We start from the raw sequence: 56,590 nt of genomic DNA, 5'->3' as shown, positions 1-56,590 counted from the left end.
CGGCCGGATCGGGCTCGCCGACAGCCGCCAGCTGATCGCCGCTGCCCGCGCCGGCGAACTCGCCGCGCAGACCTTGCTTGAAGTGCCGGCACGCCAGCTCGGCACAGCGCTTGCCGGCGCGGTGGCGCTGCTCGATCCGCAGGCGGTGCTGATCTCGGGCGGGTTGGCCGAGGCGCTGGACGTGATACGGCCGCCGCTGCTGGCGGCGCTGCGCCGTCAGTTGCCCTCGCATCTGCGCGGCATCGAGATCCAGCCCGGCCAGTTCGGCCCGGGGGCGGGACTGGTCGGCGCGGCGCTGGCCGGCCGTGTGGGGGAAGGGTGGAGGCAGGTGCGATGAGCGAAGCGAGCTTTCAGCAGCCGGACCGCAGAAGGCCGGAGCCGCTCTGGTATCAGGTCGAGGAAGCGATCCGCGCCATCGTCAAGAGCGGCGAATGGGCAACGGGCGACCAGATCCCGGCCGAGGACAGGCTCTGCGCGCTGTTCGGCGTCAGCCGCATTACCTTGCGCCATGCCTTGCGCAATCTCGAGGAGGCTGGGCTGCTGCGGCGCGAACATGGCCGCGGCACCTTCGTGCGCTCGACCACGCTGGTCGCCGGCACGCGAGAACTGACCAGCTTCACCCAGGAGATGGGCAATATGGGCGTGGTCGCCGGCTCGCGCCTTCTCGATTGCAGCCTGACCACGGCCAATGCCGCCGCCGCTGGCGCGCTGGAGATCGAGGAGGGCGATCCGGTGGTGCGCATCCGGCGCCTGCGGCTCGGCAATAATGAGCCGATCGGCATCCAGACGGCGCAGCTGTCGGCCGTGCGCGTGCCGGGCTTCCTCGACGCCGGCCTGCTTCAGGGCTCGCTCTACGAGGCGCTGGAGCGCCATTACGGCATCGTGCCGGTGGCCGCGCGGGAGAATTACCGCGTTGGCGCAGTTGGCGTGGCGGATGCCGAACTGCTCGATCTTCCGGCCGGCAGCCCCGCCTTCGTCGTCGAGCGCATCACCACCGACGAGCGCGGCCCGTTCGAATTCACCGTCTCGATCATGCGGGGCGACCGCTATGAAATCCGCTCGACGCTGCGCGCCGGCCGTGTCCCGTCAACCCCCAGAAGCTGATCCTTTCCAAGCCTAGATATCAACAGGAGTACCCAAGTGTCCGATCTCTACATCCACCGTCTCACCGCCCTTATCGACCAGGCGGCAAAAGCCAATGAAGAGGCCTTCGGCCAGGCCGCCAGCCGCTTTGCCGACTCGCTTGAAGGCGGCGGGCTGGTCCATCTCTACGGTTCGGGCCATTCGGTGCTGCCGGTTCAGGAAGTGTTCCCGCGCTACGGCAGCTATGTCGGCTTCAACCCGCTGACCGACCCGCGTGTCATGTGGCACAACGTGCTCGGCGCCGGCGGTGTGCGCGAGCTGCTGTGGCTGGAGCGGACGGAGAAATACGCCGAGAAATTCCTCGACCACCAACCACTCAACAAGGGCGATTCGATCATCATCTTCGGCCACAGCGGCCGCAATTCCTCCGGCATCGACACCGCGCTCTATGCCAAGAAACGCGGCATCTTCGTCGTCGCGGTGACCAGCAAGAACAATCTCGACAAGCCGGCGACGCACTCCTCCGGCAAGCGGCTGGCCGATGCGGCGGACCTCGTCATCGACACGTGTTCGCCGATCGAGGACGCCATCGTGCCGGTCGAAGGCTGGAGCCGCCCTGTGTCGGGCTCGTCGACGGTGCTCGCCATGATCCTGGCGCACGAACTCATCGCGCGCACCGCCGAGCAACTCGCCAAGCGCGGCATCGAACTGCCGGTCTTCGCCTCGCCGACGATATCAGGCGTGACGCTGCACGACACCGACGTCATCTACGGCGTCTACCGCGAACGCATGCTGGAAGCGCAGAAGAAGCACCTGCCGACCTTCCAGGCGACAATGCGCGGCGAGTGATATCCCGAGATCGGGGAGGCGGTGCCTCCCCGACGCGCACCGCGATCTGGAACCCTGTAGCATGACTGGGCGCTGGTCGTGCCAACGAAGCCGTAACCGTCGGATCAGCCGGTTGCCCTGCCGTAGATGTCGAGAACCTCTGTCACGCTGGCGATCAGCATCGCCTCGGCTTTTGGCGCGACCGACCCGTTCGCCACCATGCTGTTCAGGCGGCCGAGATGCTGGCTGATGAGGGGCGGGGGGATGTCGCGGTCGCCGAGCGCCTGCATCAGCGCGTCGGTGGCCTGCCGGGCTGCCGGGGCGGGCCAATAGTAGCGGATGCGGTCGCTGTAGGAGAAATGGCGTTCGATGCGCTGTTCGGCCTCCGAGCCGTGATAGTAGTTCTTCCAATTGCCCGGCGCCGCCAGCATGACGCGTTCCATCGCTGCCGGCAGTCCTTCGCGCGCCGGGTCGGGAGCCAGAATGTCGGCGATATGGCTCAGGCCATAAAAGGCTTCGCGCAGCGCGAAGGTCAGCCACGGCCCGACCTTGAGGATGGCGAAGCCGTCGTCGACCAGCGCGGTCAGTGCCGAGACCGGCTGGTAGTCGGTCGAATGCGCCTCGAAGACGAATTGCGGCAGATCCCGCAACGTGCCGGCCAATGCACGGGCGCGTTCCGGTTTATAGCTGATCACCTCGGCATTGCCGAATTCGACACCCGGCTGCACGACGACGCCGAGCGCCCGCGAGAAGGCCTGGTCGAGGCCTCGCTGGCTGAAGGCATCGCGGTGGATACGCACCGTCTCTCGTGCCGCCTCGGGCGTCGTCACCGCCAGATGGTCCATCGCCTCCAGCGCGCCGCCTGGCACCGGCACCTCCGTGCCGATGACATAGACAGGCTTGGGGCCGCCCGCTCCTTCGGCCGCGGCCTCCGCCACCTCGGCCAGTTCGGCGGCGCGCGCGGCGATCGTCGCATCGGGCGGTGCGACACCTTCGCCGGCGCAGCCCATGCTGGCGTCGAGATGGATCTTGGTGAAACCAGCCTCGGCATAGGCGTCGACCATGCGCGAAGCCTTGGCCATGGCCTCGGGCGCCGGCAGATGCTTCCACGGATTGGGGCCGAGATGATCGCCGCCGAGCACCAGCCTGTCGAGGGAAAAGCCGATCCTGCCGGCGATCGCCTCCACGAAGCGGCGGAAATCCGCCGGTGTCATGCCGGTGTAGCCGCCTTCGTGGTTCACCTGGTTGCAGGTGGCCTCGATCAGCACGTCGGCGCCGCGCGCCTTGCCGTGGCGCAGCGCCGCTTCGATGACCAGCGGATGGGCCGAGCAGACCGAGGCGATGCCGCAGCGTTCGCCGGCCGCACGGCGCGCCGCGATGGCAGCCAGCCTGTCCGTCGCCTGGCTCATGCCGGTGTTCCGGTCTTGGCGGTCGCGAGGAAGGCCTCGACGGCGGCAAGCGAGGCGATGCCCTCCATCGGTCCCTTCTTGGTCACCGCCAGCGCGCCGCAGCCATTGGCGACGCGCAGTGCCTTTTCGGGCGCCTCTCCGCGCAGCCAGAAGGAAACGAAGGCCGCGGCAAAGCAGTCGCCGGCGCCGGTCGGGTCGATTTCGTCGACGACGAAGCCGGGTGACGCGGTGCGTCCGGTCTTGTCGTAGTGAACGGCGCCTTGCGCGCCTTTCTTGATGACCACGGCGGAGATACCGCGGTCCAGCATTTCGCGCACCGCGCTCTCCTCGTCGGTCGCCCTGGCGAAGATGAACAGTTCCGGCCCGCTCGGCAGGAAGACATCGGTCTTCGACAGCACGAAATGCAAGGCGTCGCGCATGCCCGGCAAATCCAGCATCTCCTTGCGGATGTTGGGGTCGAAGGACACCGTGCCGCCGCGCGCCTTGACCGTCTCGATCCCGCTGCGCGCCACCTCGATCACTTCTGGCGAGAACAGCGACGTGCCCATGACGTGAAAATGGTCGGCGCCGGCCAGCAGCGCGCGCGCCTCGGCGTCGATCTCGATCAGGCCGGCGGCACTGTGCTTGATGTTGTAGACGAAGTGCCGGCTGCCGTCGGTTTCATAGGTGACGAAGGCGGAGCCCGTGGCGGCACCCCGATGGACCTTGATGGCCGAGATGTCGGCCCCGTCGGCGCGCAGGCGCTCGATGTTCAAATGACCGAAATCGTCGTCGCCAACGGCCGCGATCAGGCCAGCCGGCTGGCCGAGCCGAGCCGCCTGGTCGATGAAGATCGCCGGCGCGCCAGATGGAAACGGGCCGACGAGCGGGCCGGGGGCAAGGAAACTCTGACCGATCCGCTCGGCCATGATCTCGACCAGGATCTCGCCGGCGCAAACCAGTTTCTTCATGTCCTCACCATTGCCGGATGGTTGGCGGCCGGTTGCCGAGCGCCTTTCGTCATGTCCGTGCGGTTCAAAACCTAAGTTGCAGCTTTAGGAGCGTCAATAAAGAATTTGACGCGCGCAACTCTTTTAGGTTGTACTGGAAACGCAAAAATTTGACTGAACAAATTCGGTCAAGCAATGCTGCCACACGGCAACGGCCGCAAGACTGATTCTGGCCCGACCGGGAAGGTCGGCGGGCGCGGGCAAGGGGGTGGAAAAATCGATGGCGGAGAAGACCCACCGCACGATGGATGATTTCGCCAGGGCGTCAGGCGTGTCGCGGCCGACCCTGTCGAAGTATTTCGACGATCCGGCCAGCGTTAAGCCGGCGACGCGGGCGCGCATCGAGGCGGCGCTGCGATCCTCGGACTATCAGCCGAACGTTTTCGCGCGCAATCTCAACCGCAAGCGCACCCGCAATGTCGGCATCGTCGTGCCGGCGCTCACCGATCCGTTCTATGCCGAAATGGTCAGCCGCATCGAGTTGCGCTGCCGCGACGAAGGTTTCTGGCCGATCGTCATCTCCTCGCACGGTTCGCCGAAGCTCGAGGCTGAATCGGTCAGCACGCTGATGTCGCTGAAGGTCGCCGGCGCCATCGTCGCTCCGCTGGGGTTGGTCTCCGAACCCGGCGTCTTCGAGCGGATGAGCAAGGACATTCCGATCGTCTATTTCGACACCTATATCGAGGGCGACACGCCTTTCGTCGGCAACGACAACCACCAGAGCACCTCGACCATCGTCGACTATCTCTGCCGGTCCGGCGAACCGCCGGCCTATGTCGACATTCCGCACGTCAACCACAATTCCGGCGAGCGCCTGCAGAGCTATATCGACACGATGCGGTCCGCCGGACTGGAACCCGTCGTGCTTAAGGCGGCGGGCGATTACAGCTGGGATTTTGAGCGCATCGGCCATGAATGGATGGACAGGACGCTCGAGACAGGCGGCCTGCCGGCGCGCACGCTGCTGTGCGCCAATGACCGCCTCGCTTTCGGCGTCATGGCGGCGGCCTTCTCGCGCGGGCTGAAGATTGGCCGCCGGGCCGATTGCGATTTCCGTGTCGCCGCCCATGACGATCATCCGCTGAGCCGTTACACCTGTCCGGCGCTGACCACCATGGCGCAGGATTTCGCCGCCATGGCCGGCCGCAGCGTCGAGATCCTGCTCGCCTTGCTGGACGAGGCCGATTCACCCGGCCAGGGTCCGGCACGCAACGTCAAGCTCGGTGCGACGCTGGTGATGCGTCAGTCTGCCTGAACACGCGTCTGCAATTGCAGCCAGGCGGCCGCCTCGCTCACCGCCTGCCGCGCCGCCAGTATATGGCGGCCCATCGAGACGAAGCCGTGGATCTGACCGAGCCAGGGCCGCAGGATCAGAGGCACGCCTTCGATCCGCAGACGCTCGGCATAGGCCGTGCCTTCGTCGGCAAGAATGTCGTGGCGGGCGATCACGACGAATGCAGGTGCCACGCCGGCAAGGCTTGATGCCAGCAGCGGCGAGACGCGCCAGTCCGTGATGTCGTCCGGCCTCCGCACATAGTGGTCGCGGAACCAGGCCATGGTAGCGGCGGTGAGCCCGAAGCCGTCGCCGAAACGCCGATAGCTGTCCGCCGTCTGGCGGGCATCGGTGTTGGGATAGATCAGGACCTGCGCGGCAAGCGGCGGCGCCAGCCCGTCGCGGGCAAGCAACGCCAGAACGGCGGCGAGGTTGCCGCCGGCGCTGTCACCGGCAACGGCGATACGGGCCGGGTCGATGCCGAGCGCGCCGGCATTCTGCGCCATGAAGCGGAGCGCTGCCGTGCAATCCTCGAGCCCGGCGGGAAATTTATGCTCCGGCGCCAGTCGGTAATCGGGGTAGACCACGACGGCGTTGCCCAGATTGGCCAGCCATCGGCAAATCTCGTCATGCGAGGAGAGGTTGCCTATGACCCAGCCGCCGCCATGCAGATAGAGCACGGCGCGCGCCCCGGTGCGCGGCGCGCCGATGCCGCGATGGATGCGGATCGTGACCGGACCGTTCGGCCCATCGATCTCTTGCCGCAAGGTCGCCGCCACTGGCTCGTGTTCGCCCTGCTGTGTCGGGAACGAAGCGTTATAGGCGGCCCGAGCCGCCGCCACGCTACCGTCTTCGAAAGGCTCGCCGCCGGCCGCACGGCCCATTTCAAGGACGTGCAAAGCATCAGGGTCAAGCGTCATCGCCATCTCCATCGAAAGCAATTCCAGGAAAAGTGTACGGCGGTTTTTCCTTGGGAATTGCGTGAATACAAGAGATAGGGCGGTTCGCCGTTTCCGCGAAAAGGCGAACCGTTCTAAGCGAGGAGGCTGCTTGCCTCCTCCTCGGTCAACAGCGCCGGCTGGACGACATCGCCGGTGATGGCGACGGAACTTTTCGTTTCGCCGGAGTGCAGAACGGCCTCCATGATCTCCAGCACATGCAGCGCCAGATTGCCGGACGCACGGGGTGCGGCGCCTGTCTTCAGCGAACGCACCAGATCGGCGACGCCGACCATGCGGTAATTGGCACGATCAGGCGCCGCGTAGGGCCAGTTGCGGGCGCCGTAGAACTCGCTTTCGCTGGCGAAATCCTTCCACTGCGCGCCACGTTCGGACAGCGAGACGGTGCCGCCGAACGTGTCGGGATCGGGCAGGCGCAGCGAGCCTTCCGTGCCGTGCAATTCGATCGGATGGTTGGAATGCTTGAAGACGTCCCATGAGGCGCCGAAGGTAACGGTGGCGCCCGAGCGGAATTCGAGCAGGGACAGCACGTTGGTCGGCGTCCCGACCTTGAATGTCGTGTTCTTGAACGGCCCTTCGGCCGTGATCAGGCGTTCCTCCTGGCCGCGTGTCGCCAAAGCCATGACGCGCGCGACCGGGCCGAGCAGATTGACCAGCATGGTCAGGTAATAGGGACCCATGTCGAACACCGGGCCGCCGCCCCGCTGATAGTAGAACTGCGGATTGGGGTGCCAGTGCTCCATGCCGCGCCCCATCATGAAGGCGGTGCCGGTGACCGGGCGGCCGATGGCGCCCTCATCCATCAGGCGGCGGGCGCGGCGTCCGGCGGCGCCGAGGAAGGTGTCGGGCGCCGAGCCGAGCAGCACGCCGCGCTTGGCCGCCTCCGCCACCAGACGGCGCCCATCGCTGGCCGACGTCGCCAGCGGCTTTTCGGTGAAGACGTGTTTTCCCGCCGAAAGGGCTGAAAACGAAATGTCGAAATGCGCGGCGGGAATGGTCAGGTTCAGGACCAGATCGATCTCGGGGTCGGCCAGTAGCGCATCGACACCGAGCGCCCGGATGCCATATTCCTTGGCCCGCAACGCCGCCATGTCGGCGGAGATATCGGCGCAGGCGCTCAGTTCGATTCCACCGAAAATGGCGGCATTGCGCAGGTAGGTCATTGAGATGTTGCCGCATCCGATGACGCCAATTCCCAGCTTCGCCTTTGATCTTGCCTGCATTTCTGGTCGGTCCTCTCACTAGGCTCATGCTCTCCCGGATCCGCTCCGCCGGCAACGGATCGTGGTGGAAGAGCGCTATACAACATTTTAAATCTTGACGCGCGTAAAATTTTTATAGATCATGCGAAAATGCTGGCGCAACGTCGGGAGGCTGCCAGCCCGAGGAGGAGAAAATGACAGACCGGAAAAAACGGCCGGGCGCCGATGCGAATCCCGTTGGCCATGAGCGCATTGGATATTTCCGTCGCGGCCAGGGACCGCGACGCGGTCAGGCATAGATCACCTTGGCCCCGGTCCTATCAAGCTGGCTGCGTATCGGGTCGGACAGGCCATCGTCGGTGATCACAACATCGACGCTCGACAGCGAAAATGCCTTGGAGGTCCCGCTGACACCCCATTTGCTCGAATCCGCAAGGAGGACAACGCGCCGGGCCATGCGCACGAGGTTTCGCTTCGTTCGCGCCATGTCTTCGTTCACGTCGACCACATCCAGTGACGAGTCAATCGCATGCGCTCCAACAAAGACCTGATGCGCTACCAAGCCGCCGAGAGCCGTGTCGGCATCGGTGATCAGCGTGCTCACCGTGTCTGGATAGACCCGGCCACCGATCATGTGAACGTCGAGCCCGGGCCGATGCATCAGATGCTGCACGATATTCATCGCCGTGGCCGCGACCACGACATTGCTGAGTGGCGGTAACAGCATGGCAACCTGCATCAGTGTCGAGCCGCCGTCGAAGATGACCGATTGGTTGTCCTCGAACAGTTCCACCGCTGCCCGGGCGATGCGTTTCTTTGCATCGAGGTTCGTTTGCATCCGCCGGGCGAACGCGGCCGTGGTCGAATCTGTGGTCCGGGTCACCGCTCCTCCACGGGTCTTGGTCAGCAGTCCCTTGCGGTCCAGTATCTCGAGGTCGGAGCGCACCGTGACTTCCGACACGCCAAAACCGTCTGACAGGTCCTTGATGCGAACCTGTCCGCTGCGTTGCACTTCACCCAGGATCGATTGGCGTCTCTGCTCTGACAACATTGCCTTGTCCTTGCCTCCATGCGCCATGCGATCGCCCTGGCCTCGGTTCACTCTACCAAAAATACGCGAATTCGAAAGATTTCGAAAGATTGCATTTGTCATTTCTTTCGCAAACACTGGGTCCGGGATTTTGAAATCAATCGATTGGAGAGTTTTGGACTCATGAGCCTCGGAACCAAGGTGCGCCTCGCGCGCCTCTTCTCACATCCATCGGGGAATCTTTTTGGCGGCGCGGTCGACCACTTTGTCGGCTATGGCGACGTGCGCAAAGGCGGCCTTGCCGATCTGCCGGGCGCGCTTGCACGCGTCATGGTGGGCAAACCCGACTACGTCAGCATCCAGCCCGGCACCGCGCGCCATCTGTGGCCGCAATACGCGGGCAAGGCTTCCCTGGTGATCCAGGCCGGCTGCTTCACCCCAGACGATCGCATCAGTGAACTGATTGCAACGCCCGAGGATGCGGTGCGCGCTGGCGCCGATGCGTTGGCCGTGGCCATTCCGGTGCGCGGCGCGACCGAGGGCAAATACATTCGCTGGCTGACCGATTCGGTGAATGCGGCGGCCTGCTATGGTATGCCGGTGGTGGCGCATATCTATCCTCGCGATTTCACCGACGGGGCAAAGATCGTCTTCACCCCCGACGAGATCGCCTATGCGGCGCGCATCGGCTACGAGTCCGGCGTCGACGTGATCAAGATCGGCTACACGGGCGATTTCGAGTCGTTCCAAGAGACCGTGCGAACCTGCCCGGTGCCGGTTGTGATCGCGGGTGGGCCGAAGACCGATACGCTGCTCGGCGCGCTTCAGCAGACGGCGGACGCCATCCGTGCCGGCGCGCGCGGGGCCGTGGTGGGCCGCAATCTCTGGGGGCATGGCGATCCTCAGAAGGCAGCGCTTGCCTTTCGGGGCGTCATCCATGACGGCCTTTCGGCGCAAGACGCCTTGGCGAGAGCGGGGGCGGCCTGAGCGATGCCCACCGTTCCCTCAATCCTCGGCTTCGGTGCTATTGCGATCGACGACATCGTCTATGTCGATCAGCCGTTGTCGGCGGGCAAGGGGAAGGTTCTGCAAAGTGCCCGAGCTTTCGGGGGAAATGTCGCGACGGCCCTTGCCACCGTCGCGCGGCTCGGCGGAGCCGCCGGGTTCGTCGGATGGCTGGGCAGTGCCGCGGACGACGCCGTGCTGTGCGATCTCGTTGCGAGCGGCGTTGAAACGGCATTCGCGCCGCGCCACCCGGATGCGCGCCCGGTGCGCTCGCGGATCACCGTCGGCTCGGATGGGGAGCGGTTCATCGCGTATGACGATGAAGCGATGCTGGGCACCGCGCTGGACTTTCCGGATGAAGTCCTCAGCCGCGCGACCGTCCTGATCGTCGATGGTTATGCGATCCGGTCACTGGATGTCGTGGCCCGGGCTCGCGATCTCGGCCTTGCGATCCTCGGCGATATCGAATGGAGCAGCGGCCCAGCCACGGATCGGCTGATCGCGCTCTGCGACCATCTCATTCTTCCGCTCGGTTTTGCGCGGACTGCCACGGGGTGCCGATCGCCCGCCGAGATGCTCGATGCATTATGGTTGCCGTCGCGGGCCGCCGTTGTTCTGACCGATGGCGGCAGGGGCGTGTACTATCGCGGGCGTGAAGAGACACGGCTCTGGCACCTGCCGCCGCACCGGGTTGCCGTCGTCGACTCGACCGGCGCCGGTGACTGCTTTCACGGCGCCTATGCCCATGCATTGACGCGCGGGGCCGACACCGCAGGCCGGGTGGCATTCGCTGCCGCGGCGGCGGCCCTTTCGATAACGGGGCGTGGCGGGCGCGAGGCGCTTCCGACGAATGACCGGGTCACGGAACTCCTGGCATCGGCGAACGCGCCGTCGGCAGTCGAACTGAAATATGCGGAACTCGATACCGGAACATAGCCTGAAACGATCCGAGGAAACATTTTCACAGGTGGAAATAAGCCAAGGAGAATAACAAAATCATCGGCTTAGACTTGTGGAGGGAGGAAGATGGCAGAAGTCATTCTTGAGAATATTTGCAAAACCTACGGGAACAATTTTCGCGCAATCGACCAATTGAACCTGTCGGTCGAGGACGGCGAGTTCTTGATTCTCGTCGGGCCGTCCGGCTGCGGCAAATCCACCGCGTTGCGAATGATCGCGGGATTGGAGGACATCACCAGCGGCAGCCTTCGGATCGGCGGAGTCGACGTCGTCGACATGCCGCCCAAGGACCGCGACATCGCGATGGTCTTCCAGAGCTACGCGCTCTACCCGCATATGACCGTGTTCGAAAACATCGCCTTTTCGATGCGGCTGGCAGGCAAGCCCAAGGCCGAACGCAAGAAGCGCGTGGACGAGATCGCCAAGACCCTTCAGCTGACGTCTTTGCTGGACAGCAAACCCGCCAACCTTTCCGGCGGACAGCGTCAAAGGGTTGCCATGGGCCGCGCTATGGTTCGCGAGCCGGCCGCCTTTCTGATGGACGAGCCCCTTTCCAATCTGGACGCGAAGTTGCGCGTGCAAATGCGCGCCGAAATCACCAGCCTGCAAAAGCAGCTCGGCGTCACGACCATATACGTGACCCACGACCAGACCGAAGCGATGACGATGGGGGACAGGGTCGCGGTGTTGAAGGGTGGCGTGCTGCAGCAGGTCGACACGCCCAAGAGGCTCTATGAATCACCGGTGAACGCCTTCGTTGCCGGCTTCATCGGCTCTCCTTCGATGAGCCTTTTCGAAGCGACCCTGACGGGCGACGAGCTTATGGCCGGCGCCTTCACCATCCGGCTGCAGGATGCGGCCTTCGTGCGCAGGCCGGGTTTGAGATCATATGCGGGGCGCAAGGTCGTGTTCGGGATTCGACCGGAGCATCTCTATGACAGCAGCCTCGAATCCGGCCGCAAATATCAGACGATACCGGCAAAGGTGACCTCGATCGAAGAACTCGGATCCGAACACATCGTCCATCTCAACATCGACGCGGTCCGGGTGGACTCCGGCGACCCTGACGCGGTGCAGGATTTCGGCCTGGCGTCGAATGCGGTGGCGAAATTCGAACCGGTCAGCACAGTCCGTTCCGGCTCGGAAATCAGGTTGGCCCTGGATGACGCCAAGCTGCATTTCTTCGATCCCGAGACGCATCTGGCGATCTGAATATCCGCGACGAGACCCGCGAGCGAGGGTGAGGCGCCCGCATAAGAAGACTTCTGAATAACCAGACGATCGGCCGCATTGTGCGGTCGATCCTAAAGAAGGAGGAGAAAATGATGTTTCGTATAAAACCCGCGATGCTGAAAATAGCCGCGGCCGCATGGTTGCTTGGCGCAACCGGCGCCATGGCGGCGGACACGACGCTGGAATTCACGCAATGGTGGGAGCCCGAATTGCCGGCTGGCTCGCTCAGGGCAATCATGGATGACTTCGAGGCAGCAAACCCCGGAATCAAGGTGACGCTGGTCAGCGGCCCCTACGCGACCACGCGAGACCAGATCTCGGTTGGTGCTGCAACTGGAACGCTCAGCGACGTCGTCGGTCTCGACGGTGCCTGGGTGAACAATCTGAATGCGCAGAACGCACTCGCCGACATGAGCCCGATGATGGATGCGAGCGGTTTCGACAAGAGCCAGGTCGCGGACATCATCAAGGTGGACGGCAAGGCGGTGATGTTTCCCGTGGCTTCCTTCGTCTATCCGGTCTTCGTGAATTTGGACCTCGCCGCCCAGGCGGGCGTGACCAAGCTGCCGTCGACCCGTGCCGAGTTTCTCGAAGCCGCCAAGAAGATGACGCACGCCGACAAGAACCAGTATGGCTGGGTGCTGCCCCTGTCGCTGCAAACGCCATCCGGCGTCCAGAACGACATGATGTCATGGGTTTGGGCTTCGGGTCAGTCGATGATGGCGAACGGCAAGCCAGCCCTTGAGGGCAAACCGGTGGTGGATATGCTCACCTTCGTCAAATCACTCAACGACGCCGGCACCATCTCGCCCGGCATCGCCACCAAGACCGAGCAGGAAAAGGTCGAGGAATTCGTCAACGACCGCGTCGGAATGATGATCGACTCGCTCGCGCATGTGAACCTCATCCGCAAGCGCAATCCCAAGCTGAACTTCGACCTCATCCCGGTCCCGGTCGTGGAAAACTATACCGGCAAGCGCGGCCTTCCCTATGCCTCCTGGGGCATCGGCATCTCTGCTGTTTCGAAACATCAGGAAGAGGCCTGGAAACTCGTCCAATATCTGATGAGTGAAAAGGTGAACGCCAAGCTCGTGTCGCTTGCAAACGCCTTCCCAGGCAACGTCAACGCCAAGCCCGATTTCGTGACCTCGGACAAGGCTTTCGGCAAGGCTTTTGAAATCTTCAAGACCGGCTATCTCGCCAATGAGTTCACGGGTCTGCCGGTCGCTGAAGACCTGATGACCCAGTTCGACGTGCAAGCCCAGAAGATGCTCGCCGGCGAGCAGTCTCCGGAACAAGCCGCTGCCGCCGCTCAGAAGGGCTGGACGGCGAAATTCTGATCGGCCCGTTCCCGTCTGCTGTCTCTACCGGGTGGCCTGACTTCGGGCCACCCGGCAATAACGGATCGGCAATTTTAGATGGACCTATTTCCGAAGCTTACCTTCTCTTGAAGGCGTATCCCCAAGGTTGGCACATGACCCGGCAAAAGCGCTCCCACCACAAGCTGAAACGAGCGGTCGCACCCTACCTCTATCTGTCGCCCTCGCTGCTCATAATCGGGCTTCTGATGCTGCTGCCGATGGTGACGGTGATTGCCTATTCGTTCCAGAACAGCGCGGTTCTGCGTCGCGACCCATCCTTTGCCGGACTGAAACATTACCAGGCGATCTTCGACGACCCCGTGTTCTGGGCGTCGCTGTGGCACACGCTCTACTTCACATGCATGAGTGTCATTTTCCACATGACCATCGGCATGGTCTTCGCGCTGATGCTGAACAACGACCGCATCAATCCGACACTGCGCAATATTCTGCGCGTGCTCTACATACTGCCCTGGCTGTTCACCGCGGTGATTATCGCCGTGATCTGGCGCCTTCTGCTTGAGCCGAACGGTGTCGTGAACAGCATTCTCATGCAAATCGGCATCATCGGCTCCAAGGTCGAATGGTTTTCCTCGCCTGAGACCGCGCTGCACGCCGTCACCTTCGCCAATATCTGGGCGGGCTATCCGCTCTTCATGGTCAGCCTGCTCGCGGGTTTGCAGGGCATTCCCAAGGATTTCTACGAGGCCGCCGATATCGACGGGGCGAAGGCCTACCAGAAGCTGATCTTCATCACTATCCCGCAGCTGATGCCGATCATCATCAGCATCTCGCTGCTCGACTTCATCTGGACCATGCAGGTCTTCCCGTTGATCTGGATAACGACGGGCGGCGGCCCGATCTACTCGACCGAGGTCCTCAGCACCTACACGTACAAGCTGGCGTTTTCGAGCTACAACCTGTCGCAGGCTTCGGCGAGCGCTGTGGTCATCTTGCTGATCTCTCTCGGCCTGACGCTGTTCTATATTCGCTATCAAAAGGCTCGGTAGTCCCATGAGGAAAAGGCATACGCCGAAAGACAGGCTGATCACCGCCGCGCTCCATGTAGCGCTTGCAGCGGGGCTCTTTTTCGCGGCATTCCCGATCTACTGGATGCTGAACAGTTCGTTCAAATCGAACACCGAAATCTTTGCCCTGCCACCAACCATCCTGCCAAAGGCATTCACGCTGGAAGCCTATGCAGCCATCCTCGGCGACCCGGTAAAGCTGCGCTTCTTCTTCAACAGCTATTTCGTGGCGGGAGCGGTGACCGTTCTGACGGTGGTGATCGCCTTGCTGGCGGCCTACGGCTTCAGCCGCTTCAACTTCCGCGGCAAGGGCAGCCTGAACACGCTCATCATCAGCACGCAGACCATTCCGCCGATCACACTTTTGATCCCCTTCTTCGGGCTTGTCGTCTCATACGGTATTTTCGATACCTACGTCGCACTGATCCTGACTTACCTGGTGTTTACACTGCCATACGCGATCCTGCTGATGACGGGATATCTGAACACCTTGCCCCGCGATCTAGATGAAGCGGTGGCTGTCGATGGCGGCACCAGTTGGACAGCGCTTTGGCGGGTGATTGTCCCGATTTCACTGCCTGGTATCGTGGCGACGTCGGTCTACACCTTCCTGTTGTGCTGGAACGAATTTCTGTTTGCGCTGACGCTGACGAAGTCAACGTCCATGCGCACCGTCCCGATCGGCATCCAGCTGTTGATGGGCCAGCACGCCTTCGAATGGAACCAGATGATGGCGATGAGCGTGCTCGGCTCGCTACCGCTCTTGCTGATCTACCTCGTTGCCCAGAGGTACTTCCTCGCCGGCATGACCGCGGGCTCGGTCAAATAGGATGTCCTTCCCACGGCGACGCAGCATGGCATCAAGTAATGAGCAGTATCAAGGATTGAAAGGATGAACGTGAAAGACCTCAAAGTCGGCTGCCAGACCTTTACATGGGAAATGCTCGGCGACCGTTTTGTCGGTGGCCCCGACGATCTCCTGAAGGCGATTGCCGACGGCGGTTACTCCGGCATCGAGATCACCGACACCATGATCGGCCGCTACGCCGACCGGCCGTCGGAGTTCGCCGCCGCGCTGAAATCCTCCGGCCTGACGCTCGTTTCCTTCGCCTTCGGCTCGAGGAGCGGTTTCACGCTCAAGGAGGAGATCGGCGCCGACCTCGAGGCGGCGCAGCGCTGGATCGACTTCGCTTCCACCTTTCCCGGCGCGCTGGTGTCGATGGGGTCGGCAACCGTGGTGTCCGACGGACCGCGCGGCGACAAGTTCGCCATCGCGGCGGAGGTCTACAACAAGGCTGGCGAGCTTGGCCGCAAGGCCGGTGTCCAGGTGGCGGTGCATCCGAGTTCGCACCACAACACGCTGCTGTTCGACCGCGCCGACTACGACAGGATCTTTGCCTTGCTGGACCGCGATCTGGTCGGCTGGGTGCCGGATACCGGTCATATCTTGCGCGGCCACAAGGACATGGCCGACACGCTGCGCACCTATCGCGATCGCATCCGCTACATCCATTTGAAGGACGTCGACGCCAACGGCACCTGGGCGATGCTGGGCAAGGGGGTCTGCGACACGCCGGCGGTTATCGAGATCGCCGGCGCCGCCCCGCGTTTCAACGGCTGGCTGGTGCTCGAAGAGGAATCCGAAACGGCCGCCGCCGATCCCGCCGGGGCGGTCAAGACCAACCGCCAGACGATGCGCAGCTACGGCGCCTGAAGAAACGAGACGATGATCAAGAAACAAGACAGACGCCTTAGGGTCGGTGTGCTCGGCTGCGGCCCGATCGCGCAGTTCGCGCATCTGGAATCCTGCGTGAAAGCCGGCAATGCCGATCTCTACGCCATCTGCGACGCGGCCCCCGACCTGCTCGCGCGCATGGGCGCCACCTACGAGCCGCAAAAAATGTATGCCGACTATGACGCCATGCTCGCCGATCCCGAGCTGGAGGCGGTGATCGTCGCCACCTCTGACGCCTATCACGTGCCGATGTCGATCAAGGCGCTCGACGCCGGAAAGCATGTGCTGTGTGAAAAGCCGATCGGCACTTCGGTCGAGGAGGGCGAGGCGCTGGCGGCGGCGGTGAAGCGTTCGGGCAAGGTGCTGCAGGTCGGGCACATGAAGCGCTTCGATCCGGCGCTGGAGGCCGCACGCGACTTCGTCCGTGACGAGATGGGCGAGGTGCTGGCGCTGAAGGCCTGGTATTGCGATTCCACCCATCGCTACACCAACACCGATGCCGTGCAGCCGCTGTCGGTCACCAGCAAGCTGGCCAGGAAACCTTCGGGCAATCCGAAGGCGGACCTGCGGCAATATTTCATGCTGGCGCATGGCTCGCATCTGGTCGACACGGCCCGCTTCCTGTGCGGCGAGATCACCGCCGTGCGCGCCCGCCTCAATGAACGCTTCGGCGCCTATTGCTGGTTCGTCGAAACCGAATTCGCCGGCGGCGCGCTCGGTCATCTCGATCTCACCGTCGCCGTGCGCATGGATTGGCACGAAGGGTTCCAGCTCTATGGCGAGAACGGTTCCGTCATCGCAAAAACCTTTAACCCCTGGTACTTCCGCGCCAGCGAGGTCGATATCTTTCATGAGAAGGATGCGACCTCGCGCAAGCCGCTTGGCGCTGACGGCCACTTCTTCCGCCGCCAGTTGGAAGGTCTTGCCGACACGGTGCTGACCGGAACGCCGATGCGCGGCGCCAATGTCGAGGACGGCATCGCCTCGATCCGCGCCATGGTGGCGATTGCCCGTTCTGTCGAGACAGGCGAGCGGGTCGAACTCGCCTCGGTTTCGGGTGCGGTCTGATGCGCCTCGGCATCTTCGCCAAGACTTTCCCGGGAACAGATCCCGCCGCCGTGCTGGCTGCGGTGAAGCAGACCGGATATGAGACGACGCAGTTCAATCTTGCTTGCACCGGCCTGCCGTCTATGCCGGATGCCGTCTCGGCGGATGCCAGCGCTTCCATCCGCGCTGCAGTGCAATCATCAGGCGTTTCGCTTGCAGCCCTCTCGGGCACCTACAACATGGCGCATCCCGACAGGGCGGTGCGCGATGATGGTCTTCGCCGTCTTGGCGTCGTCATCAAGACGGCTGCATCCCTCGGCATCCCGCTGGTCACCCTTTGCACCGGATCGCGCAATATCGCCGATCAATGGGCCTATCATCCCGAAAATGCCACGCCTTCCGCCTGGTTCGACATGGCTGCCGAGATGGGCAAGGCGCTGGCGCTGGCCGAGGATGCCGGCGTTGATCTCGGCATCGAGCCCGAACAGGCCAACATCGTAACCTCGGCCAGCGATGCGACACGTCTGATCGCCGACATGCGCTCGAAGCGACTGAAGATCGTGCTCGATCCGGCCAATCTGTTCGAGTACGCCACGCCGGACGAGGCACGTGCCATCGTCGCCGCCGCGATCGATGAGGCTGCCGGCCACATCGCCATGGCGCATGCCAAGGACCGGCATGGTGACGGCCGCTTCGCCACGGCAGGCCAAGGCATCGTCGATTTTCCGGATTTCGTCGCGCGGCTGAAGGCTGTGGGCTTCGACGGCGCGCTCGTCACGCACGGACTGCCCGCCGATGAGGCGCCCGATGTCGCCGCCTTCCTGCGAGGGCTGCTCTGATGGGCGACGCGCCGACGATCATGCTACGCGACGATGCCGCGCTTCGTGTCTTCGACACGGGGCAGGGCAGGCTACCCTTCGTCTTTCAGCATGGTCTCGGCGGTGATGCCAACCAGGTGGCGCAGAACTTTCCTGACCAACCATCATGCCGCCGGCTGACCGTGGAATGCCGCGCGCAGGGCGGCTCCAGCGCCGGCAGCAAGCGTCCGTTCTCGATCGCCATGTTCGCCGACGATGTGCTGGCCGCCGCCGACGCGGCCGGCCTCGACCGTTTCGTTGCCGGCGGCATTTCGATGGGCGCGGCCATTGCCTTGCGGCTTGCCGCCCGCCATCCGGAACGGGTGCTTGGCTTGGTGCTGGTGCGACCGGCCTGGGCCTTCGACGCGGCGCCGCAAAATATGCGTCCCTACACGGAAGTGGCGGAACTCATTCGCCGGCTTCCGCTGGCGGAGGCCCGCGATGCCTTCGAGTCCTCCGCGACATCGGCCCACTTTCGCGCGGAAGCACCGGACAATCTCGCCTCGCTGCTCGGCTTCTTCGCGCGCGAAAACGCAACCGTCTTTGCCGAAGTGATGCAGGCGATCGCCAATGATGGACCTGGCGTGACGCAGGCGGCGGCCGCTCGCCTGGCAATTCCCTCGCTGGTCATCGGCAGCGGCATCGATCTCGTCCATCCCCTGGCGACCGCCCGCGAGCTTGCTGAGACCATCCCCAATGCGGCCTTCGTCGAGGTGACGCCGAAAGCGGCCGACAAGGATCGCCATTTCGCCGAAATCCGCGCCGCTATCGGCGGATTTCTCGACAGACATTTCAACAATCAGGACCAATCATGACTTCCAAGCCCCTGTCAGGCCCGGCCGCTATCGCCGCATTGCCGCGCGATCGCTTGATCGCCGAATTCTCGCTCTGGTCGGCCAATCTCGCCAATTTCGAGAGCGACCTCAGGCGCATCGAACCCCATGTCGATCTGCATCATATCGATGTGGCGGACGGCCATTTCGCGCCCTCCTTCCTGTTCTTCCCCGATCTCGTCGCCCGCATCGCCGGACTGACGGCCAAACCCATCCATGTCCATCTGATGGTCGATGCCGCAATCGTCGAGGCGCAGACGCGCCAGTTCATCGATGCCGGCGCCGACATGATCAGCGTCCATGCCGAAAACGGCGTGGCGGGATTGCGTGCCGTGCGGCTGGCGCGCGAACTCGGCGCCGAAGCGGGCGTCGTGTTGAGGCTTGAGACGCCGGTCGAGGCAGTGAAGCCTTTCGTCTCCGAGGTCGCCTTCGTCACGCTGCTCGGCACCGCGATCGGCGTGAAGGGTCAGAGCCTGTCGGACAAGGCATGCGAAAGGCTGGGCGCTGCCCGTGCCATCTTGCGAGGAGCCGGCCGTGAGGCAGAAGTGGTGCTTGCCGCTGACGGCGGCATCCGCCACGAGACCGTGCCCTTGCTGCGTGCCGCCGGTGCGGAGACTGTGGTTCTCGGTTCGCTCGCCTTCGGCGACAAGGATCTCGCCGGCCGCATCGGCTGGCTGCATGGGCTGAAGGTTGCGGCATGACCACTGAAGCCGCGCTCGCGATCGATCTTGGCGGCACCGAGCTTCGTGCCGCGCTGGTCGACCGTGACGGCAAGATCCTGGCCTTCGCCGCCGTGCCGACGCAGGCACAGGCCGGACCCGACGTGGTGATCGGCCAGATCGAGGCGCTGGCCGCGACCGTGCATGCCGAGGCGCCGGGCCTCGCCATTGTCGGCGTCGGCGTCGGTGCGCCGGGGCCGCTCGACCCGCTGGCCGGCATCGCCGTCGGACCGCCGACGCTGGCCGGCTGGCAGGATGTGCCGCTGGCAGACATCCTCGAGCGTAGGCTCGGCCTGCCGGTGCGGCTGGAAAACGATGCCAACGCGGCAGCACTTGGCGAATGGCGCTTCGGTGCCGGTCATGGCGCCCGCTCGCTGGTCTTCGTCACGGTTTCCACCGGCATTGGCGGCGGTGTCGTTGTCGACGGGCGCATCTTGCATGGCCGCCGTGGGCTGGCCGCGGAGATCGGTCATATGACCATCACCAACGAGGGCGAGCGCTGCGTGTGCGGCGTCGTCGGCTGCTTCGAGGCCATCGCCTCGGGCACGGCACTTGGCCGCCGCGCCAACGCCGAGACATCGGCCTTTGACGGCTCGACGTTGCGCCGCCTCTCGGCCAATGCCGAGGTCACCGGCCGCCACGTGGTCGAGGCGGCGCGGCTGCAGGACGGCCTCGCTCTGGCCCTGCTCGAGGAAGAAGCACGCTGGCTGGGCGTCGGCTTCACCAATTTGCTGCACCTCTATTCGCCCGACGTGCTGGTCGTCGGCGGCGGCATCGCCAATGGGCTAGACCTGATGCATCCGGTCATCGAGGCGACCATCCGGCAGCGCGCCATGCGCGCTTACCGTGATGTGCCGGTCGTCCAGGCCCAGCTCGGCCGCCACGCCGGGCTGGTCGGCGCCGCCAGCCTTGTCCTGTTCGACGATGGCAGCCTGGCAGCCCGCATGCCCGTCGGTCCAAGCACGTTTCCCGAAGCGAGGAGGGACTTCAACGGCTGAGTTCATGCTCGACGGTGCGCGCATCAATCAGGTCGATCCGTCCCACTGCCATCTCTTCGCTGCCGATGCAGAGCGCTGGCGCCGCTCGGCAAGACCCGTTCCGCGTGACATCGTCACCCACATGAAAATGGCCGGAGGCATCGCTGCCTCCGGCCATTCGTATTGCTAAACGACCGCGCGAATTACTCGGCGGGAACGATATCCGCCGGCAGGCTGTCGTCGGCCGTGCCGGCCAAAGCCCTGGCGAGCTTGGCCTCGTCGAGCTCGCCTTCCCAGCGCGCGACGACCAGTGTGGCGACGGCATTGCCGATGAAGTTGGTCAGCGCCCGGCATTCCGACATGAAGCGGTCGACGCCGAGGATCAGCGCCATGCCGGCGACCGGCACCGAAGGCACCACCGAAAGCGTCGCGGCAAGGGTGATGAAGCCGGCGCCGGTGATGCCGGCGGCACCTTTCGAGGACAGCATCGCCACCAGCAGCAGCAGGATCTGGTCGCCCATCGACAGATGGATGTTCGTCGCCTGCGCGATGAACAGTGCGGCCAGCGTCATGTAGATGTTGGTGCCGTCGAGGTTGAAGGAATAGCCGGTCGGGATGACCAGGCCGACCACCGAGCGCTTGGCGCCGGCCTTCTCCATCTTCTCCATCAACGAGGGCAGGGCCGCTTCCGACGAGGAGGTGCCCAGCACCAGCAGCAGCTCTTCCTTGATGTAGCGCAGCAGCGACAGGATGGAAAAGCCGTTGTAGCGGCAGACCGCGCCCAAGACGACGAACACGAACAGCAGAGACGTCGCGTAGAAGGTGCCGACCAGCATGGCGAGGTTGATGACCGAACCGATGCCGTATTTGCCGATGGTGAAGGCCATGGCGCCGAACGCGCCGATGGGGGCGGCCTTCATCAGCACGCTGACCAGCTTGAACATCGGCGCCATCAGCGCCTGCAGGAAGTTGAGCACCGGCGCGCCCTTGTCGCCGACCAGCGCCAGCGCGATACCGAACAGCACCGAGAAGAACAGCACCTGCAAAATGTCGCCGTCGGCGAAGGCGCCGACGATCGTGCCGGGGATGATGTTCATCAGGAAGCCGGTGACCGACTGGTCATGCGCCTTGGCGGCGTAGGTGTTGACGGTCGAGGCATCGAGCGTCGCCGGGTCGATGTTGAAGCCGGCGCCCGGCTGCACGACATTGGCGACGACAAGGCCGATGATGAGGGCCAGCGTCGAGAAGGTGAGGAAGTAGAGCATCGCCTTGCCGGCAACGCGGCCGACCTTCTGCAGGTCGCTCATGCCGGCAATGCCGGTCGCCACGGTCAGGAAGATGACCGGGGCGATGATCATCTTGACCAGCTTGATGAAGGCGTCGCCGAGCGGCTTCATGCTCTCGCCGATCGACGGATAGAAGTAACCGAGCAGGATGCCGACGGTGATCGCGACGAGCACCTGCACGTAGAGTTGGGCATAGAAAGGCTTGCGCTGCGCGGCAGCCGCGCCTGATTGGTCTGCGATGTGCATCGAACTCTCCCTGGCCGGATGGACGGAACCCGCCCTGCGTGACTTCTCCCATCGCGGCGTTCCGGTCGCCCGCCGCTGGCAAGGAGTTTGCAAGCGATGTGCCAGATCGGGGAAAGCCCGGAATCCCGGGATTTCTGCGGTTGTCCGGTGCTTTGCGCCAAATGCCTGTGCGGATTTCCGCACAGGCAGCGTTTGCCTGGGCGGAATTACGCATTACACTGGCCGCCAAGCCGCGAAGAAACGGGGCCGCGAAAAAAGGGAGAGGGCAGACGCCGCACGCAGGCACCGATAGCGGGTCCGCAGGGTTTCCCGGCCGTGAATTGCTGCGCGAGGCGGTGGCGCGGCTGCGCGATGGCCGCTGGCTTGTTATCGTCGTCGCCCTCGCGATCCTGGCGGGCGCGATCGCCGTTGCCGGACGCATTGCCACCGGCCAGGCGACCAATGGCCTGCGTGATGGCGCGCTCGCCGCCCTGCCGCTGGCGGCGGGAACGCTGACAGGCGAAATCGAGAAACAACGCCTGGTGCCGCTGGTGCTGGCTCGCGACGATGCGGTGCGTGGGGCGCTGCGCCGGGCCGGAAAGATGCAGGAAGCGGCCCTCAACGAAAAGCTCAAGGCGATCGCCGGCGATGCCTCCGCGTCCGCCATCTATGTCATCGACACGGCGGGCATCGCCATATCGGCCAGCAATGCCGGCGAGCCGACGAGCTTCGTCGGCATCGACTATAATTTTCGCCACTATTTCAACGAGGCGATGTCAAAGGGGTCGGCCAGCCAATATGGCCTCGGCACGATCAGCGGCCGGCCGGGCCTCTACCTTGCCAGCCGCGTCGACGACAATGGCAAGCCGCTGGGCGTCGCAGTGCTGAAGGTCGAACTCGACGGTGTCGAAGCCAATTGGCGCTCCAGCGGGTTCCTCGTTTTCGTCACCGACGAACGCGGCGTCGTGCTGGCCACCAGCCAGCCTGAGTGGCGGTTTCACGCGCTGGCGCCGCTCTCTGCCGAAGACGCCGCAGCTGCCCACGAGCAACTGCAACTGGACGATGCCGCCTTCGAACCCCTGCCGATACGGCGCGGTGCCGGCGACGGCCTTGCCACCATCGACGGCCCCGGCAAGCCACGTCAATTTGTCGAGGTGGTGCAGGACCTGCCCGGCGCGGTTCCCGGCTGGCGCCTTTGGGTGCTGACGCCGGCGGATGCCGCTCTCTCGTCGGCCGCCAACACGGCGCGGCTGACGACGCTGCTCGGGTTGCTGCTGACCGGCCTGCTTGCCTACGTACTCACAAGGCGCCGCCGCACACGCCGGCTGCGGCAGGAGGCGCTGGCGCGCATGAATGCCGAGCTGGAAAGCCGGGTCAGCACACGGACCGCCGAGCTGACACGCTCCAACACCGCGCTCGCCGGCGAGATCGCCGAGCGCGAAAATGCCGAGGCCAAGGTTCGCCGGCTGCGCGACGATCTCGCCCAGGCCAACCGGCTCTCCATCCTCGGCCAGATCGCCGCCGGCGTGGCGCATGAGATCAACCAGCCGGTCGCCGCCATCCGCACCTATGCCGAGAATGCCGGACGTTTTCTCGACAACGGCAAGACCGAACCGGCGAGCGTTAATCTGACCTCGATCGTCTCGATGACCGAGCGCATCGGCGCCATCACCAGCACCTTGCGCACCTTTGCCCGCCGGCCCGGTGTCGCCGCTTCGCCGTTGCCGGTGCGCGAGGCGATCGACGGCGCGCTGTCGCTGCTTTCCGGTCGCATCCGCGATTCCGGCGTCACCATCGTCAAGCCGCGCGGTACCGCCTCGCCGGTGGTGATGGCAAGCCGCATCCGGCTGGAACAGATCCTCGTTAATCTGTTGCAGAACGCGCTGGACGCCATGAAGGACCAGCCCGATCCCCGCATCGAGATCGACCTCGCCGAGCGCTACGATCACGTGCTGATTTCGGTGCGCGACAATGGTCCCGGCCTCGGGCCGGAAGCTGCCGGCAATCTGTTCATGCCGTTCCAGACCACCAAGGAGAAGGGGCTTGGCCTCGGCCTGGTGATCTCGCAGGAGATCGCCCAGGAATTGGGCGGCACGCTGCGGCTCGACCCCGACAGCGCCAACGGCGCGTCCTTCACCATCGATTTGAGGCGAATTGAATGAATGAGGGATCAGGGCTGGTGGCGCTCGTCGAGGACGATGCCGATCTGCTGCACGCCACCACGCAATTGCTCGAACTCGCCGGTTTCACTGTGGTCGCGCGCGAGGCCGCCGAGCCCGCACTTGCCGTCGTCGACAGGGACTTTGACGGGGTGGTTGTCAGCGACATCCGCATGCCGGGCATGAATGGGCTGCAGCTGTTCGACCGCATCAAGGCGATCGACCCTGACATACCGGTGATCCTGGTCACCGGGCATGGCGATGTCGATCTTGCCGTGGCCGCCCTCAAGGACGGTGTCTACGACTTCATCCCAAAGCCCTATGCCGGCGATCGCCTGGTCGAGGCGCTGAGACGGGCATCGGAGAAGCGGCGGCTGGTGATGGAGAACCGGCGGCTGCGCGAAGCCGCGGCGCTCGCTGCCGACGGCATGCCGCTGATCGGCGAGGCGCCGGCCATCCGGCGCCTGCGCGAGACCTTGCGGCAGATCGCCGACATGGATGTCGACGTGCTGGTGGAGGGCGAGACCGGAACCGGCAAGGAAGTGGTGGCCGACCTCTTGCACCGGTGGGGCCGGCGGCGTTCCAAACCCTTCGTGGCGCTGAATTGCGGCGCCTTGCCGGAAACCGTCATCGAAAGCGAACTGTTCGGCCACGAGGCCGGCGCCTTCACCGGCGCGCAGCGGCGGCGGATCGGCCGCGTCGAGCATTCCAGCGGCGGTACGCTGTTCCTCGACGAGATCGAATCCATGCCGCCGGCCCTGCAGGTCAAGCTGCTGCGGGTGCTGGAGACGCGCAGCCTCACGCCGCTCGGCTCGAACGAGGTCCGGCGCCTCGATCTGAGGGTCGTCGCGGCAACCAAGGTCGATCTCGGCCGGCCCGACCAGCGCGGCGATTTTCGCGAGGATCTTTATTTCCGCCTCAACGTGGTGACGCTGCGCATCCCGCCGCTGCGCGAGCGGCGCGGCGACATCCCGATGCTGTTCGGTCATTTCCTCGGCAAGGCGGCTGAACGGTTCGGCCGGCCGGTCGCCAAGGTCAATGCCGCGGTCAGCGATCATCTCCAGTCGCATGCCTGGCCGGGCAATGTGCGCGAGCTCGCCCATTTTGCCGATCGCGTAGCACTTGGCCTCGGCCCGGACGACGAGGTGAAGGGGGTTTCCCCGAAATCGACGGAACCTGCCGCCTCGCTGCCCGAGCGCGTGGGCCACTACGAAGCGCAACTCATCCGTGACGCACTGCGCGACCACGGCGGCGACGTGCGTGGCGCGATCGACGCGCTCGGCGTGCCACGCAAGACTTTTTACGACAAGCTCAAGCGCTACGGCATTGCCGCATCCGAATTCCGCAATGGCGGCGACCCGCCCCCCGTTCGAGAGCAGACATAGAAAATTGCGCGAGAGCCTCGTGCTCCGCAACCCTTCATCCCATCCAGCCGAGCTTTGCGGAAAGAGCCCATGAACACGACACTCGAAACAACGGCAAACCCCTTGCCGGAAGACCTCGCCTTTCTCGCCGAACGGCTGACGGCATTCAACGACGGCGATGTCGGCGCGTCCGAAAGAGAGGCGCTCGCCGTGTTCGTGCGCGACGAGGATGGCGCGGTCGTCGCCGGCATTTCGGGCTATACCGCCTGGGGCTGGCTCTACGTGCAATGGCTGTGGGTCGATGAAAGGCTGCGCGGCCAGCACATGGCAGGCCGGATGCTGGACGCGGCCGAACAGGAAGCCGTGGCGCGCGGCTGCAACAACGCCTGGATCGACACCTTCAATCCAAACGCCGCCAAGGTCTACCAGCGCCAGGGCTATCAGCCCTTCGGCACGTTGGCCGATTTCCCGGTCGGTCGCAGCCGCATCTTCCTGCAGAAGAAACTGGTTTAACCGGCAAGCTTTCCGCCGCGCATCGGCTGCGGCGCGCCGGTGGTGCTTGGAAAACTGATCGGCAGGCCGCGCAGCACGCGTACCGCCAGGAAGGCAAAACATTCTGCCTCCACCGCGTCGCCGCTCCAGCCGAGGTTTTCCGCCTGCACCACCTCGACGCCGGCGCGGTTCGCGAGCATTGCCATCATCGTCGGATTGTGGCGCCCGCCGCCGCTGACCACCAATTTTCGGGGCCGGCTCGGCAACAGGTCGAGTGCCTTGCCGACGGCGCCGGCCGTGAAGGCGGTGAGCAGGGCCGCGCCATCCTCGGCATTGAGGCCGTCGGCCATGGCTGCGCCGAAATCGAAACGGTCCAGCGATTTGGGATAGGGCTTGGTCAGATAGGGATGCTGCAACAGCTTGGCGAGCCGGGCCTCGTCGACCTTGCCCGCGCGGCCGAGCGCGCCGTCGCGATCCATGTCGCCGAGCCCCTTCGATTTGATGAAATCGTTGAGCGGCGCATTGGCCGGTCCCGTGTCGAAGGCGACGACATTGTCGGCGCCGTCCCACCAGGTGATGTTGGCGACGCCGCCGAGATTGAGCACGGCCACCTCGCCACAGGCGCCGGCGCTGCGCATCAGAGCAGTGTGATAGGCGGCGGCCAGTGGCGCGCCTTGCCCGCCGGCGCGCATGTCGGCCGAGCGGAAATCGTAGGCGACCTTGGTGCCCAACAGGGAATGCATCAGCTCGCCGTCACCCAATTGCCGCGTCTGGCCGAGCCGCCCGACCTGCGGTGCGCGATGCAGCACCGTCTGGCCGTGAAAGCCGACGACGCCGATATCGGCCATCGTCATGCCGTAGCCCTCGACCAATTCGTTGACCGCCGCCGACTGGGCACGCGTCAGCGCTTCCTCGGCCTTGCGGAAGATCGCCGGTTCCGGCCCGACAAAATTCCAGGCCCGCGCCGCCGTCAGCGTCTCTTCCAGCAGCGAGCGGATCGATGGGGGATAAGGCATCAGCCGGTAGGTGCCGAAATCATCGATGCGCTCGCCATCGGTCTTGATCAGCGCGACGTCGATATTGCCGTCAAGCACGGTGCCGGTCATCAGGCCGACGGCCCAGATTGGTTCCATCATTGAACTCCATTCATCAGATCGCCGACCGCTTGCCGAAGCTGAACGATTCCGCTGTCGAAATGACGTGTCGGATGGATCCGGTTGGTGAGCAAGGTCCAGGCCTTGCCCTTGTCGAAATCGATCCACAAGCCCGTGCCGGTAAAGCCGGTATGGCCGATCGTTCCCGGGCTGCACAAGGCTCCGCCGGACCAGCCGTCATAGGAACGCTCCCAGCCATGGGTGCGGGTGGCAGACAAGGGCGTGCGCATCAGCGCGATCGAATTCTTGGAAGCACCGGACAGCAGCCCTTGCGCGAAATCAAGCACCGAAGCCGCCGTGCCGAACAGCCCGGCATGACCGGCGCCTTGCAGCGCCGAGCAATTGTCGTCGTGGACCTCGCCGGACAGCACACGATGGCGCCAGGTGCAGTCCTCGGTCGCCGCGGCGGCATCCGGCTGCGTGGACCAGGCAAATCCGGTGCCGGGATCCATGTCGCGGATGGTCTTGCCCGACACCCGCTCCAGCGCAAAGCCGAGCAGCATGAAATTGATGTCGGAATAGACGGGGTCACGGGCTCGCCATTCGCGCTGCAGGATGAAGGCACGCAGCAATTCGGGATCGCGCCCGTAAGTGTAGATCGGTTCGACAGCCGGGAAGGGGGTCTGGTGGCCGAGGCACTGGCGAAACGTCACCTTCCGCTCCCAGGCGTTCGCGTCATACTGGCGAAGGTCGGGCAGCACCGAGGTCAGCGGCGCATCGAGATCGATGACGCCGGTTTCCGCCAGCGCCAGGATGCGCGGCGTGGTGAAGATCACCTTGGTCAGCGATGCCAGGTCGAACCAGGTTTCGACGGTCATTGGACGCTGCTTGGGCACGAGGTGCGCCGAGCCGATTGCCCTGACGATGCGATGGCCATTGCTGTCGACAATGCCGAGCACGCCGCCGGGAATGCGCTTGGTGGACACCGCGGCTTCCAACGGTGCGAACGAGCGGTCGAAGAGCTGGGCGAGGGCGGTCAACGCCCCCCTCCTCTTGAAAGGCCGAGATCCTTCGCGCCCCCCTCTGTCCTGCCGGACATCTCCCCCACGAGGGGGGAGATCAGTAGCGTTGACGTTCCGCCAGCCTTCCAACGTTGGAGATTTGCGAAAGCCGCGACGACATCCGATCTCCCCCCATGTGGGGGAGATGCCCGGCAGGGCAGAGGGGGGCGCTGTCCCGCTAACCTGAGATATCCCTGGGCCATCACGCCTCGACCCTCGCCATATGATCCCTGCCAAACTGCTCCCATTTCGCCGGCGCCGGCTCGAACCCTTGCGGGCGCACCAGCGAGGGAACCTGGCGGGTGTCGATCTCGAAATGCTCGCGCCGCCGCTCGATGGTCGGAACGGCGGCGATCAGCTTCTTCGTATAGGAGTGCTTCGGTTTCGACAGCACCGAGGCCGCGTCGCCGATCTCGACGATCTGGCCGGCATAGATGACGGCGATGCGGTGCGCGATCCGCTCGACCACCGCCATGTCGTGCGAGATGAAGAGATAGGCCAGACCGAACTCGCGCTGCAATTCGACCAGCAACTCCAGCACCTTGGCCTGCACCGAGACGTCCAGTGCCGACACCGCCTCATCGAGAACGACCACCGACGGGTTGAGCATCAGCGCGCGGGCTATGCACAGCCTCTGCCGCTGGCCGCCCGAGAATTCATGCGGATAGCGCCCCAGGCTATTTCGGGGCAAGCCGACGCGTTCCAGCAGCCTCGCCATTCTGGCGCGTGTCTCGGCGTCCACGCGACTACCGTTGGCGATCACCGGTTCGGCCAGGATGCTCTCGATGGCCAGCCTCGGATTGAGCGAGGCGTAGGGGTTCTGGAACACCATCTGCACGGGCTTGGCGCTGTGCTCGGCAGAAGCCTTTCGAGTGCCGACCGAGAAGCTGCCGCGCGTCGAGCGCACCAGCCCAAGCACCGCCTTCGCGGTGGTGGATTTGCCCGAACCGCTCTCGCCGACGATGGCCAAAGTCTCGCCCGGCATCAGGTCGAAATCGACGCCATCGACGGCATGCACAGCGCCGGTGGCGCGGCTGAAGAAATTGCTCTTGAGGGGAAACCGCACCACCAGTCCGTCGACCTTCAAGGCCGGCTCCGTGTTTTCACCCTTGTCGCGCAGGCCGTCCGCGCGGGTCGCGCTTCCATTGGCGAAATGCGGCACGTCCTGCAGCAGATGCTGGGTGTAGGGGTGCCGCGGCCTGTCGAGGATCTGGTTCAGCTCGCCTTGCTCCACGGCCTGCCCGTTTTGCATCACCATCACCTTGTCGGCGATGCCGGCAACCAGGCCGATATCGTGGGTGATGAAGATGACGGACATGCCTGTTTCGCGCTTCAACTCGGCCAGCAGCGCCATGATCTGCGCCTGCACGGTGACGTCGAGCGCGGTGGTCGGCTCGTCGGCGATCAGCAGGCGTGGGTTGCAGGCGAGCGCAATGGCGATCATCACCCTTTGCAGCATGCCGCCCGACAGCTGGTTTGGCGTGTATTTCAGCCGCCGAGCGGCATCGGGAATACGCACGCGGTCGAGCGCATCCTTGGCCGCCGCCGTGGCTTGCCGGCCGGTAAGGCCGCGATGCAGCCGGAACGATTCCTCGATCTGTGTGCCGATGGTCAGCACCGGATTGAGCGAGGTCATCGGCTCCTGGAAGATCATGCCGATCTCGGCGCCGCGAATGCCGGTCAGCTGCGGTTCGGTGGCAGCTATCAGGTCGAAGAGGCTGCCGTCGGCCCGCTTCAGCGTCATCGCGCCGCCGGTGATGCGGCCGCCGCCAAAATCGATCAGCCGGTTGATCGACAGCGCGGTGACGGATTTGCCGGAGCCGCTTTCGCCGACAATGGCAAGTGTTTCACCATCGGCAAGGTCGAAGCTGACGCCGCGCACCACCTCATTGGCGTGCGGATCGCGGCCGAAGCCGACGTGCAGATCACGGACCGACAGCAGCGGCGTCATGCCGGCGCCCCCCGCATCCTGGGGTCGAGGATATCGCGCAAGGCATCACCCAGCAGGTTGAAACCGAGGATACTGATCATTATGGTCAATCCCGGAAAGATCATCAGCCAGGGCGCGGTCTCCATCAGATTGCGGCTGTCGCTCAGCATCAGGCCGAGCGAGGCGGCGGGCGGCTGTGTGCCCAGCCCAAGGAAGCTCAACCCGGCTTCCGTCAGCAGCGCCCAGGCCAGCGCCAGCGTCACCTGCACGGTCAGCGGCGCCACCAGATTGAGCAGCAGGTGCCGCGTGACGATGTAGCTGGGACTGCTGCCGAAAGTGCGCGCGGCGTCGACGAATTCACGTGCCTTGAGCGATAGGGCAGGGCCGCGCACCACGCGCGTGAAGATCGGCGTGTAGACGATGCCGATGGCAACGACGCTGGTCCATGTGCCTGGCCCGGCGACGGTGACGATGAGCAGCGCCAGAAGGATGGCGGGGAAGGCCAGCAGCACATCCATGATGCGCATCACCACGCTATCCCAGCGGCGTCCGAGCCAGGCTGCGGCCAGCCCGAGCACGGTGCCGGCAAGGGTCGCGAAGGCCACCGAGAAGAAGGCGACGGTGAAGGATTGGCCGATGCCGGCCATCAATCGGCTGGCGACGTCGCGGCCGAAAAGGTCGGTTCCCATCCAGTAGGCGCCGTTCGGTGCGTGCAGCCGGTCGACGCGGAACTGCGTGATCGGATTGTACGGCGTCAGCCCGAGCAGGCCGAGGATGGCGATCATGAGATAGATGCCGACGATGACGCCGCCGATGCGGCCGCTGCCATGGCCGAAGATGGCGCGCAGGATGCGCATCATTGCTCTCCCAGCCGGATGCGCGGATCGAGCGCGACATAGGCGAGGTCGACCAGGAGATTGACGATCATGAAGTTGAAGGCGATGAACAGCACGGCTCCCTGCACCAGCGCGTAGTCGCGCTGCAGGATGGCGTCCAGCACCATGCGACCGAGGCCGGGCAAGGCATAAATCTGCTCGACGATGACGGCGCCGCCCAGGAGATAGCCGAATTCGATGCCGCTCAGCGTCACCACCGGGATCAGCGCATTGGGGAGCGCATGCCGCCAGATGACGCTGCGGGCCGACGCCCCCTTGCTGCGCGCGGTGCGTACATAGTCGTCGCTCAAAACGTCGAGCATGGCCGAACGCGATATGCGCGTGACCGACGCCGCGAAGGCAAAGCCGAGCGTGATGGCGGGCAGGATCAGTTGGCTGAGATTGCGCAAGGGATCTTGCCAGAGCGGCGCGAATTCGCCCATCGCCGGCAGCACGCCGAAGCCGGCCGACAGCGTGTAGATGATCAAGAGACCGAGCACGAAGCTCGGCGTCGACTGGCCGATCATGGCGACGACGCGGACCCCGAGATCGGACGGTTTGTCGCTATGCGTGGCGGCATAGATGCCGGCCGGCATGCCGACGGCAAGCGCGATGACCATCGACAGCAGAGCCAATTCCAGCGTCAGCGGGAAGCGTTCGAGGATGACATCGAGCACCGGCTTGCCATAGGTGACCGAAATGCCGAAATTGCCGTGCAGGATGCCGCCGATCCAGCGCCAGTACTGGACGAACCAGGGCTGGTCGATGCCGAAATAGGCGGCGAGCGAATCCCGCTGTGCCGGCGTCAGCAGCCCCGCCTCCGTCCCCAGCATCGCCGTGATCGAATCGCCCGGCACCATCCGGATCGCCACGAAGACAAGGATGGACACGCCAAGCAGGACGAGAGGAAACGTCGCCAGTCGTCGCATCAGATAGTTCACGCGAAGAAGTCCTCTCGTCCAATGCCTGCTGCGGCTACTGCTGGATGGTAACCTTGCTCAGGCTGAACAGCGTGCCCGTCGGCGTCGGCACGAAGCCGGCGATGTTCTTCTGCTGGGCCGTGTAGCTATAGGAGGTGTAGAGCCAGATCCACGGCGACATCTCGGCGAGGTGCTTCTCGAACTCGGCGAAGATCGCCTTGCGTTTGGCCGGGTCGGTCTCGGCGCGGCCCTGCTGCATCTGGCTGTCCAGCGTGTCGTCGATGTAGTTGGCCACCTTCTGCAGATTGCCTGCCTTGGTCCAGTAGCGGTTGTACATCGTGTAGGGGTCGGCGCGGCCGCCATTGAGCGCGATCGCCATGTCGAAATCGCCCTTCAGCCAGGCGTCGACATAGACGTTGAGCTCCATCATCTTGATGTCGAGTTTGACGCCGATTTCAGCGAGCTGCGACTGGATGACCTGGGCTTCCGCGGCCGCCGTCGGCGGCTCGCCGGTGGCGCCGATCACGGTCGCCGAAAAGCCGTCGGCAAAGCCGGCCTCGGCCATCAGCTTCTTGGCCTTTTCGACATCGCGCTTGTAGCAGAACAACTGGCTCGGATCGGTCGCCAGCGCCGGGATGGTCAGCGGTCCGGTGACCTTGCCTTCGCCCAGCGAAGCCGTGTCCAGCACTTCCTGCCGGTCGATGGCGCAGGAGATCGCCTGGCGCACCTTGAGCTCGGTCATCGGCTTGCGCGACGGGTTGAGCTGCAGCACGTGATAGGCAAGCACCGGCACGCGGTTCAGCTGCAGGCTGGCCTCCTTCGGCACCAGTGTCGCGACCAGCGGATCGTTGAGCAGGGCGAAATCGATCTGCTTGGTGCGCATGGCGGCCAGGATCGCCGCTTCGTCTGGCAGCACGCTGATCTCGATGCCGTCGACGCCGGTCGCGCCGCCGGCCCAGTCCTTGTTGGCGCTGAGCACCTCCTTGGCGTTGGGGTCCCATTTGTCGAGCTTGAACGGGCCGGAACCAAGCGTCTTGGTGCCGATCGACCCGGCCTTGATTTCACTGGCTGGGACGATCGCCGCGTTGACATCGCTCATCGCCGTCAGGATCGGCACGTCGGGCTGCGACAAATGGAAGACGACGGTGGCCGCATCAGGCGTGTCGATGCCGGCGATCGACAGGAAATTGGCGCGCGCGGCCGCGCCGGTCTTCTCGTCGAGGATGCGCTCGAAAGAGGCCTTGACGTCGGCGGATGTGACGGCCGTGCCGTCCTGGAACTTCGCCTTGGGATCGAGCTTGAAGGTCAGCTCCTTGCCGTCCTTGGAGAATTCCCAGGATGTGGCGATTGCCGGGATGATCTGCAGGCTGGCATCGACGCGCACCAGCGGCTCATAGATCAGTTCCAGGAGCCGCAGCGACGAAAAGGCCGTCTGCTTATGCGGATCAAGTCCCGTGGCGTCCTGCGACCATGCCATGTGCAGCGTTGCCGCCTGCGCTGAAACCACAGCCACGCCGAGCATCGCGGCAACCGTGATGCCCGACAGGAGTGTTCTTGTGAGATGCCTTGCCATTTTCGTCTCCCATTATGATTTGAACTTGATGCCTTGCAGTTTCTACGGACCGCTTCCAAGACACACATGCTTTGGAGTATCGGCCCAGTCTATGCGGCTTCACGCCGTCTTGTCTAAAGCGGCTTCTTGCCGTCTTGTCCCGTGCGGCTTCATGCCGTCCTGTCGCTGATCGCCTTTCGCAGGAAACCTCCGGCCTTGCCGAGCGCCGCGCGCGCCGCCTCGACATTGAAGCCTGTGATCGCCACCAGGATCGCCAGCTTCACATCATTGCCGGTCTGGGCGAGCACCTGTTTGGCACGCTGCGCCGTGCAGCCGCTGGTCTGCATGACGATCCTGATGGCTCTCGCGACCAGCTTCTTGTTGGACGGGTTGAGGTCGACCATCAGATTCTCATAGCTCTTGCCGATGCGGATCATCGAGGCCGTGGTCAGCATGTTGAGCACCAGCTTCTGCGCCGTTCCCGACTTCAGCCGGGTCGATCCGGTGAGAACCTCAGGCCCGACGACCGGCGAGATGGCGATGTCGGCGATGCCGGCAATGGTCGATGCCGGATTGCAGGACAGGGCAACCGTGGTCGCGCCGACCTGCTTCGAATAGTTCAGTCCGCCGATGACGTAAGGCGTGCGCCCGCTGACGGCGATGCCCACCACGACATCGTCCGGTGTGAGCCCGATCTCCCGCAACGCCTGCGCGCCCATTTTCGGATCATCCTCGGCACCTTCCGTCGACCGCACCAAAGCGTCCGGGCCGCCGGCGATCAGGCCGATCACCATGTCCTCGGGCACGCCGAAGGTGGGCGGGCATTCCGACGCATCGAGGACGCCGAGCCGGCCGCTGGTGCCGGCGCCGACATAAATCAGCCGCGCGCCCTTCTGGAAGGCAAGCACGATCCGGTCGACCGCGGCGGCGATTTCCGGCAGCACCTTTTCGACAGCAGCCGGGACAATCCTGTCCTCGTCATTGATCTTGCGCAGCACATCGATGGTCGGCAGCAGGTCGATATCCATCGTCCGCGGATTGCGGCCTTCGGAAACCAGCAGGTCCAGCTCAGACATCAACCCTTGCTCGGTCATTCCAGTGCTTTCAAAAATTCTGCTGCCGGCGTCCGACATGGCTCGACGGACACCAGGCACACGGACCTTGGGTCCGTCATCACAGTTTTTCTTTGTTAACTTTTTAGAATTGGATATTCGTATCGTCAACAGGAGATTGGAATATTTTATTCCTACGTCGCTAAGCCTGCCCTACGCAGAGCGATCTCTTGGCAAGGATGATCGCACCGGACACGGCGTCGCCGTCGGCGGGCTTCAGGCGGCGCCTTACATCGGGCGAAAGCCAAGGTTCGAGCGGGCTGGCGAGGCCGCCCAGCAGGGTCACGCGCGGCGCGCCTTTTTCGAACAGCACCCGCACCAGCGTGTCGATCTGCTCGGCGGCACTTTGCACGATGCGTCGTCCGGCGGGATCGCCCTGGTCGGCATGGCGCATCACCATCGGCGCCAGCGCGGCGTAATCCGTGGCGCTGGCGCGGTCCATCCAGGCAACCGCTTCCATCGCGTCGCCCTCGAAGCGCTGCATCACCTCCGCCAGCAGCGCCGTCCGCTCGTGCCGCCCGTCATGGGCGCGCAACGCCAGTTGCACGGCTTTCAGACCAAGATCGGCGCCGCTGCCTTCATCGGAGATCGGAAAGCCGTAGCCGCCGACGCGCAGGTCGCGCCCTTCGACGAAGCCGAGGCCGATCGAGCCGGTCCCGGCAATGACGATGGCGCCATCCCTGCCGGAATGCGCGCCCAGGCAGGCGCCGACACCGTCGCTGACGAAATCGATGCTCGCAAAGGGGTGCGCGATCGCCCGCAGCGCTTCCAAAGCACCCTTCCGGCCGATACCGGCAAGCCCGATGCCGGCGCGGATCCGGGCGGTTTCGCTCGGCCCGAAGCCAGCCTCCTCGATCGCCGCACCAAAGGCTTTGGCTATGGAGGCCCAGGCCGCGTCGATGCCAAGCCGCGTCGTCGCCGGGCCGGACAGGCCCTGTCCCAGCACGTCGCCTTCCGCATCTTCGATACGAGCCCTGCAGCCGGTGCCGCCACCATCGACGCCGAGAAAATAATCAGCGCCGCTCATGTGCTCAGCCGCTCGATGTCGGCACCGCAAAGCCGCAGCTTGCGGTCCAACTGCTCATAGCCGCGATCGAGATGATAGACGCGGTTGATGATCGTCTCGCCTTCGCTGACCAGCGCGGCCAGAACCAGCGACACCGAGGCGCGCAGGTCGGTGGCCATCACCTGCGCGCCATGCAGTTTGTCGCCGCCGCGCACCAAGGCCATGGTGCCTTGCAGCTTGATGTTGGCGCCGAGCCGCATCAGTTCGGGCACATGCATGAAGCGGTTCTCGAAGATGGTTTCACGCAGCAGCGACGCACCCTCGGCGCAGCACATCAGCGCCATGAACTGCGCCTGCAGGTCGGTCGGAAACCCCGGATAGGGTTCCGTGGTCAGGTCGGCGGCCTTGAGCGGCCGGTCGCGCGACACGATGAGCCCGCGATCGCCGGGCCAGACGCTGACGCCGGTGGCTTCCAGCAATTGCACCACCGAGGCCATATGCTCGAGCCGGGCATGGGTGAGCTCGAGCTGGCCGCCGGTGATTGCCGCGGCGATGGCATAGGTTCCGGCCTCGATCCGGTCGGGAATGATGTCGTGCCTGGCCGCGTGCCATCCGGTGTCGCCGGCGATCAGGATGCGGTGCGTGCCGGCGCCCTCGATGCGCGCTCCCATGGCGTTGAGGCAAGCGGCGAGATCGGCCACTTCCGGCTCGCGCGCCGCGTTGAGGATCTCGGTTTCGCCCCTGGCCGTGGTCGCCGCCATCATGGCGGTTTCCGTTGCCCCGACGGACGGCGAGCTGAGCACGATGCGCGTCCCGGTCAGCCCGTTCGGCGCCGAAGCGACGATCAGGCCATTCTCGATGGCGATCTTGGCGCCGAGCGCGGCGAGGGCGGCGACATGCATGTCGACGGGCCGCGCGCCGATCGCGCAGCCGCCCGGCAGCGAAACACGGGCATGGCCGAAACGGGCAAGTAGCGGCGCCAGAACCAGCACCGTCGCGCGCATTTTTCGCACCGTGTCGTAGGACGTCTCCTTGGAAACGGCGGCGCTTGTGTCGATCATCGCGGCATGCGCCGATCGCGTCACTTCGGCGCCGTGAAGCCGCACCACGCCCAGCATGTTTTCGACGTCGGTCACATCAGGCAAATTGGTCAGCTCGAGCGGGTAGGGGCTGAGCAGGGCGGCCGCGATCTGTGGCAAGGCAGCGTTCTTGGCGCCGGAAATGGTGACCGCGCCTTCCAGTCTTGGTCCGCCGACGATCCGCAATCTGTCCATGGCTGAACCCTTTCGTGGCGAAAGCCCGGTCGGCGGCCCGGTCTCTCCGGGAGAGCCATTCGATTCTCGAACCTGGCCGGTCCGAGAATTAATTCTGCGTTCTTGGCTGTCAATCGAAATTGGAATATTTTATTCCTTCGAGCATCGAAGCGCTCCAGAGGGTCCATGTCCGTTCTGAAGAAGATCAATGCGAAGCTCGACGGCATGGCGCCAGGCGACCGCGAGATCGGCCAGTACATCGTCGACAATCCCGACCAGATGCTGCGCCTGTCGACGGCAGCGCTGGCAGCCGAGATCGGGCGCAGTCAGTCGAGTGTCGTCAAGTTCAGCCAGAAGCTTGGCTATGCCAGCTATCAGGAGCTCAAGCTCGCCGTCAGCGAGGCCAAGGCACAGGACTGGCAGGTGCCGGCCGGCGTCATCCACGGCTCGATCGAGGTTGGCGACACCTATCCGGTCATCCTCAAGAAACTGATCGGCAGCAAGCTTCTGTCGACGCAGCAGACCGTCGCCGCCAACAGCGAGCGCATCATCTCCCGGACGCTGGAGCTGCTCGATGGCGCGCGCCGCATCCATCTGGTCGGCGTCGGCGCCTCCTCGCTGGTGGCGCGCGATTTCTCCTACAAGCTGATGAAGCTCGGCCGCAACGTGCTGCACGACAGCGACAGCCACATCCAGATGGCCAATGCCGCGACGCTGGGGCCCGGCGACGTGTTGTTCGCGCTGTCCTATTCCGGCGCCAGCATCGAAACCTTGCGTATCGCCGAGCTGGCCGCCAAGCGCGGCACGACGGTGATCGCCGTCACCGGCCTGCACGACAATCCGCTGAGCCGCGTCGCCGACATCCGCCTCTACACCATCGCCGACGAGGAGCGCGCGCGCTCTTCCTCGATCACCGCGCGCGACGCGCAGCTGACGCTGACCGATCTGTTGTTCATCCTTTTGCTGCAGAAGCAGCCGGACGCCAACGACTATGTCCACAACAGCGAGGCGGCGGTCTCGGTGCTGAAGGCCGAGCGGTCCTCGTAGCGCAGGCCGCCTGTTCGGCGGATGGGTTATCGCTGGCGGGTTCAGCAAAGCGCTACCAGGTCGTGTGCACCCTTAGCTTGAACGAACGGCCTTCAGCCAGGCGCGCCCGGTGCCGATCCAGCCACCGGCTTGAACCGGCAGGTCGGCCCGCGGTTGCCCTCAAACGTGCAGCAACGCGCCCATTTCCGTGATCTTATATATCAGGAGATGCTTATATTTTGAGATGCTGTGCCGCTTCGCTCACTATGCAGAAAGAGCGCAATGTAAAATATACGCTTACTTAACCTCCGCGTGCATACTGCGGAGTGGGCAGGCCTGTTTGCTTGCTCTCCCGCACGAATTGAGAATGCGCATGTCGGTTACGCGTCGTACGCTGCTTATGGCCGGAAGCGGTGGGTTGCTGATCTCGCAGGCTCAGGCGGCCAGCACTCAGGCGCAGAACGCCCCAAAGCCCGTCGCAAGCGGCGATGCGTTGCGTATCGCAATGCCGGCCTTTGCTTCCAATCCGTTCTTCCCGGCCGATGGGCTGGGCGACAATGGCATAGACATGGAACTGGCGCACGGCATCGCTGCGCAGCTTGGCGTGGCGCCGGTGTTCGACCGCTCCGCCGCAACGTTCGACGGCATGGTGAATCTGGTGAGTTCCGGCCAAGCGGATCTGGCGATCGGCAAGCTCAGCCGGACCCTTCAGCGCGGTCGGTCGATCGTCTATTCCCGGCCCTACGCCATGCTGCGCCAAGGGCTGATCGCCAACCGGCTCAACCTGGCGCGTATTGCGCAAGGCAAGCCGCCCGAGCAGATCATCCGCGATTTCACGGGCGATCTCGGCGTGATCGAGGGCTCTTCATTCGCCACCTATGCGCCGACAACCTTCCCGCAGGCGCAGATCCGACGCTTCGCCAGCTGGGATCTGATCATCGATGCGATCCGCAACGGGACGCTCGACATGGCCTACCGCGATGATTTCGAGATCAAGAAACTGATGGTCGACGATCCGTCGATGACGGTCGTCGCGCGCTCGATCACGCTGACCGACAAGGTCGATACCATCGCCGTCGGCGTGCGGCCGGACAATCCGCACCTCGCGGCCTTTGTCGACCTCTATCTCGATCTCGCCCGGGGGCAGCAGGTTCTCAACACGGACGAGATCATCGCCCGCTATCGCCAGGGGAGCAAAGCCTGACATGGCCATCTCCGACGTAGCCGGTCCCGTGCCTTTCGATTGGCGCCTCGCGGCAAGGCGTATCTTGCGCTCGCCGGTGACGACGCTCGCAATGATCGGGGCAGGGATCCTGTGCGGTCTCTACCATCCGGCCTTTGCCCATGCGATCAGCCCCGTCGCGCAGCTCTACCTGAATTTCCTCAAGATGGTCGTCCTGCCTTACCTGGTCTCGTCGGTCATCTTCTCCATCACGGCGATGGTCCAGGATCCCAAATCGGTGCGTTACCTCGGCAAGGTGGGTATGGCCGTTCTGGTCGTGTCGTTCCTGGGCGTACTGGTGAGCGGCACCTTGTCGCTGATCCTCCAGCCGGGCCAGATCGAGAACCCCCAGTCGCGAATCGAGCTTGGCGAGTTCATCAATTCGCAAGGCAGCGTCTCCACCGATCTCGCCTTCCCGTTCCAGCCGCCATCCAATGAAGGCGCCGACAGCGGGCATTCGATCCTGCTCGACCTGGTGCCGAACAATGTCTTCAACGCGCTGGCCTCGGGCCAGACCATCCAGGTCCTGCTGTTCTGCCTGCTTTTCGGGCTCGCCATGGGCAAGATCCCCCAACCTTCGTCCATGAGCCTGACTCAGGCGCTCAACGCGGTCTACCGGGCCTGTACGGTCCTCACCAACTGGTTCATCTGGGGATTGCCCTTCGCAACCTTCATCCTGATCGCGGACCAGACCGCGACGACCGGGACCAAGCCGCTCATGCTGATGGGCGGTTACCTGCTGGTGATGGGCCTCTCCTGCCTCATATTCGTCGCCGGCGCCTTTGCCATTGTCGCCATCCGGTCGCGGCGCAGCTACTGGACGACGATCAAGACCTGCCAGCCCCTGCTGATGGTGGCCATCACCACACGCTCCACCGTCGCTTCGCTGCCGTGGGTCATCAACTTGTTGAGCGAGCGCCTGCGGTTCAACCTGGTGGTCGTCGAACTGCTGGTGCCGCTGCAGGCGGCATTGCTGCGCACCGGCCCGGCGCTGCTCTACACCTCGGGCACACTGTTCATCGCCCAGCTCTACGGCCATCCGCTCGGCGTGCCAGACCTCGTGCTCGTCGGCATCGCCTCGGCGCTTCTCGCGCTCACGACCGGCGGCATGGGCAGCCTGCTCATCCTGTCCCAGATGTCCATCGTGTGCGGCTACCTGAAGCTCCCCTTTGAAGCGGCGTTCGCCCTGTTCGTCGCGGTGGATGCGGCCGTGGACACGTTCATGACGCTGGCCAGCGTTTGCACGGTCGCGGCGAGCACGGCAATGATCGCGCCCAGCCACAGGGAGGCGACGCAGCCTGTCGAAACCGTCTCGGAACCGCTCGAAGCCGAGCCGGTCCGATGATCGACGACAGCATCCGTCCTCAGCTCGGCATTGTCGGCGGCCTCGGGCCGCTTGCATCGGCCGACTTCTACTTCAAGCTGACCCGAATGACGCAGGCATTCCGGGACAACGACCATGTGCCTGCCGTCATCCTCAGCGTGCCACAGCTGCCCGACAGGACCGAGGCGATCCTCGGCAACCATGACGGACCGCTGGCGCCTCTGAAAGCCGCGGTGTCGACGCTCAATGTGCTCGGTGTTACCTATATCGCCATGCCTTGCAACACCGCCCATCATTGGTACGACCAACTGGCGGCGAATTCGCAAGCGCAGATCATCCATATCGGCGACGCAGCCGTGTCCGAAACGCGTCGTGGCCTGGACCGGGGCCGGGTTGCGATTCTCGCCACCCAGGGCACGCTGGTCTCTGGCTTCTATCAGGACAAGATGTCGGCGGCGGGATTTGGGCTCTGCCTTCCCGCGAACACCGAGTTCCAGGAGCGCGTGGACAACGCGATCAGTCTCGTCAAGGCCGGTTCGACGATGGAGGCGGCGATCGAGACCGAGCGCGCGCTTGATATCGCGCAAACGGCCGGCGCCGATGCCGCCCTTCTTGGCTGCACCGAACTGTCGGTGGTGGCCGCCAGCCTCAACGATGTCAGTGGATTGGTCGTCATCGACAGCAATGCGGCCCTGGCGCGAGCCTGTCTGACACGATTGGGTTTCGGTGCGCAAGACGCTCGGGGCCTGCTGGCCGTACCGCAGCTGCCGGGACATGACCGATCGCTGCACGCCAGTTCTGTCATACTGGCTAGATGCTCGGTTCCATGAAGGTGGAAATGTCACGGGCTGCCGGCGCTCTTCATCCAGGCGCCGGGCGTCACTCCGACCACGGACTTGAACACGCGCGTCAGATGCGCCTGGCCGAAGAAGCCGGTCGCTTCCGCGGCAAGCGCGGCGGCGTCATGTGCCATCATCGCCTTCGGCCTGCCGATCCGCGTCTGCATCTGCCAGCAATGCGGCTGCTGGAAAGTCGTCCGCGCCGATGCTTATGGTCAGTTGAGCCTAAACGCTTTCGAGATAGGTCTCGATCTCGAAATCGCTGACGTTGAGAGCAAACGTATTCAACTCCTGGCGTTTGCAGGCGACGAAGGAGTCGCGCAGGATCGCCGGGAAGATCTCCGCCACATGCGTACCGCTTTCGAAGGTGGCGATCGCCGAGGCCCAGTCCGGCGGCAGCTTGGCTGGTGCCGCGCCTTGTCCGTCGCTCCCGGTCGGCTCGCCCGGCGACATCTGCCTTTCGATGCCGATCAGGGCCGCGCCCAATATGGCGGCAAGCACCAGATAGGGATTGGCGTCCGCCCCCGACACGCGATGCTCGATGCGGCGCGCTCCGGTCGGGCCGCCGGGAATGCGGATCGCGACCATGCGGTTCTCGTAACCCCAGGCGACCGCGGTCGGCGCATAGGAACGCGGGCGGAGCCTGCGGTAGGAATTGAAGTGCGGTGCGAACACCAGCGTGCTCTCGGCCATCGCCGCCAACAGCCCGCCGACCGCGTGGCGCATGGTTTCCGAGCCCTGGTCGGTGCCGTCGTCGAACACATTGCGCCCTTCGGCGTCGACCAGGCTGAAATGGACGTGAAAGCCGTTGCCGGCGCGGTCGCCATAGGGTTTGGCCATGAAGCAGGCGGCAAAGCCGTGCTTGCGGGCAATGCCCTTCACCGTGCGCTTGAACAGCACGGCGTCGTCGGCCGCCCGCAGCGCGTCGGCGACATGGTTCAGATTGATCTCGAACTGGCCGACGCCATTTTCGGCAATCGCCGTGTCGACGGGAATGCCTTGCGCCCGGCAGGCTTCGTAGACGTCGTGGATGAAGGCTTCGAAATCGTCGATCTCGTCGATCGACAGCGCCGCGTCGGAATCGAGGCGCCGCCCGGTGACCGGCGAGACAGGGCCGACCGGCCGCTGCGATTGCGGATCAACCAGATAGAATTCAAGTTCCGTTGCCGCGACCGGGGTCAGGCCGAGCGCCCTGTAGCGGTCGAGGATACGGGCCAGCGCCCGCCGCGGATCGCCGAGATACGGCGCGCCGCTTTCATCGGCGAGCCAGAGCGGGACAAGCGCGGTCGGATGCGCCGTCCAGTCCACCGGCAGGATGCCGCGTCCCGTCCATTGGCAGAGCCCATCGGCATCGCCGGTGGAGAAGACCAGCGTGTTGCCTTCGATATCCTCGCCCCAGATGTCGAGCCCGATCAGCGAATAGGGCATGCGCAGCTTGCCTTCCAGCGCCTTGCGGGCCTGCTCCACCGGTATGCGTTTTCCCCGCATGACGCCGTTGAGGTCGCACACCGCCGCCCTCAGGCTCTGTATGTCGCTTCTGCTTTCAAGCCAGCTCAGAACGTCCGCAATTGCATCGCTCAATTTTAAAACCTCTGGTTTTCGAAGGTGCCCAAGCCCTGCCGGCTGCGCTATCCCTGGTAAAAAATGCTTGTGAGTTTTCGGAAAGCCTATCCAGCCGCTGCGGGATATTTTTCCTTATTTTTTCAAGTCACTAGCTGGGATATCGGGAGGCATTTCAAAACCAATTGCGCGATCTGCGATCGCAACATAAGGGCTAGAAGGCGGAAAGCCAAGGGGCATTCGGCATGCCTGCTTCGCCGCCGGGCTGGCACGATCGGCCTTTGGGGCGAGCGACTATCGTCGTCCAATCCTAGCCTCTGGCGCCCGGAAATCTGGCCTGGCGCAGGATGTGCGCCGCGCCTTCGTCGATGTCGCGAGCGATGGCCGCGCGAGCACGCGCCGCGTCCTGCGCCTCGATCGCGGCGACGACTTCCTCGTGATAGTCGATGTCGAGGATGGAGGCGAGATCGTCCTCGAACCCCATGGCGAGGTTCCTGAGGAAGGGGCCGACCTGCATCCACACGGTCTCGATCAGGAAGATCATCTGCTCGTTACCACAATGGCGATAGATCGAGAATTTGAAGGCGTAATTCTTCCTGAGATAGTCGTCGATATCGCCCTCGCGCGCAGCCAGGGTCAATTCGGTGCTGTGGCGTCGGATCGTCCGCAGATTGTTGCCGTTGATGCGCTTTGTCGCGAGTTCGGTCGCCGAGCCTTCCAGAATCGTGCGCACGGCGGTCAATTGCGAAAACCGTTCGGCCGAAATGACCGGCACTTCGACGCTGCCGTTCGGCATCGGGCTTAGCGCACGCAGCGCCTGCAGCCGCATGAAGGCGCTGCGCACTGGCATGTCGCTGGTGCCGAGTTCCTTGGCGAGCTTGCGCGACGTCAGCTTCTGGCCGGGCGTGAACTGGCCCGACATCAGTGCCCGCACAAGCTCCAGATAGACCTTCTCATGCAGGGGTACGCTGTCGATGGCGCTCAGCCCGAATCGTGTTCTGTCGGCCATTGGCGGGCGCTACTTCGTTCGTTCTGAAATCTGGCCTGACGACGGCAGCCGCAGGTGATCCTGATTGGGCCGAGCACGGCGGACGCCGAAGTCAGCGATATATCGGTGCATGATAGACGCCTCAATCGTTACGCGGCAAGCCGTTGGCAATGCGGCCAAGGGCAGGTCGCGCGACACGATGCCGGCGCAGGCGGGAGATTGTCCTGCAGCCCGGTTTCGCGCAGCTCGGACAACGCAGCCGGCTTTGTCTGTGATTGGCATGCATGATCAGCGTCGGCGCCATGTATCGCGTTCGCCTCGGCGCAACGTTCGCTGGGCAGCGTAATTGCTGGCCTTTCGGCCTGGTTTGCAGGCACGCGGCATCCGCGTGGCGGTTTGCAATATCGCGCTCACAAATCTTGACCTTGCGCGCACTTGCACGTCCGGCCGCTCTCTGGCTTTTTGGGGCACCCATCCGAACGGACTGATTCGCGTCATGCCGCTCGATTGCAGTGTCTTGCAGACAGTCTGCTCGTGGGTCGTGAAGCGCGCGCAATTGGCGAAGGAGAAGCAGGCATGGCCGAGTTCAAGAAGCCGGAAATCTCCGAGATGAGGCCCAAGATCACCGTTATCGGCGTCGGCGGCGGCGGCGGCAATGCCATCAACAACATGATCGTGGAGCAGCTTCAGGGAACCGAATTCATCGCCGCCAACACAGATGCCCAGGCGCTGACCATGTCGAAGGCGACGCGGCTGATCCAGCTTGGCGCGCATGTCACCGAAGGTCTGGGCGCCGGCTCGCTGCCCGAGATCGGTCGCGCCGCGGCCGAGGAATCGCTCGACGAGATCATGGACCATCTGGCCGGCACGCATATGTGCTTCGTTACTGCCGGCATGGGCGGCGGCACCGGCACCGGCGCAGCCCCGATCATCGCGCAAGCGGCGCGCAAGGCCGGCATACTGACGGTGGGCGTCGTCACCAAGCCCTTCACTTTCGAGGGCCGGCGTCGCATGCAGATGGCCGAGGAGGGCATCGAGCGGCTGCGCGAAGCCGCCGACACCGTGATCGTCATCCCGAACCAGAACCTGTTTAGGATCGCCGATGCCAAGACCACCTTCGCCGATGCCTTCGTCATTGCCGACCGGGTGCTTTATTCCGGCGTCAGCTGCATCACCGATCTCATCGTCAAGGAAGGCCTGATCAATCTCGACTTCGCCGACGTCAAATCGGTCATGCGCGGCATGGGCCGCGCCATGATGGGAACCGGCGAGGCATCAGGCGAAAGCCGGGCGATGAAGGCGGCGGAAGCCGCGATCGCCAACCCACTGCTCGACGAAGTCTCGATGAAGGGCGCCAAGGGCGTGCTGGTCTCGATATCGGGCGGCCGCGACATGACCCTGTTCGAGGTCGACGAGGCCGCCACCCGCATCCGCGAGGAGGTCTACGAGGATGCCGATATCATCGTCGGCGCCATCTTCGACAAGAGCATGGAAGGCCGTTTCAGGGTTTCCGTGGTAGCAACCGGTCTCGATAGGGCGATCGGCGACGCCGATGCCGGCATCGCGCATGACCATTCCATGCCGTCCGCGGCACGGATCTTGCAGTAGACTTTTCTCCTCGAATTGACGGAGCCTTGGGGAGGCGGCCTGCGGAATGACGCAGGCGCGCCGCACTTGCTTGCGCTCCATGTTCGGGCAAAGCGGCCATCTCCGATCGAAATTTAAAACGTTTGCATTTTTGCAAAAGGCAATTACAAACGTTTCAAACTCGCCTGAGGGAGGATCGATGACCACCCGCGTCATCACGCTGAAGGAGCTTGCGGCAAGCCTCGACCTGTCGATCACGACGGTTTCGCGGGCGCTTGCCGGCCATGAGCAGATCGCGCTGAAGACGCGTGAGCGCGTTGCGCAGGCGGCGCGCCAGGCCGGCTATGTGCCCAACACCGCGGCGCGTACGCTCGTCTCGGGTCGCAGCGGTTTCGTCGGCCTCGTCCTGCCGATACGCGGCCCCAATCTTGTCGATTCCTTCCTGGGCGAATTCGTCACCGGGCTCGGCGAAGGGCTGGTCTCGCATGGCGCCGACCTCATTTTGGCCACGGCCGCACTTGGCCATTCCGAACTGTCGGTGCTGCGCCACGTCGTCGAATCGGGGCGCGCCGATGGCGTCGTCGTCACCCGCATTGCCGAGACCGACGAGCGCCTTGCCTATCTGCGCGAGCGTGGCTTCCCGTTCGTCGCTCATGGCCGGCTGCTCGACAGCGACTTTGGCTACAACTGGCTCGACACGGATGGCGCGCACGCCTTCGGCGAAGCCTTTGACATGCTCTATGATCTCGGCCACCGCCATTTCGGCCTGGTGACGATCTCGGAAGCGATGACCTTTCGCCATCTCAGGCAAGATGGCCTTGCCGCGGCCATCGCCCGGCGGGGCGACCCCTCGGTGCGGCTCGACGTGGTCACGGCGCCGCGCTTCGACCAAGAGGCGCGCATCGAGGCCGTCAACCGGATGCTGCGAGGCCCCGACAGGCCGACGGCCATTGTCGCTTTGTTCGACGAACTGGCGCTGACCGTGATGGAGGAGGCCGCCCGTGCGGGGCTCGGTGTGCCGCGCGACCTGTCCGTTATCGGCTTCGACAACATCGCCGCCTCCGCCTATGCGCCGCCGGGCCTCACCACATTCGACGCCTCGATCCGCCACTGCGCGCGCGAGATCGCCGACATGCTGCTCACTGTCATTGCCGAGAAACCCGGCAAGCCGCTGACGCGGCTGATCCGGCCGACACTGGTACAGCGGGCAAGCCATGGGCCGGCGCCACGGACAAGAAGCTGACGCCGCAATGCCGGCGCATATCCAGGGAGGAAGACCATGATGAGAGCATTGAAGACACTGGCTGGTGCCGCGCTGGCGCTGTCGATCGCCGTCGGTGGCGCCCAGGCTCAGCAGGTGCTGTTTTGGTCGACACAGGCGCGCCCGGTCGAGGAGACGCAGAAGATGCGCGACGAGGTGCTGAAAGGCTTCGAAGGCGCGGTCGACTATCAGGTTGCCGAGGACGGTCCCTGGCTCACCCGCCTGCAGGCGGAATTGCAGGCCGGCTCCGGCACGATCGGCCTGCTTGGCGGCCTGCACGGCGATTTCTCCACGGTCGGCGCCAATCTTGTCGACCTGTCGGCTGTCGATGTCGGCGGGGTCAAGGTCAACGAGGCCTACAAGAAGCTCGGCATGCTCGGCACCGGCGAGCAGAAATACCTGCCCTGGATGCAGGCCACCTACCTGATGGCGGCCAACAAGCAGGCGCTGCAATATCTGCCGGCGGGCACCGATCTCAACACCATCACCTATGACCAGCTGATCGAATGGTCGAAGAACATCGCCGAAAAGACCGGCTCGCCGAAATTCGGTTTTCCGGCTGGCCCCAAGGGACTGAAGCATCGCTTCTTCGAAGGCTTTCTCTATCCGTCCTACACCGGTTCGATGGTCACGAAATTCCGTTCGGCCGAGGCCGAGACGGCGTGGAACAAGTTCAAGGAATTGTGGCAGTACACCAACCCGAACTCGACCAACTATGCCTTCATGCAGGAGCCTCTGCTTTCGGGCGAAGTCTGGGTGGCGTTCGACCATGTCGCGCGGCTCGCCGATGCCTTCAACAAGAAGCCGGATCAGTTTGTCGCTTTTCCCGCGCCGGCCGGGCCTGCCGGCCGCGGCTTCATGCCTGTCGTGGCCGGCATTGCCATTCCGAAGACCTCGCCGGACCAGGAGAAGGCCAAGGCGCTGGTCGCCTATATGCTGAAGCCGGAAACACAGATCGCGACGCTCAAGGCGACCAATTTCTTCCCCGTCGTCGACGTCAAGCTGCCCGACGACATGCCGGCCTCGGTCAAGGCGTTCGGCCCTGCCATCGCCACCATGATTGGTGCTCCCGATGCAGTGCCGGCGCTGTTGCCGATGGGGCTCGGCGACCTCGGCGGCAAGTTCAACCAGGTCTACACCGACTCCTTCGAGCGCATCGTGCTCGGCGGTGAGGACGTGCACGGCGTCCTCGAACAGCAGGCGGCCGCCCTGAAGGCGATCATCGACCAGGCGAAGGCGCCATGCTGGGCGCCCGACAAGCCATCCCAGGGCGCTTGCCCGGTGGAATAGGCGGACCATGATCCCGAACCGAAGGACCGCGTCAGCGAAAAGTGGAAGCCGGTTTTCGCAAAAGATCATGGTCAAACGATAAGACATCCTCCCGAGGGGGCGTCCGGAGTTTGTTGCACTCCGGGCGCCCGGACCGCGGCACGGCGGCATCGCAAAGGACAAACACCATGCACGGCAAGGCTCTGCCCTATCTGCTGCTGATGCCGGCGACACTGTTCCTGTGCATCTTCTTCCTTTATCCATTCGCGCTCGTCGCCTTCGAGGCGGTGACCCGCGACGGCGCCTTCACCCTCGACAATTTCCGCACCATGGCCGGCAGCTGGAAATTCCCCGCCACGGTGCGCAACACCTTGATGCTGGCGGCAATCGTCGTGCCGATCCAACTGACCATGGCGTTGCTGATGGCAAGCGTGGTGTCGCGGCTGGAGACCGGGCGCAGCGCGGCCCTTTACGTCTTCGCCATTCCGCTCGGCATTTCCGACCTCGCCGCCGGGCTGATCTGGCTCGCCATCTTCGACCAGTCCGGCTTCCTCAACACGCTGCTTTCCAGCCTGGGCGTCGTCGACAGGCCGGTCATGTTCCTCGGCTACCAGAGCAAGCTGACCATCTTCATCGCCGTGGCGCTGGCCGAGATCTGGCGGGCCACGGCAATCATGATGGTCATCCTCGTCGCCGGCATGGGTCTGATCCCCAAGGAATATTACGAGGCGGCCGAGGTGTTCGGGGCAAGCCCGTGGCAGCGCTTCCGGCGTATCACGTTGCCATTGCTGCGCCCCAGCCTGCAGACAGCGATCATCCTGCGCGTCATCCTCGCCTTCGAGGTCTTCGCCGTCGTCGCGGCACTCGGCGGTACCAATCTGCCGGTGCTGATGGGCGAAACCTACAACTGGCAGTTCACGCTGCAGGACCGCAATGTCGCCGCCGCCTCGGCGCTGCTCATCCTCGCCATCTCGATCGGCTTCACGCTGTTTTTCCTCAGGGTGCTGCGTGTGCCCAAGGAGGCACGGATATGAAGGAGGCCCGGATATGAGCGCCGTTGCAGAGACGCCGGTCGCAGCCGTCGCCGACGCACGCAAGGCCGGCGACTGGCTGCTGATCGCCACCGCCATCCTGCTTGGCGTCTGGGTGCTGTTGCCGATCTATCTGCTGATCGTCAACGCGCTGTCGTCGCCCGATCAGGTGACGGCTTTCCCAAAGCGCTTCTTCCCGTCCTTCGATCTCGGCAGCCTCTCGTTCTTCATCAATTTCGCCGGCGTTGCCAGGGCGCTGTGGAATTCGGTGCTTGTCGCCACGCTGACGATGATCCTGGCCATCGGTTTCGGCGCGCCGGCCGGTTACGCGCTGTCGCGCTTCGATTTTCCAGGGAAGGGCAGCTTCCGCTTCCTGGTGCTGATGACCAGGGCCTTCCCGCTGCCGCTTCTGGCGCTGCCGCTGGCGGTGATGTTCATCCGCACCGGCCTCGACGACACCGCCATCGGGCTGGCGCTGGTGCACACCACACTGGCGCTGCCGTTCGCTGTGCTGATCACCTTCTCGCTGTTTTCGGGCATTCCCGTTGAGCTGGAGGAAGCAGCCTGGACGCTCGGCTGCACGCGCTGGCAGGCCTTCCGCAAGGTGATCCTGCCGCTGGCGCTGCCGGGCATAGCCGCATCGGCGGTATTTGCCTTCACCATCTCCTGGAACGAGGTGTTCGCGGCTGCCGTGCTCACCATCGAAAACCGTACGCTGACCGCCTTCCTGCTGCAGAGCCTTGGCGAGTCGCCGCTCTATCTCAAATTCGCCGGCGGGGCGGCGCTGGTCGTGCCGGCGCTGATCTTCATCTTCGCCGTCCGCAAATACCTTTTCGCCATGTGGGGGATCGCCAACCGATGATGCGTTACACGGAGACGGCCCATGGCTGAAATCGCGATCAAGGGCGTGGCCAAGCGCTTCGGCGGCTTCACGGCGCTGCATCAGGTCGACCTCACAATATCTGACCAGGAATTCATGGTGCTGCTCGGCGCGTCGGGCTGCGGCAAAACCACGTTGCTCAGGATTGTCGCCGGGCTGGAACGCCCAAGCCAGGGCGAGGTGTGGATCGGCGGCCGCCGCGTCGACCATCTGCCGCCACGTGAGCGCGGCATCGCCATGGTGTTCCAGAACTATGCCGTCTTTCCGCATCTGACCGTGTTCGAGAACATCGCCTTCGGCCTGCGCATGAAGAAATTGCCGCAGCAGGAGGTCGAGCGCCGCGTCAACCGCACTGCCGAACTCATGCACATCGAGCAATTGCTGAAGCGCTATTCCGGCCAATTGTCCGGCGGCCAGCGCCAGCGTGTCGCGGTCGCCCGCGCGCTCGCCATGGAGCCCGACGTCATCCTGATGGACGAGCCGCTGTCGAACCTCGACGCGCTGCTGCGGCTGGAAATGCGCGCCGAACTCAAGGGCGTGCTGGCGGCATCGAAGACCACCACCATCTATGTCACCCACGACCAGGTCGAGGCGATGAGCCTCGCCGACCGCATCGCCGTCATGCATCAGGGCCGCATCGTCCAGGCGGCCTCGCCGGTCGAGGTCTACCGCAATCCGGCCGCACGTTTCGTCGGCTCCTTCATCGGCAATCCGCCGATGAATTTTATCCCGGCGACCAAGGCCGCGAACGGCAGGTGGACCGTTGCCGGGCTGACGCTGCCTGGCCCCAGCTCGGACAGGCCGAAGCTCGAATTCGCCATCCGTCCCGAGGATGTCGACGCGGGCGCCGAGGGTTTGCACGCCACGGTGCGCGTCATCGAGCCGCTCGGGCCGCATACGCTGGTCACCTGCGATGTCGAGGGCGGCCTGTTCCGCGCCATCCTGGACTCCAACGCCAGCGTTCAGGTCGGCGACGATCTGCGCCTGGCGCCCAAACCCGACCGCATCCGCTGGTTCGACCCTGAAAACACCAATGCCGTTTGATGCCGAAAGCCCTGAAACGCCCATGACTTCTTCTGCCAATGCCGACATCATCGCCCGCGCCGTCGAGGTGCTCAGGGAGAACGACCAGGGCGCCTACACCATCCCGACAAAGGATCTCTACCCGTTCCAGTGGAACTGGGATTCCTGCCTGACCGCGCTCGGCCTTGCCCATTACGACGAGGCGCGGGCCTGGACCGAGATGGAGACCTTGTTCGCGCATCAGTGGCCGGACGGCATGGTGCCGCACATCGTCTTTCATGTCTGGAACGACGGCTATTTTCCCGGCCCCGAAGTCTGGCGGACTGGCCGTCCGACAGCGACATCCGGCATCACCCAGCCGGCGGTCGCCGGCTTTGCCGCGCGCCGGCTGTTCGACCGGGCGAACGACAAGAAACTGGCGGCGGAGCGGGCTCGCGCATTGCTGCCGAAGATCGATGCCTGGCACCGCTGGTTCTATGAGAACCGCGACCCCAAGGGGGAGGGGCTGGTCGCCATCATCCATCCCTGGGAGTCCGGCCGCGACAATTCCATTGACTGGGACGATGCCTTCGAGCGCGTGCCGACCGACGGCGTCGAGCCCTATACGCGCCGCGACACCTTGCACGCCGACCCGGCGCATCGGCCAACGCGCGAGCAGTATGACCGCTACATCTGGCTGGTGCAGCATTTTCGCGGGCTTGGCTGGAACAATGCGAGGCTGCATGACGCCTCGCCCTTCCAGGTCGTCGATCCCGGCTTCAACGCCATCCTGATCCGTGCCGCGACCGATCTTGCCGATCTCGCCGAGGCACTCGGCGAGACCGAAATTGCCGCCGCCAACCGTGCCCGCGCGCAAAAGGGCCTGGCGGCCATGGTACGGCTGTGGAGCGAGGCGCGTGGCCAATACCTCTGCCTCGACCGCGTCACCGGCGATTTGATCGACAGCGCGTCGGTGGGCGGCCTCCTGCCGGCCTTCGCGGCCATCCCCAAGCCTCGTGCCGCCGCAATCGCCGCAACCGTCGAACGGCTTGCCGGCAAGGCACGCTATGTCGTGCCGTCGCATGATCCAGGCGATCCGCGCTTCGACGTCAAGCGCTATTGGCGCGGTCCGGTCTGGCTGGTGGTCAACTACATGATATCAGATGGGCTTACCGCCGCCGGCCACGGCCAAGTGGCGCGGCGCATCACTCAGTCCAGCCTCGATCTGATCCGGGAAAGCGGCTTTGCCGAATACTACGATCCGCTGACCGGCGAGCCGCTCGGCGGCGGCCGTTTCACATGGACGGCGGCGATGGTGATCGAGTTCCTGCGTGGTGCGTAAGTGCGCTGGCCGCCTCTTCAGGACGCTTTCTCGCCGATCAGCTCAAACCGTTCGATCTCGCATTGCCGGGCGACCAGCGCCAGGATTGCCGTCGACGGTTCGATCGCGTCGGGCTGCTTCCATTCGAGATTGAACGAGTAGATGAAGCGGTCGCGGTCGGCGTCGTGCTCCATCATCGAAAGGCGCGCGTCATAGCCAAGCGGGCGCACCATCTCCTGAAGGTCGGGCGGGGATCCCTTCGCCCAGGAGACAGACAGGACCGCATGGTGGTCGCGCGGGATCCGGAGGTCGACCCATTTCAGCGCCTGAAGCGTCACCAGGGTCAGCAGCGTCGTGATTGCGGCAAGGCCAAACTGGCCGCCGCCAAACGCAAGCCCGATCATCGTCATGATCCACATCGTGGCGGCGGTGGTGACGCCGGTCACGAGATCGCCGCGCCGGAGGATGGCGCCGCCGCCGATGAAGCCGACGCCGGTCAGCACGCCAAGCGGAAAACGCAACACATCCATGCGAGCGAAGGAGTCCGCTCCCTTGCCCATCGTATCGAGCAGCAAGTTGGCCTGGATCATGGCAACCGCGGCGGCAAGCCCGACCAGGATGGTCGTCCGAAGCCCTGCGGTGTGGCCGCGCGCTTCCCTGTTCAGACCGATCAGGAAACCTGCCGCCAGCACAAGCAGGAGGCGTGCGACGAGATCGGGCCAGGTCGGATGAAGCGGCATATCGCAGCAAAGCGGTTCGAACATCGTTCCGTGCTCCGCCCCCCCATTCCCGGGATTTTCAACACCGCCCGGCACCGATGGTTCCTCGCGGCGCTATGCTTCACGCCCTCGGGGCGAGCCTGGCGTGTCGGTCACCGGACGGCGAAACCCAGCACCAGTGCCAGGACAACGATACCGACCAGGCCGGCGATGAAGATGATTCGCTGCGCGCGGGTGCGCAGGATGATTTCGCCCTGCCTTGCGTCCTGTCCGGAAAAAACCGGTCCCTGCCTGCCGCGATCCTTGCTCATGACGTGCTCCTTCCGGCCGGCGCTGCGACCCTGAACCTCAACTGAAGAACCGTTTTGCTCCCCGGAGGTTCCAGCCGAACGCGCGGCCCATCGACCACGCCGCCGCGCGATTTGAACGGCGGCGCTTGACTCCGGCGAAGCCTTGTGAAAAATTTTGCAGCAACTGATAAAAATATCATAGGGTGGAAATGGTAGGGTTCGGCAACGGCCTCCTGCGCGACGACGAAACCAGCATGGCGACGCGTGCCGCGTGGCTTCACTATGCCGGCGGCCTGACCCAGTCCGAGGTCGCCAAGCGGCTGGGGCTGACCAGCCTCAAGGCCCATCGCCTCATCACCAAGGCCAACCAGGAAGGGCTGGTGAAGGTCTATATCGACGGCGAAGTGTCGGAATGCGTCGAGCTCGAGGACGAACTGTCCCGCCGCTACGGCCTCGATTATTGCGAGGTGGTTCCGGACTTCGATTCCGAGGATCTGCCGCTCAAGGCGCTCGGCATTGCCGGCGCGCAGTTCCTCAAGCGCGAGATCGAGCGCGGCGAGGAAGCGCTGATCGGCGTCGGCCATGGCCGCACGCTTGCCGCCTGCGTGGAATATCTGCCGCGCACCTCGACCGACAAGATCCGCTTCGTCTCGCTGCTGGGCGGCCTTACGCGCAAATTCTCGGCCAACCCGCATGACGTCATCCACCGCCTGGCCGAACGCACGGGCGCCGAAGCCTATGTCATGCCGGTGCCGATGTTCGCCAACACGGCCGAGGACCGCACCGTCCTGCTCGGGCAGAAGGGCATCAGCGAGGTCTTCGATCTCGCGCGCTCCGCCGACCTGTTGTTCGCCGGCATCGGCACCGCCGAACGCGAGGCGTCGCTGGTTGCCACCGGCATGATCGAAAAGGGCGAGATGGAGGAGATCCGCCGCAATGGCGGCGTCGGCGAATTGCTCGGCCATTTCTTCGATGAGGCCGGCAAGGCGGTGGCGACGACCGTTTCCGACCGGGCGCTGGCCTTGACGCGCGAGGACATTGCCAGCCGCCGGATCGTCGCCGTCGCCGGCGGCAAGATCAAGGTTCGCGCCATCAAGTCGGTGCTCGAAGGCCGCTATCTCAAGGGCTTGATAACAGACGAGCGGACGGCGCGATCGCTCGTGGAAGAGACGCCGGTCGGGTAGCCGGCATCAGTTTCAGTTGAAACTACCCTGTGGAGGAGAAGACGAAATGCATGAGAAAGAGAAAGACCTCATTGATGCCTTCCTGCGCGGACAAGTCGACCGTCGCGGGCTGATCAAGGGCCTCGGTGCCATGGGCCTTGCCGCCGGCACCGCCGGCACGCTGCTCAATCTTGGGCAGACCCGCGCGCTTGCCGCCGACTTCGACTGGCAGGCGCATAAGGGCAAGACCATCAAGCTCCTGCTCAACAAGCATCCCTATGCCGATGCGATGATCGCCGATCTCGAAAACTTCAAGAAGCTGACCGGCATGAACGTTGTCTATGACGTGTTCCCGGAAGACGTCTATTTCGACAAGGTCACGGCAGCTCTTTCGGCAAGCTCGCCCGAATACGATGCCTTCATGACCGGCGCCTACATGACCTGGACCTATGGCCCTGCCGGCTGGATCACCGACCTCAATGAATGGATCAAGGATCCGGCCAAGACCAACCCGAACTATGCCTGGGACGACTTCCTGCCCGGCGTCAAGAACTCCTGTGCCTGGAATGGCAAGCCGGGCGGCGCGCTGGGTTCGGATGATGCAAAGCAGTGGTGCATTCCGTGGGGCTTCGAACAGAACAACATCACCTACAACAAGGCGATGTTCGACAAGGCCGGCGTCACCATTCCCGGCAACATGGACGAGATGGTTGCCGCGGCGGCCAAGCTCACCAAGGATGTCGGTGGCGGCGTCTATGGCATCGGCGTGCGTGGCTCGCGTTCCTGGGCGACGATCCATCCGGGCTTCCTGTCGGCCTACGCCAATTTTGACCAGAAGGACCTCAACGTTTCGGCGGACGGCAAATTGTCGGCCGCTATGAACACCACCCAGTCCAAGGCTTTCCACAAGCAGTGGGTTCAGATGATCCAGGAGAGCGGCCCCAAGGACTGGTCGACCTACACCTGGTATCAGGTCGGCACCGATCTCGGTGCCGGCGCCTCGGCGATGATCTTCGACGCCGATATCCTCGGTTACTTCATGAACGGCGGCGACAACAAGATGGCCGGCAAGCTCGCCTTCGCAAGCTTCAAGGCCAACCCGGCAGCCAAGGCGGCGACACCCAACATCTGGATCTGGTCGCTGGCGATGTCCAATTTCTCGAAGGACAAGGACGCCACCTGGTATTTCATGCAATGGGCCTCCGGGCCGGAGCATGGGCTTTTCGGCGCGACCAAGATGGACTTCGTCAATCCGGTCCGCCAGTCGGTCTGGAAGGACGAGATGTTCCGCGAAAAGCTGAACAAGAGCTATCCCGGTTATGTCGAGATGTTCGACGCCTCGGCGCCGGGCGCCTCGATCAAGTTCACCGCCCAGCCGCTGTTCTTCGATCTCACCACCGAATGGGCGGCGACGCTGCAGAAGATGGTGGCCAAGGAAGTGCCGGTCGACGAGGGCCTCGACAAGCTCGCCGAAAGCATCAACGGCCAGCTCAAGGAAGCCGGGCTCGGCTAAGTCGCAACGAGGGCCGGCCTGCCTGGCCGGCCGGCCCTCATCACGCCTTTTCACGTTTGCGATGCGGTGCCGGAAGGTGGCCGCCATTCGCCCCACCGGTCGCCTTGCTCCCTTGGGCGGCCGGCAGGGCGAAGCGACAGCAACAACGGAGCAACTCGATGACTGCGGTGGTATCGCAAAGGCCCAAGCCATCCGGCTTCAGGATCAGCAAGCGGGTGCTGCCCTATGTGCTCAGCCTGCCGGCGTTGCTCGTCTGCATCGGCATCCTGATCCCGTTCCTCACCTCGGTCGTCTATTCCTTCCAGCGCTATCGGCTGAGCCAGCCTTGGGCGCGGCAGTTCAACTGGGGCGACAACTACATCTCCTTCTTCACCGACCCGAAATTCTGGAACACGCTCAAGGTGTCGCTGCTCTATGCCGGCACCACAGTCGTGCTGGAACTGCTTCTCGGCCTCGCCATCGCCTTGCTGCTGCAGAAGCGCTCGACGCTGAACAACTTCATCTCGATCATGCTGTTGATGCCGCTGATGACGGCGCCCGCACTTGCCGCGCTGATGTGGAAGCTGATGACCAATCCCGGCTTCGGCGTGCTCAGCTATGTCGCTAGCCTCATCGGCCTGCAGGATTTCCGCTGGGCGTCGTCGCCGTCGACGGCGCTGTTCACGGTGGTGCTGGTCGATATCTGGGTCTACACGCCCTTCATCATGATCCTGCTGCTCGCGGGCCTGCGCAGCCTGC

General features: G+C 64.2%; 53 protein-coding genes and 1 pseudogene (2 of these 54 only partly in view). 34 read left to right on the top strand and 20 right to left on the bottom strand.

Going from position 1 to position 56,590, the window contains the following annotated elements:
- The 3 genes in view from CK227_RS01615 to CK227_RS01605 are tightly spaced (at most 36 nt apart) and all read left to right on the top strand, a layout consistent with a single transcriptional unit that may run on beyond the window.
- Positions 1–337 carry the 3' end of an ROK family protein gene (locus CK227_RS01615; protein WP_095771216.1) on the top strand. It extends 539 nt beyond the left edge of the window, so the window shows 337 of its 876 coding nt (coding positions 540–876); its start codon lies off the left edge, out of view; it ends in the stop codon at positions 335–337.
- A complete protein-coding gene (locus CK227_RS01610) occupies positions 334–1,104 on the top strand; it encodes a GntR family transcriptional regulator (protein ID WP_095771215.1) in 771 nt (256 codons plus the stop codon). The genes CK227_RS01615 and CK227_RS01610 overlap by 4 nt, the downstream gene beginning before the upstream one ends.
- A gap of 36 nt (positions 1,105–1,140) precedes the next feature.
- On the top strand, positions 1,141–1,932 hold the full coding sequence (locus CK227_RS01605; RefSeq protein ID WP_095771214.1) for an SIS domain-containing protein: 792 nt from the start codon (positions 1,141–1,143) through the stop codon (positions 1,930–1,932).
- A 104-nt stretch (positions 1,933–2,036) separates the two neighbouring features.
- Here the strand turns inward: CK227_RS01605 and CK227_RS01600 are convergent, their stop codons facing one another.
- Entirely contained in the window at positions 2,037–3,320 is a 1,284-nt protein-coding gene (locus CK227_RS01600) for a D-tagatose-bisphosphate aldolase, class II, non-catalytic subunit (protein WP_095771213.1), read from the bottom strand.
- Positions 3,317–4,270: a sugar kinase gene (locus CK227_RS01595; protein WP_095771212.1), complete on the bottom strand. Its 954-nt coding sequence runs from the start codon at positions 4,268–4,270 to the stop codon at positions 3,317–3,319. Before CK227_RS01595 ends, CK227_RS01600 begins: the two co-directional genes overlap by 4 nt.
- A 259-nt stretch (positions 4,271–4,529) precedes the next feature.
- On the opposite strand from CK227_RS01595, the gene CK227_RS01590 reads away from it, so the two are divergent.
- Positions 4,530–5,564 carry a LacI family DNA-binding transcriptional regulator gene (locus tag CK227_RS01590; RefSeq protein ID WP_095771211.1) on the top strand — a complete coding sequence of 345 codons (1,035 nt, stop codon included), beginning with the start codon at positions 4,530–4,532 and terminating at the stop codon, positions 5,562–5,564.
- Here CK227_RS01590 and CK227_RS01585 read toward each other — a convergent pair.
- From CK227_RS01585 to CK227_RS01575, 3 genes are all read right to left on the bottom strand, one after another.
- Entirely contained in the window at positions 5,552–6,502 is a 951-nt protein-coding gene (locus CK227_RS01585; RefSeq protein WP_095771448.1) for an alpha/beta hydrolase, read from the bottom strand. The two genes, CK227_RS01590 and CK227_RS01585, sit on opposite strands and share 13 nt — an antisense overlap.
- Positions 6,503–6,615: 113 nt before the next feature.
- On the bottom strand, positions 6,616–7,764 hold the full coding sequence (locus CK227_RS01580; protein ID WP_095771210.1) for a Gfo/Idh/MocA family oxidoreductase: 1,149 nt from the start codon (positions 7,762–7,764) through the stop codon (positions 6,616–6,618).
- Between the two features lie 268 nt (positions 7,765–8,032).
- Entirely contained in the window at positions 8,033–8,794 is a 762-nt protein-coding gene (locus CK227_RS01575) for a DeoR/GlpR family DNA-binding transcription regulator (protein WP_095771447.1), read from the bottom strand.
- A gap of 162 nt (positions 8,795–8,956) precedes the next feature.
- Between CK227_RS01575 and CK227_RS01570 the strand changes: the two genes are divergently transcribed.
- The 13 genes from CK227_RS01570 (at position 8,957) to CK227_RS36605 (ending at position 20,718) form a co-directional block, all read left to right on the top strand.
- Positions 8,957–9,760 (top strand): class I fructose-bisphosphate aldolase, encoded by an 804-nt coding sequence (locus CK227_RS01570; protein WP_095771209.1) that lies wholly within the window; start codon positions 8,957–8,959, stop codon positions 9,758–9,760.
- Positions 9,761–9,763: 3 nt separating this feature from the next.
- On the top strand, positions 9,764–10,714 hold the full coding sequence (locus CK227_RS01565) for a PfkB family carbohydrate kinase (protein ID WP_095771208.1): 951 nt from the start codon (positions 9,764–9,766) through the stop codon (positions 10,712–10,714).
- 90 nt (positions 10,715–10,804) lie between these two features.
- Positions 10,805–11,950 (top strand): ABC transporter ATP-binding protein, encoded by a 1,146-nt coding sequence (locus CK227_RS01560; protein WP_095771207.1) that lies wholly within the window; start codon positions 10,805–10,807, stop codon positions 11,948–11,950.
- Between the two features lie 110 nt (positions 11,951–12,060).
- Complete coding sequence (locus tag CK227_RS01555) at positions 12,061–13,311, top strand: sugar ABC transporter substrate-binding protein (RefSeq protein ID WP_095771206.1); 1,251 nt, start codon at positions 12,061–12,063, stop codon at positions 13,309–13,311.
- Positions 13,312–13,445: 134 nt separating this feature from the next.
- The gene (locus tag CK227_RS01550) at positions 13,446–14,342 is read left to right on the top strand and encodes a sugar ABC transporter permease (RefSeq protein WP_095771205.1); all 897 of its coding nucleotides are present in this window, start codon (positions 13,446–13,448) and stop codon (positions 14,340–14,342) included.
- Between the two features lie 4 nt (positions 14,343–14,346).
- Positions 14,347–15,189: a carbohydrate ABC transporter permease gene (locus tag CK227_RS01545; RefSeq protein WP_095771204.1), complete on the top strand. Its 843-nt coding sequence runs from the start codon at positions 14,347–14,349 to the stop codon at positions 15,187–15,189.
- A 63-nt stretch (positions 15,190–15,252) separates the two neighbouring features.
- Complete coding sequence (locus CK227_RS01540) at positions 15,253–16,074, top strand: sugar phosphate isomerase/epimerase (protein WP_095771203.1); 822 nt, start codon at positions 15,253–15,255, stop codon at positions 16,072–16,074.
- A gap of 12 nt (positions 16,075–16,086) precedes the next feature.
- Positions 16,087–17,163: a Gfo/Idh/MocA family oxidoreductase gene (locus CK227_RS01535; RefSeq protein ID WP_095771202.1), complete on the top strand. Its 1,077-nt coding sequence runs from the start codon at positions 16,087–16,089 to the stop codon at positions 17,161–17,163.
- The gene (locus CK227_RS01530) at positions 17,163–17,981 is read left to right on the top strand and encodes a sugar phosphate isomerase/epimerase (RefSeq protein ID WP_095771201.1); all 819 of its coding nucleotides are present in this window, start codon (positions 17,163–17,165) and stop codon (positions 17,979–17,981) included. Before CK227_RS01535 ends, CK227_RS01530 begins: the two co-directional genes overlap by 1 nt.
- Positions 17,981–18,814 carry an alpha/beta hydrolase gene (locus CK227_RS01525; protein ID WP_095771200.1) on the top strand — a complete coding sequence of 278 codons (834 nt, stop codon included), beginning with the start codon at positions 17,981–17,983 and terminating at the stop codon, positions 18,812–18,814. Before CK227_RS01530 ends, CK227_RS01525 begins: the two co-directional genes overlap by 1 nt.
- The gene (locus CK227_RS01520) at positions 18,811–19,533 is read left to right on the top strand and encodes a ribulose-phosphate 3-epimerase (protein ID WP_095771199.1); all 723 of its coding nucleotides are present in this window, start codon (positions 18,811–18,813) and stop codon (positions 19,531–19,533) included. The genes CK227_RS01525 and CK227_RS01520 overlap by 4 nt, the downstream gene beginning before the upstream one ends.
- Positions 19,530–20,549: an ROK family protein gene (locus CK227_RS01515; protein WP_095771198.1), complete on the top strand. Its 1,020-nt coding sequence runs from the start codon at positions 19,530–19,532 to the stop codon at positions 20,547–20,549. Before CK227_RS01520 ends, CK227_RS01515 begins: the two co-directional genes overlap by 4 nt.
- A 4-nt stretch (positions 20,550–20,553) precedes the next feature.
- On the top strand, positions 20,554–20,718 hold the full coding sequence (locus CK227_RS36605; protein ID WP_179295779.1) for a hypothetical protein: 165 nt from the start codon (positions 20,554–20,556) through the stop codon (positions 20,716–20,718).
- 13 nt (positions 20,719–20,731) lie between these two features.
- On the opposite strand, the gene CK227_RS01510 is transcribed toward CK227_RS36605, so the two are convergent.
- Complete coding sequence (locus tag CK227_RS01510) at positions 20,732–22,060, bottom strand: dicarboxylate/amino acid:cation symporter (RefSeq protein ID WP_095771197.1); 1,329 nt, start codon at positions 22,058–22,060, stop codon at positions 20,732–20,734.
- Between the two features lie 167 nt (positions 22,061–22,227).
- Here CK227_RS01510 and CK227_RS01505 point away from each other — a divergent pair, with 167 nt between their 5' ends.
- The 3 genes from CK227_RS01505 (at position 22,228) to CK227_RS01495 (ending at position 26,075) form a co-directional block, all read left to right on the top strand.
- The gene (locus CK227_RS01505; protein ID WP_095771446.1) at positions 22,228–24,201 is read left to right on the top strand and encodes a sensor histidine kinase; all 1,974 of its coding nucleotides are present in this window, start codon (positions 22,228–22,230) and stop codon (positions 24,199–24,201) included.
- A complete protein-coding gene (locus tag CK227_RS01500; protein WP_095771196.1) occupies positions 24,198–25,583 on the top strand; it encodes a sigma-54 dependent transcriptional regulator in 1,386 nt (461 codons plus the stop codon). Before CK227_RS01505 ends, CK227_RS01500 begins: the two co-directional genes overlap by 4 nt.
- Before the next feature lie 69 nt (positions 25,584–25,652).
- Positions 25,653–26,075: a GNAT family N-acetyltransferase gene (locus tag CK227_RS01495; RefSeq protein ID WP_095771195.1), complete on the top strand. Its 423-nt coding sequence runs from the start codon at positions 25,653–25,655 to the stop codon at positions 26,073–26,075.
- Here CK227_RS01495 and CK227_RS01490 read toward each other — a convergent pair.
- From CK227_RS01490 to murA, 9 genes are all read right to left on the bottom strand, one after another.
- Positions 26,072–27,187: an anhydro-N-acetylmuramic acid kinase gene (locus CK227_RS01490; RefSeq protein ID WP_095771445.1), complete on the bottom strand. Its 1,116-nt coding sequence runs from the start codon at positions 27,185–27,187 to the stop codon at positions 26,072–26,074. The two genes, CK227_RS01495 and CK227_RS01490, sit on opposite strands and share 4 nt — an antisense overlap.
- A complete protein-coding gene (locus CK227_RS01485; RefSeq protein WP_095771194.1) occupies positions 27,187–28,188 on the bottom strand; it encodes a serine hydrolase in 1,002 nt (333 codons plus the stop codon). Before CK227_RS01485 ends, CK227_RS01490 begins: the two co-directional genes overlap by 1 nt.
- A gap of 223 nt (positions 28,189–28,411) precedes the next feature.
- The gene (locus CK227_RS01475) at positions 28,412–30,160 is read right to left on the bottom strand and encodes an ABC transporter ATP-binding protein (protein WP_095771192.1); all 1,749 of its coding nucleotides are present in this window, start codon (positions 30,158–30,160) and stop codon (positions 28,412–28,414) included.
- Positions 30,157–30,996, bottom strand: a complete 840-nt coding sequence (locus CK227_RS01470) for an ABC transporter permease (RefSeq protein WP_095771444.1) — start codon at positions 30,994–30,996, stop codon at positions 30,157–30,159. The genes CK227_RS01475 and CK227_RS01470 overlap by 4 nt, the downstream gene beginning before the upstream one ends.
- The gene (locus CK227_RS01465) at positions 30,996–31,955 is read right to left on the bottom strand and encodes an ABC transporter permease (RefSeq protein ID WP_095771191.1); all 960 of its coding nucleotides are present in this window, start codon (positions 31,953–31,955) and stop codon (positions 30,996–30,998) included. The genes CK227_RS01470 and CK227_RS01465 overlap by 1 nt, the downstream gene beginning before the upstream one ends.
- 34 nt (positions 31,956–31,989) lie before the next feature.
- A complete protein-coding gene (locus tag CK227_RS01460) occupies positions 31,990–33,507 on the bottom strand; it encodes an ABC transporter substrate-binding protein (protein ID WP_095771190.1) in 1,518 nt (505 codons plus the stop codon).
- Between the two features lie 149 nt (positions 33,508–33,656).
- A complete protein-coding gene (gene murQ, locus CK227_RS01455; protein ID WP_095771189.1) occupies positions 33,657–34,580 on the bottom strand; it encodes an N-acetylmuramic acid 6-phosphate etherase in 924 nt (307 codons plus the stop codon).
- A 160-nt stretch (positions 34,581–34,740) separates the two neighbouring features.
- Positions 34,741–35,625: an N-acetylglucosamine kinase gene (locus CK227_RS01450; RefSeq protein WP_095771188.1), complete on the bottom strand. Its 885-nt coding sequence runs from the start codon at positions 35,623–35,625 to the stop codon at positions 34,741–34,743.
- A complete protein-coding gene (murA, locus tag CK227_RS01445; RefSeq protein ID WP_095771187.1) occupies positions 35,622–36,878 on the bottom strand; it encodes a UDP-N-acetylglucosamine 1-carboxyvinyltransferase in 1,257 nt (418 codons plus the stop codon). Before murA ends, CK227_RS01450 begins: the two co-directional genes overlap by 4 nt.
- Before the next feature lie 165 nt (positions 36,879–37,043).
- Here murA and CK227_RS01440 point away from each other — a divergent pair, with 165 nt between their 5' ends.
- The 4 genes from CK227_RS01440 (at position 37,044) to CK227_RS01425 (ending at position 41,259) form a co-directional block, all read left to right on the top strand.
- Positions 37,044–37,904, top strand: a complete 861-nt coding sequence (locus CK227_RS01440; RefSeq protein ID WP_095771186.1) for a MurR/RpiR family transcriptional regulator — start codon at positions 37,044–37,046, stop codon at positions 37,902–37,904.
- Positions 37,905–38,256: 352 nt separating this feature from the next.
- Complete coding sequence (locus CK227_RS01435; protein ID WP_179296356.1) at positions 38,257–39,087, top strand: transporter substrate-binding domain-containing protein; 831 nt, start codon at positions 38,257–38,259, stop codon at positions 39,085–39,087.
- A gap of 1 nt (position 39,088) precedes the next feature.
- Complete coding sequence (locus CK227_RS01430; RefSeq protein ID WP_095771185.1) at positions 39,089–40,450, top strand: cation:dicarboxylase symporter family transporter; 1,362 nt, start codon at positions 39,089–39,091, stop codon at positions 40,448–40,450.
- Positions 40,447–41,259 carry an amino acid racemase gene (locus tag CK227_RS01425; RefSeq protein ID WP_095771184.1) on the top strand — a complete coding sequence of 271 codons (813 nt, stop codon included), beginning with the start codon at positions 40,447–40,449 and terminating at the stop codon, positions 41,257–41,259. Before CK227_RS01430 ends, CK227_RS01425 begins: the two co-directional genes overlap by 4 nt.
- A gap of 11 nt (positions 41,260–41,270) precedes the next feature.
- Here the strand turns inward: CK227_RS01425 and CK227_RS37770 are convergent, their stop codons facing one another.
- The 3 genes from CK227_RS37770 to CK227_RS01410 all read right to left on the bottom strand — a co-directional run bounded on the left by CK227_RS37770 (position 41,271) and on the right by CK227_RS01410 (position 43,837).
- A complete protein-coding gene (locus CK227_RS37770) occupies positions 41,271–41,402 on the bottom strand; it encodes a helix-turn-helix transcriptional regulator (protein WP_210421570.1) in 132 nt (43 codons plus the stop codon).
- A 91-nt stretch (positions 41,403–41,493) separates the two neighbouring features.
- Positions 41,494–42,849, bottom strand: coding sequence for a glutamine synthetase family protein (locus CK227_RS01415; protein WP_095771183.1), 1,356 nt, complete (start codon positions 42,847–42,849; stop codon positions 41,494–41,496).
- A 289-nt stretch (positions 42,850–43,138) separates the two neighbouring features.
- The gene (locus tag CK227_RS01410) at positions 43,139–43,837 is read right to left on the bottom strand and encodes a GntR family transcriptional regulator (RefSeq protein ID WP_095771182.1); all 699 of its coding nucleotides are present in this window, start codon (positions 43,835–43,837) and stop codon (positions 43,139–43,141) included.
- A 555-nt stretch (positions 43,838–44,392) separates the two neighbouring features.
- Between CK227_RS01410 and ftsZ the strand changes: the two are divergent.
- From ftsZ to CK227_RS01375, 7 genes and pseudogenes are all read left to right on the top strand, one after another.
- A pseudogene (gene ftsZ, locus CK227_RS01405) lies at positions 44,393–45,349 on the top strand (cell division protein FtsZ); the annotation flags it as partial.
- A gap of 253 nt (positions 45,350–45,602) precedes the next feature.
- Complete coding sequence (locus CK227_RS01400; RefSeq protein WP_095771180.1) at positions 45,603–46,646, top strand: substrate-binding domain-containing protein; 1,044 nt, start codon at positions 45,603–45,605, stop codon at positions 46,644–46,646.
- A gap of 36 nt (positions 46,647–46,682) precedes the next feature.
- The gene (locus CK227_RS01395; RefSeq protein ID WP_095771179.1) at positions 46,683–47,954 is read left to right on the top strand and encodes an ABC transporter substrate-binding protein; all 1,272 of its coding nucleotides are present in this window, start codon (positions 46,683–46,685) and stop codon (positions 47,952–47,954) included.
- Between the two features lie 167 nt (positions 47,955–48,121).
- Positions 48,122–48,967, top strand: a complete 846-nt coding sequence (locus CK227_RS01390) for a sugar ABC transporter permease (RefSeq protein WP_095771178.1) — start codon at positions 48,122–48,124, stop codon at positions 48,965–48,967.
- A 13-nt stretch (positions 48,968–48,980) separates the two neighbouring features.
- Positions 48,981–49,826, top strand: a complete 846-nt coding sequence (locus CK227_RS01385; protein ID WP_095771177.1) for a carbohydrate ABC transporter permease — start codon at positions 48,981–48,983, stop codon at positions 49,824–49,826.
- 21 nt (positions 49,827–49,847) lie between these two features.
- Positions 49,848–50,888 carry an ABC transporter ATP-binding protein gene (locus tag CK227_RS01380; protein ID WP_095771176.1) on the top strand — a complete coding sequence of 347 codons (1,041 nt, stop codon included), beginning with the start codon at positions 49,848–49,850 and terminating at the stop codon, positions 50,886–50,888.
- Between the two features lie 22 nt (positions 50,889–50,910).
- On the top strand, positions 50,911–52,188 hold the full coding sequence (locus CK227_RS01375; protein ID WP_095771442.1) for a trehalase family glycosidase: 1,278 nt from the start codon (positions 50,911–50,913) through the stop codon (positions 52,186–52,188).
- Between the two features lie 17 nt (positions 52,189–52,205).
- On the opposite strand, the gene CK227_RS01370 is transcribed toward CK227_RS01375, so the two are convergent.
- Together CK227_RS01370 and CK227_RS01365 are read right to left on the bottom strand one after the other, a co-directional pair.
- Positions 52,206–52,931 carry an MgtC/SapB family protein gene (locus CK227_RS01370; RefSeq protein ID WP_095771175.1) on the bottom strand — a complete coding sequence of 242 codons (726 nt, stop codon included), beginning with the start codon at positions 52,929–52,931 and terminating at the stop codon, positions 52,206–52,208.
- 107 nt (positions 52,932–53,038) lie between these two features.
- Positions 53,039–53,197 carry a peptide ABC transporter permease gene (locus tag CK227_RS01365; protein ID WP_095771174.1) on the bottom strand — a complete coding sequence of 53 codons (159 nt, stop codon included), beginning with the start codon at positions 53,195–53,197 and terminating at the stop codon, positions 53,039–53,041.
- 188 nt (positions 53,198–53,385) lie between these two features.
- On the opposite strand from CK227_RS01365, the gene CK227_RS01360 reads away from it, so the two are divergent.
- From CK227_RS01360 to CK227_RS01350, 3 genes are all read left to right on the top strand, one after another.
- On the top strand, positions 53,386–54,360 hold the full coding sequence (locus tag CK227_RS01360) for a sugar-binding transcriptional regulator (protein ID WP_095198847.1): 975 nt from the start codon (positions 53,386–53,388) through the stop codon (positions 54,358–54,360).
- A 46-nt stretch (positions 54,361–54,406) separates the two neighbouring features.
- The gene (locus CK227_RS01355; protein WP_095771173.1) at positions 54,407–55,852 is read left to right on the top strand and encodes an extracellular solute-binding protein; all 1,446 of its coding nucleotides are present in this window, start codon (positions 54,407–54,409) and stop codon (positions 55,850–55,852) included.
- A gap of 158 nt (positions 55,853–56,010) precedes the next feature.
- Positions 56,011–56,590 carry the 5' portion of a sugar ABC transporter permease gene (locus tag CK227_RS01350; RefSeq protein WP_095771172.1) on the top strand. The gene runs 344 nt beyond the window's last position, so 580 of the gene's 924 nt are visible here — the first part of the coding sequence; the start codon lies at positions 56,011–56,013; the stop codon falls past the right edge of the window.

It is taken from the genome of Mesorhizobium sp. WSM4308, assembly GCF_002294905.1.
Taxonomy (GTDB): Bacteria; Pseudomonadota; Alphaproteobacteria; order Rhizobiales; family Rhizobiaceae; genus Mesorhizobium.
The sequence above is the reverse complement of the archived record's forward strand: the minus strand, read 5'-3'. Positions and strand labels throughout refer to the sequence as shown.

Bases quoted from the DNA above. Each gene is read 5' to 3' on its own strand.
- CK227_RS01610 (WP_095771215.1), top strand. From the start codon at position 334: ATGAGCGAAGCGAGCTTTCAGCAGCCGGACCGCAGAAGGCCGGAGCCG.
- CK227_RS01600 (WP_095771213.1), bottom strand. From the start codon at position 3,320: ATGAGCCAGGCGACGGACAGGCTGGCTGCCATCGCGGCGCGCCGTGCG.
- CK227_RS01595 (WP_095771212.1), bottom strand. From the start codon at position 4,270: ATGAAGAAACTGGTTTGCGCCGGCGAGATCCTGGTCGAGATCATGGCC.
- CK227_RS01590 (WP_095771211.1), top strand. From the start codon at position 4,530: ATGGCGGAGAAGACCCACCGCACGATGGATGATTTCGCCAGGGCGTCA.
- CK227_RS01585 (WP_095771448.1), bottom strand. From the start codon at position 6,502: ATGACGCTTGACCCTGATGCTTTGCACGTCCTTGAAATGGGCCGTGCG.
- CK227_RS01580 (WP_095771210.1), bottom strand. From the start codon at position 7,764: ATGCAGGCAAGATCAAAGGCGAAGCTGGGAATTGGCGTCATCGGATGC.
- CK227_RS01575 (WP_095771447.1), bottom strand. From the start codon at position 8,794: ATGTTGTCAGAGCAGAGACGCCAATCGATCCTGGGTGAAGTGCAACGC.
- CK227_RS01570 (WP_095771209.1), top strand. From the start codon at position 8,957: ATGAGCCTCGGAACCAAGGTGCGCCTCGCGCGCCTCTTCTCACATCCA.
- CK227_RS01565 (WP_095771208.1), top strand. From the start codon at position 9,764: ATGCCCACCGTTCCCTCAATCCTCGGCTTCGGTGCTATTGCGATCGAC.
- CK227_RS01560 (WP_095771207.1), top strand. From the start codon at position 10,805: ATGGCAGAAGTCATTCTTGAGAATATTTGCAAAACCTACGGGAACAAT.
- CK227_RS01555 (WP_095771206.1), top strand. From the start codon at position 12,061: ATGATGTTTCGTATAAAACCCGCGATGCTGAAAATAGCCGCGGCCGCA.
- CK227_RS01550 (WP_095771205.1), top strand. From the start codon at position 13,446: ATGACCCGGCAAAAGCGCTCCCACCACAAGCTGAAACGAGCGGTCGCA.
- CK227_RS01545 (WP_095771204.1), top strand. From the start codon at position 14,347: ATGAGGAAAAGGCATACGCCGAAAGACAGGCTGATCACCGCCGCGCTC.
- CK227_RS01540 (WP_095771203.1), top strand. From the start codon at position 15,253: ATGAACGTGAAAGACCTCAAAGTCGGCTGCCAGACCTTTACATGGGAA.
- CK227_RS01535 (WP_095771202.1), top strand. From the start codon at position 16,087: ATGATCAAGAAACAAGACAGACGCCTTAGGGTCGGTGTGCTCGGCTGC.
- CK227_RS01530 (WP_095771201.1), top strand. From the start codon at position 17,163: ATGCGCCTCGGCATCTTCGCCAAGACTTTCCCGGGAACAGATCCCGCC.
- CK227_RS01525 (WP_095771200.1), top strand. From the start codon at position 17,981: ATGGGCGACGCGCCGACGATCATGCTACGCGACGATGCCGCGCTTCGT.
- CK227_RS01520 (WP_095771199.1), top strand. From the start codon at position 18,811: ATGACTTCCAAGCCCCTGTCAGGCCCGGCCGCTATCGCCGCATTGCCG.
- CK227_RS01515 (WP_095771198.1), top strand. From the start codon at position 19,530: ATGACCACTGAAGCCGCGCTCGCGATCGATCTTGGCGGCACCGAGCTT.
- CK227_RS36605 (WP_179295779.1), top strand. From the start codon at position 20,554: ATGCTCGACGGTGCGCGCATCAATCAGGTCGATCCGTCCCACTGCCAT.
- CK227_RS01510 (WP_095771197.1), bottom strand. From the start codon at position 22,060: ATGCACATCGCAGACCAATCAGGCGCGGCTGCCGCGCAGCGCAAGCCT.
- CK227_RS01500 (WP_095771196.1), top strand. From the start codon at position 24,198: ATGAATGAGGGATCAGGGCTGGTGGCGCTCGTCGAGGACGATGCCGAT.
- CK227_RS01495 (WP_095771195.1), top strand. From the start codon at position 25,653: ATGAACACGACACTCGAAACAACGGCAAACCCCTTGCCGGAAGACCTC.
- CK227_RS01490 (WP_095771445.1), bottom strand. From the start codon at position 27,187: ATGGAACCAATCTGGGCCGTCGGCCTGATGACCGGCACCGTGCTTGAC.
- CK227_RS01475 (WP_095771192.1), bottom strand. From the start codon at position 30,160: ATGACGCCGCTGCTGTCGGTCCGTGATCTGCACGTCGGCTTCGGCCGC.
- CK227_RS01470 (WP_095771444.1), bottom strand. From the start codon at position 30,996: ATGCGCATCCTGCGCGCCATCTTCGGCCATGGCAGCGGCCGCATCGGC.
- CK227_RS01460 (WP_095771190.1), bottom strand. From the start codon at position 33,507: ATGGCAAGGCATCTCACAAGAACACTCCTGTCGGGCATCACGGTTGCC.
- murQ (WP_095771189.1), bottom strand. From the start codon at position 34,580: ATGACCGAGCAAGGGTTGATGTCTGAGCTGGACCTGCTGGTTTCCGAA.
- CK227_RS01450 (WP_095771188.1), bottom strand. From the start codon at position 35,625: ATGAGCGGCGCTGATTATTTTCTCGGCGTCGATGGTGGCGGCACCGGC.
- murA (WP_095771187.1), bottom strand. From the start codon at position 36,878: ATGGACAGATTGCGGATCGTCGGCGGACCAAGACTGGAAGGCGCGGTC.
- CK227_RS01440 (WP_095771186.1), top strand. From the start codon at position 37,044: ATGTCCGTTCTGAAGAAGATCAATGCGAAGCTCGACGGCATGGCGCCA.
- CK227_RS01435 (WP_179296356.1), top strand. From the start codon at position 38,257: ATGTCGGTTACGCGTCGTACGCTGCTTATGGCCGGAAGCGGTGGGTTG.
- CK227_RS01430 (WP_095771185.1), top strand. From the start codon at position 39,089: ATGGCCATCTCCGACGTAGCCGGTCCCGTGCCTTTCGATTGGCGCCTC.
- CK227_RS01425 (WP_095771184.1), top strand. From the start codon at position 40,447: ATGATCGACGACAGCATCCGTCCTCAGCTCGGCATTGTCGGCGGCCTC.
- CK227_RS37770 (WP_210421570.1), bottom strand. From the start codon at position 41,402: ATGGCACATGACGCCGCCGCGCTTGCCGCGGAAGCGACCGGCTTCTTC.
- CK227_RS01410 (WP_095771182.1), bottom strand. From the start codon at position 43,837: ATGGCCGACAGAACACGATTCGGGCTGAGCGCCATCGACAGCGTACCC.
- CK227_RS01400 (WP_095771180.1), top strand. From the start codon at position 45,603: ATGACCACCCGCGTCATCACGCTGAAGGAGCTTGCGGCAAGCCTCGAC.
- CK227_RS01395 (WP_095771179.1), top strand. From the start codon at position 46,683: ATGATGAGAGCATTGAAGACACTGGCTGGTGCCGCGCTGGCGCTGTCG.
- CK227_RS01390 (WP_095771178.1), top strand. From the start codon at position 48,122: ATGCACGGCAAGGCTCTGCCCTATCTGCTGCTGATGCCGGCGACACTG.
- CK227_RS01385 (WP_095771177.1), top strand. From the start codon at position 48,981: ATGAGCGCCGTTGCAGAGACGCCGGTCGCAGCCGTCGCCGACGCACGC.
- CK227_RS01380 (WP_095771176.1), top strand. From the start codon at position 49,848: ATGGCTGAAATCGCGATCAAGGGCGTGGCCAAGCGCTTCGGCGGCTTC.
- CK227_RS01375 (WP_095771442.1), top strand. From the start codon at position 50,911: ATGACTTCTTCTGCCAATGCCGACATCATCGCCCGCGCCGTCGAGGTG.
- CK227_RS01370 (WP_095771175.1), bottom strand. From the start codon at position 52,931: ATGTTCGAACCGCTTTGCTGCGATATGCCGCTTCATCCGACCTGGCCC.
- CK227_RS01365 (WP_095771174.1), bottom strand. From the start codon at position 53,197: ATGAGCAAGGATCGCGGCAGGCAGGGACCGGTTTTTTCCGGACAGGAC.
- CK227_RS01360 (WP_095198847.1), top strand. From the start codon at position 53,386: ATGGTAGGGTTCGGCAACGGCCTCCTGCGCGACGACGAAACCAGCATG.
- CK227_RS01355 (WP_095771173.1), top strand. From the start codon at position 54,407: ATGCATGAGAAAGAGAAAGACCTCATTGATGCCTTCCTGCGCGGACAA.